Source organism: Pseudomonas sp. KBN10P06128 (genome assembly GCF_037574945.1).
Lineage (GTDB): Bacteria > Pseudomonadota > Gammaproteobacteria > Pseudomonadales > Pseudomonadaceae > Pseudomonas > Pseudomonas aeruginosa.
Genome location: NZ_JBBELR010000001.1, coordinates 5284692 through 5339605, shown reverse-complemented (window position 1 = coordinate 5339605; position 54914 = coordinate 5284692). Strand labels below are relative to the sequence as shown.

Annotated in this window: 52 protein-coding genes (1 of these 52 only partly in view); 31 read left to right on the top strand and 21 right to left on the bottom strand. The window is 66.8% G+C overall.

The genetic code is table 11. From position 1 onward, the window contains the following. The first annotated feature begins 90 nt into the window (after positions 1-90). The 11 genes from VQ065_RS24940 (at position 91) to VQ065_RS24890 (ending at position 11306) form a co-directional block, all read left to right on the top strand. Complete coding sequence (locus VQ065_RS24940; protein ID WP_003093956.1) at positions 91-1311, top strand: M20 aminoacylase family protein; 1221 nt, start codon at positions 91-93, stop codon at positions 1309-1311. Positions 1312-1347: 36 nt separating this feature from the next. After that, positions 1348-2667: a citrate-proton symporter gene (locus tag VQ065_RS24935; RefSeq protein ID WP_003093955.1), complete on the top strand. Its 1320-nt coding sequence runs from the start codon at positions 1348-1350 to the stop codon at positions 2665-2667. Continuing rightward, positions 2668-4152 (top strand): amidase, encoded by a 1485-nt coding sequence (locus VQ065_RS24930; RefSeq protein WP_003093953.1) that lies wholly within the window; start codon positions 2668-2670, stop codon positions 4150-4152. A 99-nt stretch (positions 4153-4251) separates the two neighbouring features. Further along, a complete protein-coding gene (locus VQ065_RS24925) occupies positions 4252-5022 on the top strand; it encodes an IclR family transcriptional regulator (protein ID WP_003093951.1) in 771 nt (256 codons plus the stop codon). 64 nt (positions 5023-5086) lie between these two features. After that, positions 5087-5659: a YceI family protein gene (locus tag VQ065_RS24920; protein ID WP_003093949.1), complete on the top strand. Its 573-nt coding sequence runs from the start codon at positions 5087-5089 to the stop codon at positions 5657-5659. Between the two features lie 74 nt (positions 5660-5733). Beyond that, positions 5734-6813 (top strand): phospholipase D-like domain-containing protein, encoded by a 1080-nt coding sequence (locus VQ065_RS24915; RefSeq protein WP_003120863.1) that lies wholly within the window; start codon positions 5734-5736, stop codon positions 6811-6813. A gap of 99 nt (positions 6814-6912) precedes the next feature. Next, on the top strand, positions 6913-8193 hold the full coding sequence (locus VQ065_RS24910) for an acyltransferase family protein (protein ID WP_003093946.1): 1281 nt from the start codon (positions 6913-6915) through the stop codon (positions 8191-8193). Between the two features lie 93 nt (positions 8194-8286). Further along, the gene (locus tag VQ065_RS24905; RefSeq protein ID WP_003093944.1) at positions 8287-8898 is read left to right on the top strand and encodes a DUF2846 domain-containing protein; all 612 of its coding nucleotides are present in this window, start codon (positions 8287-8289) and stop codon (positions 8896-8898) included. A gap of 103 nt (positions 8899-9001) precedes the next feature. Further along, positions 9002-9586: a DJ-1/PfpI family protein gene (locus tag VQ065_RS24900; protein WP_019485779.1), complete on the top strand. Its 585-nt coding sequence runs from the start codon at positions 9002-9004 to the stop codon at positions 9584-9586. A 20-nt stretch (positions 9587-9606) separates the two neighbouring features. Continuing rightward, on the top strand, positions 9607-9915 hold the full coding sequence (locus VQ065_RS24895; protein ID WP_003093942.1) for a ribbon-helix-helix domain-containing protein: 309 nt from the start codon (positions 9607-9609) through the stop codon (positions 9913-9915). A gap of 83 nt (positions 9916-9998) precedes the next feature. Then, positions 9999-11306 carry an Nramp family divalent metal transporter gene (locus VQ065_RS24890; RefSeq protein ID WP_073651059.1) on the top strand — a complete coding sequence of 436 codons (1308 nt, stop codon included), beginning with the start codon at positions 9999-10001 and terminating at the stop codon, positions 11304-11306. Positions 11307-11402: 96 nt separating this feature from the next. Here VQ065_RS24890 and VQ065_RS24885 read toward each other — a convergent pair whose 3' ends face one another. After that, complete coding sequence (locus tag VQ065_RS24885) at positions 11403-12926, bottom strand: fumarate hydratase (RefSeq protein WP_003093938.1); 1524 nt, start codon at positions 12924-12926, stop codon at positions 11403-11405. 277 nt (positions 12927-13203) lie between these two features. Here VQ065_RS24885 and VQ065_RS24880 point away from each other — a divergent pair, with 277 nt between their 5' ends. The 3 genes from VQ065_RS24880 to VQ065_RS24870 all read left to right on the top strand — a co-directional run bounded on the left by VQ065_RS24880 (position 13204) and on the right by VQ065_RS24870 (position 16089). Then, positions 13204-14331 (top strand): GGDEF domain-containing protein, encoded by a 1128-nt coding sequence (locus tag VQ065_RS24880; RefSeq protein ID WP_003093937.1) that lies wholly within the window; start codon positions 13204-13206, stop codon positions 14329-14331. Continuing rightward, positions 14324-15250, top strand: a complete 927-nt coding sequence (locus tag VQ065_RS24875; RefSeq protein ID WP_003093934.1) for an iron-sulfur-binding ferredoxin reductase — start codon at positions 14324-14326, stop codon at positions 15248-15250. The genes VQ065_RS24880 and VQ065_RS24875 overlap by 8 nt, the downstream gene beginning before the upstream one ends. A gap of 65 nt (positions 15251-15315) precedes the next feature. After that, complete coding sequence (locus VQ065_RS24870; RefSeq protein ID WP_003093932.1) at positions 15316-16089, top strand: enoyl-CoA hydratase; 774 nt, start codon at positions 15316-15318, stop codon at positions 16087-16089. A gap of 78 nt (positions 16090-16167) precedes the next feature. Here the strand turns inward: VQ065_RS24870 and pyk are convergent, their stop codons facing one another. The 3 genes from pyk to VQ065_RS24855 all read right to left on the bottom strand — a co-directional run bounded on the left by pyk (position 16168) and on the right by VQ065_RS24855 (position 19507). After that, the gene (pyk, locus tag VQ065_RS24865) at positions 16168-17619 is read right to left on the bottom strand and encodes a pyruvate kinase (protein ID WP_003093930.1); all 1452 of its coding nucleotides are present in this window, start codon (positions 17617-17619) and stop codon (positions 16168-16170) included. A gap of 82 nt (positions 17620-17701) precedes the next feature. Beyond that, positions 17702-18616 carry a universal stress protein gene (locus VQ065_RS24860; RefSeq protein WP_003093926.1) on the bottom strand — a complete coding sequence of 305 codons (915 nt, stop codon included), beginning with the start codon at positions 18614-18616 and terminating at the stop codon, positions 17702-17704. 84 nt (positions 18617-18700) lie between these two features. Then, complete coding sequence (locus VQ065_RS24855) at positions 18701-19507, bottom strand: tetratricopeptide repeat protein (RefSeq protein ID WP_003093924.1); 807 nt, start codon at positions 19505-19507, stop codon at positions 18701-18703. 93 nt (positions 19508-19600) lie between these two features. On the opposite strand from VQ065_RS24855, the gene VQ065_RS24850 reads away from it, so the two are divergent. From VQ065_RS24850 to VQ065_RS24840, 3 genes are all read left to right on the top strand, one after another. Next, complete coding sequence (locus tag VQ065_RS24850; protein WP_003141224.1) at positions 19601-19984, top strand: tetratricopeptide repeat protein; 384 nt, start codon at positions 19601-19603, stop codon at positions 19982-19984. Positions 19985-20084: 100 nt separating this feature from the next. Continuing rightward, on the top strand, positions 20085-20507 hold the full coding sequence (locus VQ065_RS24845; protein ID WP_003093901.1) for a DUF4124 domain-containing protein: 423 nt from the start codon (positions 20085-20087) through the stop codon (positions 20505-20507). A gap of 60 nt (positions 20508-20567) precedes the next feature. Then, entirely contained in the window at positions 20568-20927 is a 360-nt protein-coding gene (locus VQ065_RS24840) for a PilZ domain-containing protein (RefSeq protein ID WP_003093898.1), read from the top strand. A gap of 4 nt (positions 20928-20931) precedes the next feature. Here VQ065_RS24840 and VQ065_RS24835 read toward each other — a convergent pair whose 3' ends face one another. The 7 genes from VQ065_RS24835 to VQ065_RS24805 are packed head-to-tail and all read right to left on the bottom strand — an operon-like array spanning position 20932 to position 28645. After that, positions 20932-22263 carry a DUF58 domain-containing protein gene (locus VQ065_RS24835; RefSeq protein ID WP_003093897.1) on the bottom strand — a complete coding sequence of 444 codons (1332 nt, stop codon included), beginning with the start codon at positions 22261-22263 and terminating at the stop codon, positions 20932-20934. After that, positions 22260-23267, bottom strand: coding sequence for an AAA family ATPase (locus tag VQ065_RS24830; RefSeq protein ID WP_003093896.1), 1008 nt, complete (start codon positions 23265-23267; stop codon positions 22260-22262). Before VQ065_RS24830 ends, VQ065_RS24835 begins: the two co-directional genes overlap by 4 nt. Further along, positions 23264-24541, bottom strand: coding sequence for a DUF4350 domain-containing protein (locus VQ065_RS24825; protein WP_003093895.1), 1278 nt, complete (start codon positions 24539-24541; stop codon positions 23264-23266). The genes VQ065_RS24830 and VQ065_RS24825 overlap by 4 nt, the downstream gene beginning before the upstream one ends. Next, on the bottom strand, positions 24538-26109 hold the full coding sequence (locus tag VQ065_RS24820) for a DUF4129 domain-containing protein (protein ID WP_003093894.1): 1572 nt from the start codon (positions 26107-26109) through the stop codon (positions 24538-24540). Before VQ065_RS24820 ends, VQ065_RS24825 begins: the two co-directional genes overlap by 4 nt. Further along, positions 26096-27076, bottom strand: coding sequence for a stage II sporulation protein M (locus VQ065_RS24815; RefSeq protein WP_003093893.1), 981 nt, complete (start codon positions 27074-27076; stop codon positions 26096-26098). The genes VQ065_RS24820 and VQ065_RS24815 overlap by 14 nt, the downstream gene beginning before the upstream one ends. Then, a complete protein-coding gene (locus VQ065_RS24810; RefSeq protein WP_073660234.1) occupies positions 27073-27870 on the bottom strand; it encodes an RDD family protein in 798 nt (265 codons plus the stop codon). Before VQ065_RS24810 ends, VQ065_RS24815 begins: the two co-directional genes overlap by 4 nt. A gap of 37 nt (positions 27871-27907) precedes the next feature. Next, a complete protein-coding gene (locus tag VQ065_RS24805) occupies positions 27908-28645 on the bottom strand; it encodes a hypothetical protein (RefSeq protein WP_003093890.1) in 738 nt (245 codons plus the stop codon). Between the two features lie 224 nt (positions 28646-28869). Between VQ065_RS24805 and sbcB the strand changes: the two genes are divergently transcribed. Next, positions 28870-30312: an exodeoxyribonuclease I gene (gene sbcB, locus VQ065_RS24800; protein WP_003120852.1), complete on the top strand. Its 1443-nt coding sequence runs from the start codon at positions 28870-28872 to the stop codon at positions 30310-30312. Between the two features lie 84 nt (positions 30313-30396). Here sbcB and mvaT read toward each other — a convergent pair whose 3' ends face one another. After that, entirely contained in the window at positions 30397-30771 is a 375-nt protein-coding gene (gene mvaT / locus VQ065_RS24795; RefSeq protein WP_003093888.1) for a histone-like nucleoid-structuring protein MvaT, read from the bottom strand. 259 nt (positions 30772-31030) lie between these two features. Between mvaT and purU the strand changes: the two genes are divergently transcribed. Then, a complete protein-coding gene (gene purU / locus VQ065_RS24790) occupies positions 31031-31882 on the top strand; it encodes a formyltetrahydrofolate deformylase (RefSeq protein WP_003093887.1) in 852 nt (283 codons plus the stop codon). 49 nt (positions 31883-31931) lie between these two features. Beyond that, positions 31932-32144 carry a hypothetical protein gene (locus tag VQ065_RS24785; protein ID WP_003093886.1) on the top strand — a complete coding sequence of 71 codons (213 nt, stop codon included), beginning with the start codon at positions 31932-31934 and terminating at the stop codon, positions 32142-32144. Here VQ065_RS24785 and VQ065_RS24780 read toward each other — a convergent pair. From VQ065_RS24780 to pctA, 5 genes are all read right to left on the bottom strand, one after another. Then, positions 32119-33120 (bottom strand): lysylphosphatidylglycerol synthase transmembrane domain-containing protein, encoded by a 1002-nt coding sequence (locus VQ065_RS24780; RefSeq protein ID WP_003093885.1) that lies wholly within the window; start codon positions 33118-33120, stop codon positions 32119-32121. The two genes, VQ065_RS24785 and VQ065_RS24780, sit on opposite strands and share 26 nt — an antisense overlap. Beyond that, the gene (locus VQ065_RS24775; RefSeq protein ID WP_003093883.1) at positions 33117-33878 is read right to left on the bottom strand and encodes a DUF2334 domain-containing protein; all 762 of its coding nucleotides are present in this window, start codon (positions 33876-33878) and stop codon (positions 33117-33119) included. The genes VQ065_RS24780 and VQ065_RS24775 overlap by 4 nt, the downstream gene beginning before the upstream one ends. Next, positions 33871-34986, bottom strand: a complete 1116-nt coding sequence (locus VQ065_RS24770; RefSeq protein WP_003093880.1) for a glycosyltransferase family 4 protein — start codon at positions 34984-34986, stop codon at positions 33871-33873. The genes VQ065_RS24775 and VQ065_RS24770 overlap by 8 nt, the downstream gene beginning before the upstream one ends. 316 nt (positions 34987-35302) lie before the next feature. Next, positions 35303-37192: a methyl-accepting chemotaxis protein PctB gene (gene pctB, locus VQ065_RS24765; RefSeq protein WP_014603576.1), complete on the bottom strand. Its 1890-nt coding sequence runs from the start codon at positions 37190-37192 to the stop codon at positions 35303-35305. Positions 37193-37428: 236 nt separating this feature from the next. After that, positions 37429-39318, bottom strand: a complete 1890-nt coding sequence (pctA, locus tag VQ065_RS24760; protein ID WP_011666750.1) for a methyl-accepting chemotaxis protein PctA — start codon at positions 39316-39318, stop codon at positions 37429-37431. A 399-nt stretch (positions 39319-39717) separates the two neighbouring features. On the opposite strand from pctA, the gene VQ065_RS24755 reads away from it, so the two are divergent. Beyond that, entirely contained in the window at positions 39718-41208 is a 1491-nt protein-coding gene (locus VQ065_RS24755; protein WP_003093869.1) for a helicase HerA-like domain-containing protein, read from the top strand. Between the two features lie 103 nt (positions 41209-41311). Here VQ065_RS24755 and pctC read toward each other — a convergent pair whose 3' ends face one another. Both pctC and flp read right to left on the bottom strand, forming a co-directional pair. Beyond that, positions 41312-43210 (bottom strand): methyl-accepting chemotaxis protein PctC, encoded by a 1899-nt coding sequence (gene pctC, locus VQ065_RS24750; protein WP_014603577.1) that lies wholly within the window; start codon positions 43208-43210, stop codon positions 41312-41314. 188 nt (positions 43211-43398) lie between these two features. Further along, on the bottom strand, positions 43399-43611 hold the full coding sequence (gene flp, locus VQ065_RS24745; protein ID WP_003093864.1) for a type 4b pilus Flp major pilin: 213 nt from the start codon (positions 43609-43611) through the stop codon (positions 43399-43401). A gap of 409 nt (positions 43612-44020) precedes the next feature. Between flp and rcpC the strand changes: the two genes are divergently transcribed. Genes rcpC through tadG form a run of 9 tightly spaced genes read left to right on the top strand, consistent with a single transcriptional unit; the run spans position 44021 to position 53190 of the window. Further along, positions 44021-44932 carry a type 4b pilus Flp biogenesis protein RcpC gene (gene rcpC, locus VQ065_RS24740; protein WP_023098821.1) on the top strand — a complete coding sequence of 304 codons (912 nt, stop codon included), beginning with the start codon at positions 44021-44023 and terminating at the stop codon, positions 44930-44932. A gap of 13 nt (positions 44933-44945) precedes the next feature. After that, positions 44946-46196 (top strand): type 4b pilus Flp secretin RcpA, encoded by a 1251-nt coding sequence (gene rcpA / locus VQ065_RS24735; protein WP_003093859.1) that lies wholly within the window; start codon positions 44946-44948, stop codon positions 46194-46196. A gap of 9 nt (positions 46197-46205) precedes the next feature. Continuing rightward, positions 46206-47390 (top strand): type 4b pilus Flp biogenesis protein TadZ, encoded by a 1185-nt coding sequence (tadZ, locus tag VQ065_RS24730; protein WP_003093855.1) that lies wholly within the window; start codon positions 46206-46208, stop codon positions 47388-47390. Next, positions 47387-48652 carry a type 4b pilus Flp biogenesis ATPase TadA gene (gene tadA / locus VQ065_RS24725; protein WP_003093851.1) on the top strand — a complete coding sequence of 422 codons (1266 nt, stop codon included), beginning with the start codon at positions 47387-47389 and terminating at the stop codon, positions 48650-48652. The genes tadZ and tadA overlap by 4 nt, the downstream gene beginning before the upstream one ends. Continuing rightward, the gene (tadB, locus tag VQ065_RS24720) at positions 48649-49533 is read left to right on the top strand and encodes a type 4b pilus Flp biogenesis protein TadB (protein ID WP_003093848.1); all 885 of its coding nucleotides are present in this window, start codon (positions 48649-48651) and stop codon (positions 49531-49533) included. The genes tadA and tadB overlap by 4 nt, the downstream gene beginning before the upstream one ends. Before the next feature lie 9 nt (positions 49534-49542). After that, positions 49543-50454 (top strand): type 4b pilus Flp biogenesis protein TadC, encoded by a 912-nt coding sequence (gene tadC, locus VQ065_RS24715; protein WP_003093845.1) that lies wholly within the window; start codon positions 49543-49545, stop codon positions 50452-50454. Beyond that, on the top strand, positions 50451-51188 hold the full coding sequence (tadD, locus tag VQ065_RS24710) for a type 4b pilus Flp biogenesis protein TadD (protein ID WP_003110118.1): 738 nt from the start codon (positions 50451-50453) through the stop codon (positions 51186-51188). The genes tadC and tadD overlap by 4 nt, the downstream gene beginning before the upstream one ends. Positions 51189-51210: 22 nt before the next feature. Further along, entirely contained in the window at positions 51211-51495 is a 285-nt protein-coding gene (locus VQ065_RS24705) for a DUF3613 domain-containing protein (protein ID WP_003093834.1), read from the top strand. A 24-nt stretch (positions 51496-51519) separates the two neighbouring features. Beyond that, positions 51520-53190, top strand: a complete 1671-nt coding sequence (tadG, locus tag VQ065_RS24700) for a type 4b pilus Flp biogenesis protein TadG (protein WP_003093832.1) — start codon at positions 51520-51522, stop codon at positions 53188-53190. A 25-nt stretch (positions 53191-53215) separates the two neighbouring features. Here tadG and pprB read toward each other — a convergent pair whose 3' ends face one another. Further along, positions 53216-54043 (bottom strand): two-component response regulator PprB, encoded by an 828-nt coding sequence (gene pprB / locus VQ065_RS24695; protein ID WP_003103959.1) that lies wholly within the window; start codon positions 54041-54043, stop codon positions 53216-53218. A 120-nt stretch (positions 54044-54163) separates the two neighbouring features. Continuing rightward, complete coding sequence (fppA, locus tag VQ065_RS24690; RefSeq protein ID WP_003110115.1) at positions 54164-54646, bottom strand: type 4b pilus Flp prepilin peptidase; 483 nt, start codon at positions 54644-54646, stop codon at positions 54164-54166. Positions 54647-54709: 63 nt separating this feature from the next. Here fppA and VQ065_RS24685 point away from each other — a divergent pair, with 63 nt between their 5' ends. Continuing rightward, a protein-coding gene (locus VQ065_RS24685) for a TadE/TadG family type IV pilus assembly protein (RefSeq protein ID WP_003120840.1) crosses the window boundary here: on the top strand, positions 54710-54914 show its start. The gene runs 302 nt beyond the window's last position; the window shows 205 of its 507 coding nt (coding positions 1-205); the start codon lies at positions 54710-54712; its stop codon lies beyond the right edge, outside the window.

Genomic DNA, 54914 nt, shown 5'->3' with positions numbered 1-54914 from the left:
CGCGCTTAGCTGTGACCACGCCCGGCCGGCCTTGCGTCCGGGCCTCCCGCCAACAAGACCGGAGCGCAATCCGGCCAGAGGAGAGACGGCATGGCTCGACATCGACACATCGTGGCCTGGCTCGAGGAGGTCGCCGACGACCTGCGTAGCCTGCGCCAGGACATCCACGCCCATCCCGAACTGGGCTTCGAGGAGCGACGCACCGCCGCGCTGGTCGCCGAGTGCCTGCGCGGCTGGGGCTACGAAGTGCACGAAGGGATCGGCCGCACCGGCGTGGTCGGCGTCCTCCGCCAGGGCGACGGTACGCGGCGGCTCGGCCTGCGGGCGGACATGGATGCGCTGCCGATCGTCGAGGCCACGGGGCTCGGCTACAGCAGCTGCCACGGCGGGCGCATGCACGCCTGCGGCCACGACGGACACACCGCGATGCTGCTCGGCGCGGCACGCTACCTGGCGGCGACGCGGCGTTTCGACGGCACCCTGGTACTGATTTTCCAGCCCGCCGAGGAAGGCCAGGGCGGCGCCGAGGCGATGCTCGCCGACGGGCTGCTGGAGCGCTTTCCCTGCGATGCGCTGTTCGGCATGCACAACATGCCGGGACTGGAGGCCGGGCACCTGGGCTTCCGCGCGGGACCGATGATGGCTTCCCAGGACCTGCTGAGCGTCACCCTGGAGGGCGTCGGTGGCCACGGTTCGATGCCGCACTTGAGCGTCGATCCGCTGCTCGCCGCGTCGAGCGCGGTGATGGCCCTGCAGAGCGTGGTGGCGCGCAACGTCGATCCGCAGAAGGCCGCGGTGGTCACGGTCGGTGCATTGCAGGCCGGCGAGGCGGCCAACGTCATACCCCAGCGCGCCGTGCTGCGCCTGAGCCTGCGGGCGCTCGACGGCCAGGTGCGCGAGCAGGTGCTGCAGCGGGTTCGCCAGATCATCGAGTTGCAGGCCGCCAGCTATGGGTGCCAGGCCAGCATCGAGCACTACCCGGCCTATCCGGTGCTGGTCAACAGCGTCGAGGAAACCGAGTTCGCCCGCCAGGTCGGGGTCGAGCTGGCCGGCGCGGAGCAGGTCGACGGCGCCACGCCGAAGCTGATGGGCAGCGAGGACTTCGCCTGGATGCTACAGCGCTGCCCCGGCAGCTACCTGTTCATCGGCAACGGCAGAGGACGGCCGATGGTGCACAACCCGGCCTATGACTTCAACGACGACATCCTGGTCCGGGGCGCGGCCTATTGGGGCGCGCTCGCCGAGACCTGGCTGGCCGCCCCCGCGGCGTCCGGCCTTCGACTGACTGCCGCCAATAACGGCGCGGCTTGAGCCGCGCCGGCATCCCCCGGTTACCAGGAGATTCCCATGCACGCTTGCCCGAGCGGTACCTCGCGTACCCGCCAGGTGGCGGCTGCCGTGATCGGCAACGCCCTGGAGTGGTACGACTTCATCGTCTACGGCTTCCTTTCCAGCCTGATCGCCAGGCTGTTCTTCCCCTCCGGCGACGAGTACACCTCGCTGCTGATGGCCCTGGCCACCTTCGGTGTCGGTTTCTTCATGCGTCCGGTCGGTGGGGTCCTGCTCGGCCTGTATGCCGACCGCAGGGGACGCAAGGCGGCGATGCAACTGATCATCCTGCTGATGACGCTGTCCATCGCGATGATCGCCTTCGCCCCGACCTACGCGGCGATCGGCGTCGGCGCACCATTGCTGATCGTGATCGCGCGAATGCTGCAGGGTTTCGCCACCGGCGGCGAGTACGCCAGCGCCACGGCTTTCCTGGTGGAAAGCGCGCCGCCGCACCGGCGCGGTCTCTACGGTTCCTGGCAATTGTTCGGCCAGTGCCTGGCGGTGTTCGCCGGTGCGGGGATGGGCGCGCTGGTCACCCATTGCCTGGACGCCGAGTCCCTGGAGAGCTGGGGCTGGCGGGTGCCGTTCCTGTTCGGTCTGCTGATCGGTCCGGTGGGATTGTGGATCCGCCGCTACATGGGCGAGACCGAGGCCTTCCTCGAAGCCATCCGGGAGCCCGGCGAGCGCCAGGGGCTGCTCGGCGTGCTGCGCGAATACCGGCGCAGCGTGCTGGTGAGCATGGGCCTGACGGTGATCGGCACGGTGTCCTTCTACGTGGTGCTGGTGAATATGCCGACCTTCGCCCACAAGCAGTTGGGCCTGCCGCTGGACGAGGTGTTCATGGTGCAGATGGCGGCGGTGGCGCTGATGACCCTGGTAATCCCGTTGGCTGGGGGACTCTCCGACCGGCTCGGGCGGCGCCCGGTGCTGTTGGTCGCGACCCTGGCCTTCATGCTCATGGTCTATCCGCTGTTCGCTTGGGTCGCCGCGGCGCCGAGCCTGGGGCGCCTGCTGCTGATGCAACTGTTGCTGTGCACGGCGATCGGCGGCTTCTTCGGCCCGGCGCCGACCGCGGTGGCCGAGCAGTTTCCGGTGCGGGTGCGTTCCACCGGCCTGGCGGTGGCGTATAACCTGGCGGTGATGCTGTTCGGCGGTTTCGCCCCGTTCATCGTCACCTGGCTCACCGAGGTCGGCGGCTCGCCAGTGGCGCCGGCGTTCTACGTGCTCGGCGCGGCCTTCCTCGGGCTGCTCGCCACCCTCTATCTGCGGGAGGGCGCGACGCCCGCCCCGCGCCCCCGTGAACCGGCCCTGGGCAAGCCGGCAAGGAGTCTGTGAATGAGCGCCACCCGCCATCGAAGCGACGGCCACGAGGAAATCGTCGCGCTTGACGCGCTGCCGCTGTCCGCGGCGATCCGCCGACGCGAACTGTCCTGCCGCGAGGTCATGCAGGCCTACCTGGCGCAGATCGAACGGTTCAACCCGCGGGTCAACGCCATCGTCTCGCTGCAGGCGGAAAGCCGCCTGCTCGCCCAGGCCGACGAGCGCGACCGGCAACTGGCGCGCGGCGAATGGCTGGGCTGGATGCACGGCATGCCGCAGGCGATCAAGGACCTCGCCGCCACCTCCGGCATTCCTACCACCCTGGGTTCGCCGCTGTTCGCCGGGCAGGTGCCGGAGCACGACGCAATCGTCGTCGAGCGGGTGAAGAGCAGCGGTGCGATCGTCATCGGCAAGACCAACGTACCGGAGTTCGGGCTCGGCTCGCAGACCTACAACCCGCTGTTCGGCACCACCCGCAATGCCTACGATCCGGCGCGGATCGCCGGCGGCAGCAGCGGTGGGGCGGCGGTGGCGCTGGCGCTGCGCATGCTGCCGGTGGCCGACGGCAGCGACATGATGGGTTCGCTGCGCAACCCCGCCGCCTACAACAACGTCTACGGCTTCCGCCCGTCCCAGGGACGGGTGCCGCACGGCCCGCAAGCGGAACTGTTCGTTCAGCAACTGGCCACCGAAGGCCCGATGGGGCGCAGCGTGGCCGACCTGGCCCGGCTGCTGGCCACCCAGGCCGGCTACGATCCGCGCTGTCCGCTGTCGTTGCGCGACGATCCGCGCAGGTTCGCCGACGACCTCGGGCGCGACTTCCGCGGAGCCCGGCTCGGCTGGCTCGGCGACTACGCCGGCTACCTGCCGATGGAGGAGGGCGTGCTGGAGCTTTGCGAAGCCGCGCTGGGCGATTTCGCCGAGCTGGGCTGCGACGTCGAGGCGTGCCTGCCGGACTATCCCCTGGAGCGCCTGTGGCGCACCTGGCTGGTCCATCGCCAGTGGCTGGTGCAGGGCTCGCTTGGCGAGCTTTACGCCGATCCCGCACGGCGCGTCCGACTCAAGCCGGAGGCGCAGTGGGAAGTGGAGTCCGGGCTCGGCCTCGGCGCCGCCGAGGTCTATCGCGCCTCGCTGGATCGCAGCGACTGGTATCGGGCGCTGGCGCGTCTGTTCGAACGTTACGATTTCCTCTTGCTGCCCAGCGCCCAGGTGTTTCCTTTCGATGCAGAAACGGCGTGGCCGCGGCAGGTCGCCGGGCGGCCGATGGACACCTATCACCGCTGGATGGAGGTGGTGATCGGCCCGACCCTGGCCGGTTTGCCGGCGATCAGCGTACCGATCGGCTTCGGCGCGGCGGGCCTGCCGATGGGATTGCAGATCATCGGCCCGGCGCAGGCCGACCTGGCGGTGCTGCAACTGGCCCATGCCCACGAGGGCCTGACCCGTTGGGTCAGCCGCCGTCCGCCGGCGATGCTCGAGGCTCCAGGGGGAATCGACTAGGCCGCGGAGCAATGCTGCCGTATTCGCAGATTCTTCCTACATGACCTGGGCCTGCATCTTGCTTTGCCATAACGGTCTGTCGACGGTGGAGGTGTCGTCATGCCGGAAAGAGAAGAGGCGGGAACCGTGCGTTCGGTGGAGCGGGCGCTGGCGATCCTCGATCTGCTGGGCCAGCACCAGGCGCTGGGGCTCGAGGAGCTGCATTACCTGACCGAACTGCCCAAGGCCACGGTGTCGCGGCTGCTGCATACCCTGCTGGAGCAGGGCTGGCTGTACCGCGGCTTGACCGACCGGCGCTACCGGCTGCGTTCCACCCGCCTCTACGGTGACGCCGCCGAGCGCTTCCGCTGCCAGGTGGTGGAGCGTTCCGCGCCGCTGCTGGTGGAGTTGAGCGAGCGCACCGGGCTGGTCGCCGATTTGTCGATTCTCGACGGCGACCGCCTGCTGGTGGCGGAAAGCTCGGTGCCCGGCGTCCTGCGCAAGCGCTACCCGGCCAACCGGCTGGTGGTCGGCCAGCACGCCAGCCTGTTCCATTCGGCCATGGGCAAGGCCTGCCTGGGCGAACTGGCAGACAGCGAGGTGCGCCGCCTGGCGCGCCAGCACCAGGTAGACGAGGACCTCTGGTTGCGCACCCGCGAGCAGGCCCACGGCCAGGGCTACGGCGAGCGTACCGAGGGACACTGGGAGTATCCGGTGCGCCTGCCGTTCCTGATCCGCGCGGTGGCCTTGCCGGTACGCGCCCAGGGTCGCCTGCTCGGCAGCGTGGCGCTGCACTGGCCGCGCGATCAGGATTGCGTCGAACGGGTGCGCCGCCGGCACCTGGGAACCCTGGCCGATACCGTCAGTCAGTTGCAGCACGCGCTCGACTGACGCGGGAGTTTGCCTGCTCCCAGGCGGCCGGTTTAAGGTGGCGCCGGACGCAAAGGGAGCCCGCATGCACAAGTTGATCTGCCTCGGCCTGGCCCTCCTGGCTTTGCCGGTCCAGGCCGCCTGGTACCTGGATTACGAGTCGTCGCGACTCAGTTTCATCTCCACCAAGAACGCTACCCTTTCGGAAGTCGGCCGCTTCCTGGTCATGCACGGCAAGGTCGACGACAAGGGTCAGGCGCGCCTGCGCGTCGAGCTGGACTCGGTGAGCACCGACATCCCGCTGCGCGACGAACGCATCCGCGAGCATCTGTTCGAGACCAAGCGCTTCGCCGAGGCGGAGATCACCGCCCAGCTCGACCTGGCGCCGATCGTCGAGCTGGCCGACGGCGTGCAACTGGAAATGCGCCAGCCGGTGACCGTTAGCCTGCACGGCAAGCGCAAGAGCTACGCCAGCGACCTGTTGGTGACCCGCCTGGACGAGCATCGCTTCCAGGTGGTGACCCTGTCGCCGCTGGTGCTGGACGCCGCCGACTTCGACCTCGCCCCCGGCATCGAGACCCTGCGCAAGCTGGCCGGCGCCGGCAGTATCGGGCTTTCGGTGCCGGTCGGCGCCGTGCTGATCTTCACTTCGCGGTGAGCGGCCCGGTCTTTCCCTGGCGCAGCGACAACCGCTTCGCCCTGCTCAATGACGGCGTGCGGTTCTTCCCGCGCATGCTGCTGGCCATCGAGGCGGCGCAGCGGAGCATCGAGCTGGAGCTGTACCTGGTGGAAGACGGGCATTGCGCCGAACTGTTTCTCGTCGCCCTGCTGGATGCCCGCCGCCGGGGCGTCGCCGTGCGCTGCCTGTTCGACGGCTTCGGCTGCCTAGGCCTGGGCAGCGCCTGGATCCAGCGCCTGCGCGAGGCCGGCGGCGAACTGCGGCTGTACAACCCGCTGCGCTGGAAGCTGACTGGCGGCAATCTCTACCGCGACCATCGCAAGCTGCTGCTGGTGGACGGGCGCCTCGGTTATGTCGGCGGCGCCGGGATCACCGACGAATTCTGGGAACCGGTCAGCGACGTCAGCGCCTGGCGCGAGGTGATGGTCGAGATGGACGGCCCGGTGGTGGCGGACTGGGCGGCGCTGTTCGAGCGGCAATGGCTGGCCTGTCTCGAAGAGAAAGCCTGGAAGCCCCGCGAGGGCATGACCCTTACCCGCCTTCCGCCGCAGCCGGGGGCGGCCCGTGGGTTGGGCCGGGTGGCCTACGCCGACGCCCGCCAGCACCGCGACATCCTGCAATCGCTGGTCCGCGCGCTGAACGGCTCGCGCCGACGGATCTGGCTGGCGACGCCGTACTTCCTGCCGACCTGGAAGGTTCGCCGGGCCCTGCGCAAGGCCGCCCAGCGCGGCGTGGAGGTGCGCCTGCTGCTGGCCGGGCGGCTCACCGACCACGCCCCGGTGCGCTATGCCGGGCAGCGCTACTACCCGCGCCTGCTGCGCGCCGGCGTGCGCATCCACGAATACCAGCCGCGCTTCCTGCACCTGAAGATGGTCATGGTCGACGATTGGGTGAGCGTCGGCTCCTGCAACTTCGATCATTGGAATCTACGCTTCAACCTCGACGCCAATCTCGAGGCCCTCGACCCGGACTTCACCAATGAGGCGGCGGCGAGCCTGCTGGCGGACTTCGCCGACAGCCGCGAGGTGACCCTGGCGATGTGGCGCGCGCGACCCCTGTGGATGCGCCTGCACCAGCGCCTGTGGGGTTGGCTGGACCGGGTGGTGGTGAATTTCCTCGACCGCCGGCGCTAGGCAGCGGCCTTTCGTAGTCGCTGGCCGGCCCGGTGAAACTTGCCGGGGAGCTTGCGGGTCTACCCCGGACCGCCCATTACAATGACAAAGGAGAGATGCGTGGCAACGCCCGACTCCAAGGAACGTTTCATCGGACTGGAATGGTTGCGCTTCCTGCTCGGCCTGTACGTGGTGGTGTACCACACCCTGCATACCTATCCGAAAGAGCAGAAGTTTCCCGGTCTCGATGAACTCACCAGCCTGGGGTTCTTCGCCACCAGCACCTTCTTCGTGCTCTCCGGCTTCCTCCTGGCCCATGTCTACGCGCGCAGCGGCCGGTTGCGCGAAAGCGCCCGCAGCTTCTGGACCAAGCGACTGTCCAATCTCTATCCGCTGCACCTGTTCTCCCTGCTGCTGTCGATCCTGGTGTTGCTGGCCCTCAGCCACCTGGGAATCGGTCCCGAGCTGGACAAGGCCACCCCGCGCTTCGTCATCTACGACACCAACGAAGTGCTCGGCCGCACCCACCCGGAACTCTTCCTGCACTGGATGAGCAACACCGAACTGTTCGTCAACAGCATCCTGCAGATCCTCCTGCTGCAGGCCTGGAATCCCTATTACCTGACCTTCAACGCGCCGTTGTGGTCGCTGTCGACGCTGATGTTCTTCTACCTGGCGTTTCCCTTCGTCGCCCCGCGGCTGATGCGCAGCCGGTACAAGTGGAAGGTGCTGGCGCTGGTCTGGCTGGTCTACCTGATCCCGCCGGTGCTGGTGGTGGCCAGCGAGAGCTACGGGATCCCCTGGACCGGCCTGCTGCATCGCAATCCGTTGCTGCGCCTGCCGGAATTCCTTGGCGGCATCCTGGCCTACGGGTTGTTCCGCGGCTACCGCGACCGCGGCATGGTGCCGGGACGCGGCCTGCTGGCCGCGCTGGTGGCGCTGGTGGTGGCGGCCTTCCTGGTGGCCGACTACCTGTTCACCCAGGGCGCCAAGCATTGGTACTTCCTGCTGCACAACGGCCTGCTGCTGCCGGCCCAGTTGCTGCTGGTGTGCCTTTGCGCGCTGCCCGCCGACCCGAAGAGCGCTTTCGTCCGCCACTGGTCGCCGCGCCTGGGGGCCGCCTCGCTGTCGCTGTTCGCCCTGCATGTGCCGATGTTCACCCTGTTCTCCCGTAGCGAGCGCCTTATCGCCGTGCCGGGGCGTTGTCTCGACGACTGGCGCGCCTGCACCGAGGCGGCGGCCGCGTTGCCATCGTCGCTGCTCTACTACCCGCTGTTCCTGGTCCTGCTGGTGGCGTTCTGCGTACTGTTCCAGGAGCGCGGCGTGGTGCCGGTGCGCAAGTGGCTGGTGCGCCGGCTGATGCCGACGCCGGCGCTGGCCAAGGTGCCGCGCCCGGCCTGAGGCCGTTCTCCCGGAGAACCGGACTTTCGACGGGTGGCAGGCCCGACCCAGCTGGTTATGCTGCGCGGATAACCATAAGAAGAGGGATGGAGCATGCTGCGCAGCCTGTCGCTGGCCCTGTCGATCGTCGCGAGCCTGGTCGGCTGCAGCACGCCCGGCGCGTTCTTCGGTTCGGTGGACGGACCGGCCTTCGTCGCCCATCCGAGCGCCGATGCCAGCCACGCCACAGTCTACCTCTACCGTCCGCGGAGCCAGTGGGCGGACGAGGAACTCGAGGCGCCGGGGATCTTCCTCAACAACGAATTGATCGGCAGCCTGCCGAGCAACGGCTACCTGGCGTTCGAGTTCGAGACCGGCAGCTACAAGCTGGAAATGCGCCGGCCGCTGGCGGGCAGCTTCTGGACCCTGTTCGCCGACGGTCCGATGGATTTCACCCGCATCGCCAGCTTCATGCTCGAGGCCAGGGCCGGCTCGGTCTACTACCTGCGCTACGACGAACTCAACCCGCCACCGAAGAGCGAGCACCCGGCGGGTGAGGGCGATGGCCCGCTGCAATTGGTGGCGGCCGATCTCGGCGCTGCGGAAATCGGCGCTACCCACCAGGTCCAGGAACCCATGCAGTTCGCCGCCAGCGGCTACCGGAAACGCGTGCAGCGCTCGTTCTGGGAAGGCGTTGGGCGGGCCCTGGACAAGATCGGCATCTGAACCCGGCACGCGTGTAGTAACCGTCTATTACCCGCGTCCCCCTGCGGATTGGCTACCTTAGGTGCATCCCCGGTATGACCGGGCCCTGCCCGAAGGAGTGCGCGTGATGGCTGCGAAGAAGATCCTGATGCTGGTCGGCGACTATGCCGAAGACTACGAAACCATGGTCCCGTTCCAGGCCCTGCAGATGGTGGGCCACCAGGTGCATGCGGTGTGTCCGGACAAGCGGGCCGGGCAAAGCGTGCGCACCGCCATCCACGATTTCGAAGGCGACCAGACCTACAGTGAGAAGCCGGGCCACAACTTCACCCTCAATGCCGACTTTGCCCAGGCCCGCGCCGAGGATTACGATGCCCTCCTGATCCCCGGCGGCCGCGCCCCCGAATACCTGCGCCTGAACGAGCAGGTGCTGGCTCTGGTGCGTGCCTTCGACGCCGCGCGCAAGCCGATCGCCGCGGTCTGCCATGGCGCCCAGCTGCTGGCCGCCGCCGGCGTCCTGCAAGGGCGGGCGTGCAGCGCCTATCCGGCCTGCGCCCCGGAGGTGCGGCTGGCCGGCGGCGAGTACGTCGACATTCCGTCGGACCAGGCCCACGTCGACGGCCACCTGGTCACTGCGCCGGCCTGGCCGGCGCATCCGGCGTGGCTGGCGCGCTTCCTTGAGGTGCTCGGCACCCGCATCAGCCACTGAGACCCAGGAGACCCCCGCGCATGTGCGAACTCTATGTGAAAGCCGACCCGATCCTCTATGAATCGCGCTCGCGTTCCTTGCGCATCCGCGGGGTGGTGACCACCCTGCGCCTGGAGAACCAGTTCTGGGACATCCTCCGGGAAATCGCCGAAGGCGAGGGCTTGAGCACCAACCAGTTGATCACCAAGCTCTACGAGGAAGTGATGGACTATCGCGGCGAGGTGCTCAACTTCGCCTCCTTCCTGCGTGTCAGTTGCACCCGCTACCTGGCGCAGCGGCGCGAGAAGGTCGCCGAGCTGAGCCTGGTCGGCCAGCGCGCCCAGGCCTGAGGGGAGGGAAGACGCGACCGGGGTGAAACGTTTAGGCTGGTCGCACTTCCTCCCCGATCCGGCGTCGCCTCGTGAAATACTCCCTGCCCACCACGGCCACCGCGCCGTTCTGTCCCTCGGCGGTCAGCCACAGCGTGGCGGTGCCGGCCGACGCCTCGCCGCTGCGCAAGCTGGCGCTGTTCGTCGGCCCCGGCCTGCTGGTCTCGGTCGGCTACATGGACCCCGGCAACTGGGCCACCGCCATCGAGGCGGGCTCGCGCTTCGGCTACGCGCTGCTGTTCGTGGTGGTGCTGGCGAGCTTTTCCGGGATGCTCCTGCAAAGCCTCTGTTCGCGCCTGGGGATCGCCACCGGCCGCGACCTCGCGCAACTCTCCCGGGAGCGCTACCGCCCTGGCGTGGCGCGTGGCCAATGGCTGCTGGCGGAGCTGTCGATCGTCGCCACCGACCTTGCCGAGGTGCTCGGCGCGGCGCTGGCCTTCCACCTGCTGCTGGGAGTCTCGATTACCACCGGGGTGGTCCTCACCGCCTTCGATACCCTGATCGTGCTGGCCCTGCAGGGCGCCAACTTCCGCCGCCTGGAGGCCATAGTGCTGGGGCTGATCGCGACCATCGGCGCGTGTTTCTTCGTCGAACTGGTGCTGATTGGCCCCTACTGGCCGGATGTCGCCGCCGGCCTGCGGCCATCCTGGGACACCCTGAGCAGCCAGGAGCCGCTGTACCTGGCGATCGGCATCCTCGGCGCGACGGTGATGCCGCACAACCTCTACCTGCATTCGTCCGTGGTGCAGACCCGGGTCAGCGGCGACGACGCGGCGAGCAAACGCTCGGCGATCCGCTTTTCCCGGCTCGACACCATCGGCTCGCTGTCCCTGGCGCTGCTGGTCAATGCGGCGATCCTGATCCTCGCCGCCGCGGCTTTCCACGGCAGCGGCCACACCGAGGTGGTGGAGATCCAAGACGCCTACCACCTGCTCGACCCGCTGGTGGGCGGCGCCCTGGCCAGCTTCCTGTTCGGCTTCGCCCTGCTGGCGGCGGGGCAAAGCTCGACCTTCACCGGCACCATTGCCGGGCAGGTGGTGATGGAGGGTTTCCTCCGGGCGAAGATTCCCTGCTGGCAGCGGCGCCTGATCACCCGCGGCCTGGCCCTGGTGCCGGCCTTGATCGGCGTGCTCTGGCTGGGCGAAGGCGCGGTAGGCAAGCTGCTGGTGCTCAGCCAGGTGGTGCTCAGCCTGCAATTGCCGTTCGCCCTGTGGCCGCTGATTCGCTTCAGCAGCGACCGGAACCTGATGGGGGAGTTCGTCAACCCGCGCTGGGTCAGCGCGCTGGCCTGGTCGTTGTTCGGCCTGATCTCGGCGGCGAACCTGACCTTGCTGTATTTCTGGTTCGGCTGAACCAAGGCGCCTGCGGCGCTGCCAGTCCAGGCTCCGGCCAGTGGCCGTACGAAAAAGCCCGGCGCGGGGCCGGGCTTTTTCAGGGACGGAGCAGGCTTACTTGACCTCGACCGCCAGGCTTTCGGCGATCTTCTTCTGCCAGACCGCCGGGCCGGTGATGTGCACCGACTCGCCGTTGGTATCGACCGCGACGGTGACCGGCATGTCCTTCACCTCGAACTCGTAGATCGCTTCCATGCCCAGTTCGGCGAAGGCCAGCACCTTGGACTTCTTGATCGCCTGGGCGACCAGGTAGGCGGCGCCGCCGACGGCCATCAGGTATACCGCCTTGTTGTCCTTGATCGCCTCGATGGCGATGGGACCGCGCTCGGACTTGCCGATCATGCCCAGCAGGCCGGTCTGTTCGAGGATCTGGCGGGTGAACTTGTCCATCCGGGTGGCGGTGGTGGGACCGGCCGGGCCGACCACCTCGTCGCCGACCGGATCGACCGGGCCGACGTAATAGATGAAGCGGCCTTTCAGGTCCACCGGCAGCGTTTCGCCCTTGTTCAGCATGTCGACCATGCGCTTGTGCGCGGCGTCGCGGCCGGTGAGCATCTTGCCGTTGAGCAGCAGGGTCTCGCCCGGTTTCCAGCTTTGCACCTCTTCCGGGGTGATCTTGTCCAGGTCGACGCGGCGCGCGGACGGGCCGGCTTCCCAGACGATCTCCGGGTAGGCGTCGAGCGACGGCGCTTCCAGTTCGGCGGGGCCGGAGCCGTCGAGCACGAAGTGGGCGTGGCGGGTCGCGGCGCAGTTGGGGATCATGCACACCGGCAGCGAGGCGGCGTGGGTCGGGTAGTCCATGATCTTGACGTCGAGCACGGTGGTCAGGCCGCCCAGGCCCTGGGCACCGATGCCCAGCTGGTTGACCTTCTCGAACAGCTCCAGGCGCAGTTCCTCGATGCGGTTCTGCGGGCCGCGGGCCTTCAGTTCGTGGATGTCGATCGGGTCCATGAGGACTTCCTTCGCCATCACCGCTGCTTTCTCCGCGGTGCCGCCGATGCCGATGCCGAGCATGCCCGGCGGGCACCAGCCGGCGCCCATGGTCGGTACGGTTTTCAGCACCCAGTCGACGATCGAGTCGGACGGGTTGAGCATGGCCATCTTCGACTTGTTCTCCGAGCCGCCGCCCTTGGCCGCGACATCGACTTCGACCTTGTCGCCGGGAACGATGGAGTAGTGGATCACCGCCGGCGTGTTGTCCTTGGTGTTCTTCCGCGCGCCGGCCGGGTCGGCCAGGATCGAGGCGCGCAGGACGTTCTCCGGCAGGTTGTAGGCGCGGCGCACGCCTTCGTTGATCATATCGTCGACGCTCATGGTAGCGCCGTCCCAGCGCACGTCCATGCCGACCCGGACGAACACCGTGACGATCCCGGTGTCCTGGCAGATCGGGCGGTGGCCGGTGGCGCACATGCGCGAGTTGATCAGGATCTGCGCCATGGAGTCGCGGGCAGCCGGCGATTCTTCGCGCAGGTAGGCCTCATGCATGGCCTGGATGAAATCGACCGGGTGGTAGTAGGAGATGAACTGCAGGGCATCGGCGACGCTCTGGATCAGGTCGTCTTGCTTGATCACGGCCATGGAGCACGGTCCTCTTCAGGCGGGTAATTCGGATGCGGGGCAGGGTCACGGAGCCGGCCGCAGCCGAGGAGCGCGCCGGTCAGGCACCGGCGCAAAAAAGGCGCGACAGTATAGCCGTTCCGGCGAGACGGGCGCACGCGCCGACGATCAGACCTTGGTCGGCCAGCCGGCTGGTCGGCCGATAAATCCGCGGTCCGCTAGCTGGCAGTTCGTTCGACTAGGCAACCCGCAGGGGGCAGGGTACATTGCGGCCAGGTGCCATTACGGGACGGAGCCCATGCGCACAGACAAGCCTCCTCTGAAACAGCGTGCGCTGCAAAAGCTCTTGCTCCGCCGGTTCGGCATGGCCGCAGGCACCTACCTGCTCGGCCTGGTCCTGCTCTGGCTGGCGCTACTCAGCGGCTTCTACCGCGCAGCGCCGACCACCGCGGCAGCCAGCACCACCCTGGTGGTGGCTTGCCAACTGGCCTTCCTCTGGCTGTTCGCCAGCGGTCGCAACCTGCGTTACGCCGATCCCAGCCTGACCGAGCCGCAGGTGCTGGTGGCGATCGCCTGGCTGACCTATTTCCTCTATCACGTCGACAGCCTGCGCGGCACCTTCATGGTGTTCTACGTGCTGGCCCTGCTGTTCGGCGTGTTCCAACTGCCGCCGCGGGTCTTCGCCCGCTGTGCGGCGCTGGCGTTCATCGCTTTTTCCGGCATCTACCTGGTAGAGGCCTTGCAGCAGCGTCTCGAGCTGCCGGGCCGGGCTGCATTGCAGGTGCTCGTGATGTTCATCGTAATGGTCTGGCTGAGCCTGTTCGCCAGCTACATACAGGCGATGCGGCAACGCATGCGCCAGCGCCGCTATGCCTTGCAGGCGCACCAGGACACGCTGCGCGGCATGATGCGCCAACTGGAAGACCTGGTGGCCACCGACGAACTCACCGGGCTGTTCAACCGCCGGCATTTCATGCGCCTGGCCAGTCGGGCGCTGGAAGACCTGCTGCCGAACCGGCAGCACGGCCTGGCGCTGATCGACCTCGATCACTTCAAGCGGATCAACGACCGCCACGGCCACGCCGCCGGCGATCGGGTCCTGCAGACCTTCGCCGCGGTGGCGCGTTCCTGTCTACGCGATGGCGACGTCCTGGCCCGTTACGGCGGCGAGGAGTTCGTCCTGCTGCTGCCCCACGCCGACGCGGAACAGCTGGAAAGCTGTTGCGAACGCCTGCGCCTGGCGTTCGAACAGGCGGAACCGGTCGGGGTCACGGTGGATACCCTGAGCCTTTCGGTGGGCATGACCCTGCTGTATGCCGACGACGATCTCGACGAGGCCTTGCAGCGGGCCGACCAGGCGCTCTACCGTGCCAAGCGTGGCGGACGAAACCGCTGCGACGCCACCTGGGAGGTCACCAGTGCCTGACATACGGGTCGGCGAGCGACGTCTTGCCGTCGCCGCCGGCAGCAACCTGCTGGATGCGCTGCTCGCCGGCGGCATCGCCGTGCCCCATAGCTGCCGCGCCGGCAGTTGCCACGCCTGCCTGGTGCATTGCCTGCAGGGCGAGGTGGAAGACACCCTCCCGGAGGCGCTCGATCCGGTACGGCGCGAAGCGGGCTGGCGGCTGGCCTGTCAGTGCCGGGTGCTCGGCGACCTCGTGTTGCAGCCTTTCGATCCTGAGCGCGACGGGCTGCCGGCCAGGGTCGTCGCCTGCCACTGGCTGGGCGATGTGCTGCGCCTGCGCCTGGAGCCGGAGCGGCCCTTGCGCTATCGCGCCGGGCAGCACCTGCTGCTGTGGAGCGACGATGGCGTGGCGCGTCCCTATTCGCTGGCCAGCCTGCCTCACGAGGACCCATGGCTGGAGTTCCACATCGACTGTAGCGCTCCCGGCGCGTTCTGCGACCGCGCCCGGCGCCTGGCGCCTGGCGCGCTCCTGCGTCTGGGCGAGTTGCGCGGCGGGGCGTTGCGCTACGAGCCGGACTGGCAGGAGCGACCGCTGTTGCTGATGGCCGCCGGCACCGGGCTGGCGCCGCTCTGGGGGATACTTCGCGAAGCCTTGCGCGCGGAACACCAGGCGCCGATCCAACTGCTGCACCTGGCGCGCGACCACTACCTGGCGAGCGAGTTGGCGGAGTTGGCCGGGCGTCATCCGCAACTGCGCGTCAACCTGGTGTCGGCGGCGCAGTTGCCCTCTGCCTTGGCCGATCTCCGCCTTGTTCCGCGGCGCAGCATGGCCTTACTCTGCGGCCAACCCGCCAGCGTCGAACGCTTCGCCCGGCATCTCTACCTGGCCGGCGTACCGCGTAGCCAGACCCTGGCGGACCTGTTCCTGCCCCACGCCTGACGCGGCGCCGGTGGCGGTGCCTTGCAGCCATTGCCGCGGCCTTGCGCCGCATCCCTGGAGTGACGATGAGCGAGCTGATTCGGGTCGAACGCGAAACGGGGCTGCTGACCCTGCGCCTGGACCGCCAGGACAAGAAGAACGCGCTGACCCGCGCGATGTACAGCCGGATGGCCGAGGCGCTGCTGGAGGCGCAGGCCGATACGGCTGTGCGGGTGGTGCTGATCACTGGCGGCGACGCCTGCTTCACCAGCGGCAACGACATCCTCGACTTCCTCGAGCAACCGCCATCCCTGCGCGACAGCCCGGTCGGCCGCTTCATGAGCGCCCTGCTGGAATTCCCCAAGCCGGTGATCGCCGCGGTGAACGGACCGGCGGTGGGTATCGGCACCACCCTGCTGCTGCATTGCGATCTGGTCTTCGTTGGTCGCAACGCGCGATTGAAGATGCCGTTCGTCAACCTCGGCCTGACACCGGAGTTCGGCTCGAGCCTGATCCTGCCGCGCATGCTCGGTCATGCCAAGGCTGCGGAATTGCTGATGCTCGGCCAGGACTTCAGCGGCGAGCAGGCGGCGGCCTGGGGCCTGGCCAATGCGGCGCTGGAGGATGGCGCCACGGTGCTGGAGCACGCCCGCGATGCGGCCCGGCGCTTCCTGCACCTGGCGCCCTCGGCGGTAGTGGAGAGCAAGCGCCTGATGAAAGCGCCGTTTATCGAGGAGCTTCGCCGGGTGATCGCCGAGGAAGGCGATATCTTCAGTACCCGACTGCGCTCGCCCGAGGCGATCGAGGCGCTCAGCGCCTTCATGCACCGGCGCCAGCCGGATTTCTCCAGGTTCGCCTGAGCACACCGCTGTTGGGCCAGCGGAGCGACGATCCGTAGGGCGGATAACGCCACGGGCGTTATCCGCCGCGACGTGCGCTTATACCAGCAGGTCGCCGACGTGCAGCACCTTCATGGTGTTGGTGCCGCCCTGGGCGGTGTAGCTGTCGCCCTTGGTCAGGATCACCCAGTCGCCCTTGGTCACCACGCCGCGCTTGAGCAACTCGTCGACCGCGGCCTGGCTGACCTTCTCCGCCGGCAGCGCCGCCGGGTCGAAGGGGATGGTTTCCACGCCGCGGAACATCGCCACGCGAGCCTGGGTCTCGCGGTGCGGGGAGTAGGCGTAGATCGGTACCGACGAGCGGATGCGCGACATGATCAGCGGGGTGAAGCCGCTTTCGGTCAGGCAGATGATCGCCTTGATCCCCGGGAAGTGGTTGGCCGTGTACATCGACGCCAGGGCGATGCTCTCGTCGCAGCGGTCGAAAGTCTGGCCGAGGCGGTGGCTGGATTTCTGGCTGGTCGGGTGCTTCTCGGCGCCCTGGCAGACGCGGGCCATGGCTTTCACCGCTTCCACCGGGTACTCGCCGGCGGCGCTTTCCGCCGAGAGCATCACCGCGTCGGTGTAGTCGAGCACGGCGTTGGCCACGTCGGAGACTTCCGCGCGGGTCGGCATCGGGCTGTGGATCATCGACTCCATCATCTGGGTCGCGGTGATCACCACTTTATTGTTGCGGCGAGCGTGCAGGATGATCTTCTTCTGGATGCCGACCAGCTCGGCATCGCCGATTTCCACGCCGAGGTCGCCACGGGCCACCATCACCGCGTCGCTGGCACGAATCAGGCCGTCGAGGGCGTCGTCGTCGGCGACCGCCTCGGCGCGCTCGATCTTGGCCACCAGCCAGGCCTTGCCACCGGCCTCGGTGAGCAGGCGGCGGGCGTACTCCATGTCCTTGGCATCGCGCGGGAAGGAAACGGCCACGTAGTCCAGGTCCATGTCCGCGGCCAGCTTGATGTCGGCCTTGTCCTTGTCGGTCAGCGCCGGCGCGGTGAGACCGCCGCCGCGGCGGTTGATGCCCTTGTGGTCGGACAGCGGGCCGCCGATCAGCACCCGGCAGCGCAGTTCGTCGGCGGCGACTTCCTCGACCACCATCACCACCCGGCCGTCGTCCAGCAGCAGTTCATCGCCGACCCCGCAGTCCTTCACCAGGTCCGGGTAGTCGATGCCGACCACTTCCTGGGTACCGGCGTCGCGGGCGTGGCTGGTGGAGAAGCGGAACTTGTCGCCGACCTGCAATTCGATGCGCTTGTTGGCGAACTTGGCGATGCGGATCTTCGGTCCTTGCAGGTCGCCGAGCAGGGCGACGAAGCGGCCGTGCTTGGCCGCCAGTTCGCGCACCAGCCTGGCGCGGGCGCGGTGTTCATCGGGGGTGCCGTGGGAGAAGTTGAGGCGGGCGACGTCGATCCCGGCCAGGATCAGTTGCTCCAGCACTTCCGGGGAATTGCTGGCTGGGCCGAGGGTGGCGACGATTTTGGTGCGGCGAACGGACATGCAAAGGACTCCTTGGATAACGCTGGCGTGCAGGCTACCACCGGCGAGGCTCGGCGGCGACTGCGGAGTCATACTATCTGCATCAGATGTCATTTGTCGGTTTGAGCACCAGCAGGTCGCATTCCACCTCCTCCAGGACGCGTTCGGCGGTCTGCCCGATCAGCGCGTTGTCCAGGTGCCCCCGGGCGACCGCGCCCATCAGCAACAGGTCGATGTCGTTGGCCCGGACGAAGTCGGGGATCGCCTGCTCGGCATAGCCGGCCAGCAGGTGGCGGCGCTCCGCGGCGATCTCCGGGTAGGCCGCCAGCAGGTCGTCGAAGGCCTGGCGGTGACGTTCCTCATGTTGCAGCACGAAACGCTCGTAGCCGGCGAGCATTTCCGCGTCGAACAGCAGGCTGCGCGGCATCGCCGCGTGGGTATGCAGGTAGTCGGCGCGCAGCCCCAGGCTGGCTTCGAGCTGGCGGGCGGCGGCGATCAGCCGGTGATCGAGGGCGGCCGGCTTGTCGCTGGCATGCAGTGGGTCGAGCGCCGCGCACAGGCGCTGGCCGCGCCAGGCGTCGTGATGGACCAGCCAGAGCGGCTGCGGGCAATGGCGGATCAATTGCCAGTCGCTGTTGCCCAGTAGCAGGCGGCGCAGCAGGTTGTGCTTGCGGGTGCTCTTGAGGACCAGGTCGGGCCGGGTTTCGCCGACCCGTTGCAGGACCATACGGTCCAGCGGCTTGCCCCACTGGGCCTCGACCTGAGTGCGGATGCCGGCCTGCTGCAGCGGCATGGAAAGCTGCTCCAGCCAGGTGACCCGTTCGTCCAGGTAAAGGTCGCGGGCACGCTGCAGCGAGTGACTGTCGAAGAACAGCCCGCCGTCCAGCGCCGGGTTGAAGTCGCACAGCAGCAACTCGACGCTGGCGCCGCTGCGTTCGGCGATCCACTGGGCACGGGTAAGGGCCGGCTGTTCGTCGCTGCTCGGATCGACGACCACCAGCAGGTTATGCAGGTTCATGGCAACGCTCCTGACACTGGGCGGGAATGCCATTGCAGACCAGGCGCCGCGACGGGCGCTTGATCTGGGTCAGTCCGGCGGGGATCAGCGCGGTTGCACGTTGAGCGCCTGGTCGAGGTGCCGGCTGGCCTTGTTCGACAATTCGCCTTCAGGATAGTCGAGCAACTGGCGGCGCAGGTATTCGATGGCCTTGTCGCGGTTTGGGTGCGGGTTGTCCGGCGCCAGGTACATCAGGCCGAGCTGGTAGAGGGCCTTTTCCTTTATACCGGCAGGAATCGCCGGATCGTTGACCGCCAGCAGGTAGAGTTCGGCGGCCTCGTCGACGCGATCCTTGAGCACCGCGCGGCGCGACAGCAGGGTCATGTCCGGGTCGAGGCTGGTCTTGTAGAGGTCGAGGTTCTGCTGTGGCTTCCAGGTGGCGAGCAATTCGCGGGCGCTCTTCTGCACCGGCTCCCTGGCTCGCTGGCGCATCGCCAGCAGGCGCGCCTGGGCATGCTCGGCGGCGTGGGTGCCGGGGAACTCGCGGACCACGCGCTGGAAGTAGTCGGTGGCCTTGGCGTCGTCGCGCTGGTCGTTGTAGCGGCTCATGTAGATCAGGCCGATCTGGTACAGCGAGATACCGCGCACCTCGGCGCTGTAGCGGCTATTGTCGTAGCCGGTGAGGTAGAGCTTCTCCGCCTCGGCGCTTCTGTTGTCGCGGATCGCCATGGCGCTGTAGGTCAGCAGGTCGCCTTCCTCCTCGATGGCGGCGGTCATGCGGTTGCTCTTCATCTGCTTGTATTCGGCGACTTCGCCAGTGGTCACCTGGGCGACGAACAGCGGCGTGGTCGGCGAACAGGCGGCCAGCAGCGACAACAATGGGAGCAGGACGAGACGGCGGGCGAAGCGCATGGCATCTCCTTGGCGCCAGGGCGAGAGCCACCCCAGTCTAGTCAGGCCCTTCAGTCACGCCAATACGCGCCGATACAGTTCCCAACGGAGGATATGCCTATGCGAAGCTTGATCGTTGCCTGCCTGGCGCTGAGTGCCACCGGTTGTAACAGCTGGTCGCTGAACAGCGACCTGAACGGGGCCTACCGCGCCTACGACAAAGGCGATTGCGCACAGGTGATGCTCGACCTGTCGCGGGCCGAACGGCGGATTCGCGCGCGGCCCTACCTGCAGCCGGAAATCTCGCTGCTGCGCGGCCAGTGCCTGGAACGCCAGAGCCTGTTCGTCGACGCGGCGCAGACCTACCACTTCATCATCGCCCGTTACCCCACCAGCGAATATGCCTACCGTGCCAAGGCGAGGCTGGAGACCTTGCGCCAACTGGGCCGGCTGAACGAGACGCCGGCCTCGGCCAGCGCCGTGCCGACCCGCCTGTAGGCGGCCGGGAGACTGGACGGGCGTTCAGGCTGACCGTCGGTCGCATGGGACCCCGGTCGATCCGGTAAGCTTCGTCCTGGATTTCACGGAGGAGGTTCGCATGCGTGCCCTGTGGTTCTGTGTCGCCCTGATGCCCGTGCTGGCACAGGCGGACATCTATCGCTGGACCGATGCCCAGGGCAAGGTACACTTCTCCGCCACGCCACCGGCCGGCGCGCAACGCGTCGAAGTCAGGCCGCAGGTGGTGGAACGTGACGCCGCGACCCGCCAGCGCGAGCAGCGCACCCAGGAGTATTTCGATGCTCGTCGCGAGGAACGCACCGCCGCCGCCGAACGTGCCGGCCAGCGCCAGGCTGCGCTGGCCGAGGAATGCGGGCGCTTGCGGCAACAGTTGTCCCAGCTCGAACGCGGCGGCCGCTTCTATCGGCAGGACGCCGGCGGCGGGCCGGTTTACCTGAGCGATGCCGAGCTGGACGCCATTCGTCGCGAACTGGCCTCGCGGGAGTCCGAACGCTGCCGCTGAGCTTGTTCCCCGAGCGCCGGCATCGTCATACTGGACTGCAAATCATAGCGAAATGCCATTATGGGTCTTCAACGACATATCCAGCGCCATCAGTTGCCCAGCTACCTGAAGGTGTTCAATCGCATCACCGACAAGCCGATGGGCTACATCGGCAACGTCTCCGAGGACGGCCTGCTGCTGATCAGCCAACTGCCGATGCTGGTCGGCGCGCGTTTCGAACTGCGCCTGAAGGTTCCGGGACTGGGCGGTCGCCCGCAATGCATCGATTTTTCCGCCGACTGCCGGTGGACCTGCGAGGACGTCACGCCCGGTCATTTCGATTCCGGCTTCCACCTGCTGGCGCCGCCCGCCGAATTCCTCGAACTGGTGGAGGCGCTGCGCCGCTACTTCAGCTTCCCCCGCCAGCCGCAGTCGGTCTGATCCGTCAAAGCACGCCGGCGCGCTTCCAGCCCAGGTAGCGGCTGATCAGCTCCGGCCCGAGTTCGCTGGGACGCGCATCGAGCACTGGCACGCCGTGGGCCGCGAGCTTCTCGTGGAGGCCGTTGCGCGCATTCAGGTAGTCGATGGTGCCGGTGTAGGCGAGCGCCTGCTCGTAGCGGGCGATCGGCTCCTGGCGCAGGGTGTCGAGCACTTCCTCGCGCAGGCTGGCGACCAGCACCCGGTGCTGGCGGCCCAGGCGTTTCACCGCGCCGAGCAGTTCTTCGTCGTCCTCGTCGCGCAGGTTGGTTACCAGGATCACCAGGGCCCGCCGCCGCTGGCGGGACAGCACCGCCTGCACGGCTTCCGGGAAGTCGGCGGGACGCTGGCTGGTCTGCAGGTCGTAGACGGTGTTGAGCAGCGCGCCGAGCTGGGCGCTGCCCTTGCCCGGCGGGAGGTGCCGGCGGTCGTCGCCGGCGAAGGTCATGGCGCCCACCGCATCGCCCTGGCGCAGGGCCACGTAGGCCAGCAGCAGGCTGGCGTTGAGGGCATGGTCGAAGTGCGACAGGTCGCCGTCCTGGCTGCGCATGCGGCGGCCGCAGTCGAGCAGGAAGAGGATCTGCTGGTCGCGTTCGTCCTGGTATTCGCGGGCGATCGGCGTGCGTTTGCGAGCGGTGGCCTTCCAGTCGATCTGGCGCAGGGTGTCGCCGTCGCGGAATTCGCGCAACTGGTGGAACTCCAGGCCTAGGCCGCGGCGCTGGCCGCCGCGTACGCCGATCTGGTTGAGCCAGTGGTCGACCGCCATCAGTTCGGCGCCGTAGAGGCGGGCGAAGTCCGGGTAGACGCGGGTCTCGCCACGTGCTTCCAGGTAACGGCGCTGCCGCCACAGGCGCAGCGGGCTGGGCAGTTCCAACTCGCAGCGGGGAAACACGAAGTGACCGCGGTTGAGCGGCCGCACCCGGTAGCCGACCTCGGTGCTTTCGCCTGGGCGCAGTTCGACCTCCTGCGGCAGGTACTCGAAATCCATGCCGGCCGGCAGGTGATCGAACAGGGTCAGGCGAACCGGACGCCGATAGGTGTGCTGCAGATGCAGGCGCACTTCGCTCCAGCGCCCCAGCGGCAGGTTGCCGCTGAGCTGGCGGCTCAGCTTCGGCACCGCCTGGCGGCGCGCCCACAGGGCGTCCAGCAGGCCGAGCAGGAGCAGCGCGGCGAGCGCCGCCCACCAGAATGTATGCAGTTGCGCAGGCAACCGCTGGCCGAGCGCCGACAGGCTGCCCAGGCCGATGGCCAGCAGCAGGAGCGCGGCGAACAGCGCCAGCAGGGCGCGCGATGGCTTCATACGCGGGGGGCCGGTACCTGGTCGAGCAACTGTTGCAGGACCTGGTCCACCGACAGCCCCTCGATGTCCAGCTCCGGAGACAGCCGGACCCGATGGCGCAGGACCGCCAGGGCACAGCCCTTGATGTCGTCCGGCACCACGAACTCGCCGCCGCGCAGCAGCGCCCGCGCCCGGCCGCAACGGACCAGGGCGATCGACGCGCGAGGTCCGGCGCCGAGGGCCAGGCCCGGCCAGTTGCGGGTGGTGCGGGCCAGGCGCACGGCATAGTCGAGGACCTGGTCGTCGATCGGCAGGTCGCTGGCGATCCGCTGCAGGGCGAGAACGTCCTTGTCCTTCAGCAGCGGCCGCAGGTTGGCCACGTCGAGCATGTCGCTGCGCGCGGAGCGGGTCACCTGGCGCACCAGGGTCTGCTCCTCGGCTTCGGCCGGGTAATCGATGCGCAGCTTGAGCATGAAGCGGTCGAGTTCGGCTTCCGGCAGCGGATAGGTGCCTTCCTGCTCGATCGGGTTCTGCGTCGCCAGCACCATGAACGGCTGCGGCACCGGCAGGGCGCGTCCTTCCAGGGTGACCTGGCGCTCCTGCATCACTTCCAGCAGGGCGGCCTGGGTCTTGGCCGGCGCGCGGTTGATCTCGTCCGCCAGCAGCAGGTGGGTGAACACCGGCCCCTTGCGCAGCTTGAACTGCTCGCTGGCGAGGTCGTATACGGCGTGGCCGGTGACGTCGCTGGGCATCAGGTCGGGGGTGAACTGGATGCGCGCGAAGCCGCCGTCGAAGCAGCGCGCCAGGGCGCGTACCAGCAGGGTCTTGCCGAGCCCCGGCACGCCTTCCACCAACACGTGGCCGCCGGCGAGCAACGCGGTGAGCACATCGTCGATCACCGCGCCCTGGCCGATCAGGGCTTTCTGCAGTTCGCTGCGCAGGGCCTGGGCCAGCTGGCTGGCGCGCTGGCGCTGGAGCGCCGGGTTGGGCGCGGTGCTCGGTTGTTCGGGCGTCTGTTCGCTCATAGGGCATTCCTGAGGCTTTGCAGGTGGGCGACCTGGCGGGTGAAGTCGGCAGCGGAAAGGCGCTGCGCCGGATATGGGCGCATGGCCTGGCTGATGGCGCTGGGTGGCAGGCGGGTCATGCGCCCGAGGATCTGCCATTGCTCGGCGACGCCGAGCTGTTCGAAACCGGGGTGGCGACGCCGCGCCCTGCGCAGGATGTCGCGTTGCAGACCGTGCAGCAAGGCGACGTGGCCGCGCTGGCGGAGGAGGAAGTCGGCGCCAGCGCGCAGGTGTTCCTCCAGTTGCCGGCGCGAACGGCTGGCCACCGGCTGCAAGGGACCCTGGCGCAGCCCTGCGCGCCACAGGCCGGCGAGCAACAGCAGCAGCGCTGCCGCCAGGGCCTCGGGGAAGTGGCGGGCGAGCAGGGTGGCGAGGCTGTCGCGTTCGGCGCGGTAGAGCAGGGTCACCTGGTTGTCCTGGGTTAGGTACCAGAGCAGCCAGGCGTTGTCGTACTGCTCGATGTTGCGGTTCTGCCAGATCCAGGCGTCGGTGAGCACCGTGACCAGGCCCTTGCCGTGCTGCATCTGCAACAGGTGGGTGGCGTCGCCGCTGTTGGCCCAGGCGTAGGCGTGGTTCTGCGGATCGTAGAGGTGGTAGTCGGGATCGAAGCCGATGTAGGCCGGCGAGCGCTCGTTTTCCAGGTACAGGCGGGTCAGTGCGGAATAGTCCGGCACGCTGTCGGCGGGCTCTTCTTCCTCGCCGGCGGCTTCCTCCGGCGGCGTTTCGGTCGCATGGTCGTCGACGCTACCTTCGTCGGCGTCGGCGTCGGCGTCGGCGGTTTCCTCGCTGGCCCGGTCCTGGCTGTCGTCGAAGTCCTCGGTCAGGTACTGGCGGATATCCAGGCTGTCGAGCAGCAGGTCGCCGCTCTTCTTCTCGTCCTCGTCCCACAGGCGTTCGGCGATCAGCACCAGGTGCCCGCCCTGCTCGCTCCATTGCAGCAGGCGGCGCGCCTGGCCGGGAGTCATGCCGGAGCGGCTGCCGAGCAGGAGCAGGGTATGCCCGGAGGGCGGCAGCTCCTTGAGGACCTCAAGGCCGTCGGCGCGGCTCACCGTGACCCCCTGCTTGCGCAGGAACAGTTCGGCGGCCAGGTAGGGATTGCGCCGGGCCTCCGGCGATGGGCCGAGGTCGATCGTCTCCGTATAGGGTTGCAGGCGGCTGGCCAGGAAGATCGCCAGCAGCCCGGCCAGCAGCAGGAGCACGGCAAGCAACAGGAAGCGCGCGCGCCGGCTCATCATGGCTTGGCTCCCGCGGCGAAAAGGCTGCGCCAGCCATCGCAGAGGCGCCGGCGAGCGTCGTCGGCCGGCAGCCGGTGGCCGTAGGCGAGCGCCTGCCATTGGGCGGTCAGCAGTTGGCTGTAGTGCAGCAGCGGCCGTTGTTGCTCCAGTCCTTCGACCAGGCGCAGGACCTCGCCCTCGGTATGGGAGCCCTTCAACGGCAGGCGGTAGTCATGCAGCAGTCGGCTGAGCAGCCCGCGGTAGAGCAGGCCGAGGGCTTCCCGTGGTTTCTCGTTCCAGAGCCGTTCGGCGTTGCCGGCGATGTCGTCGGGCAGGCTTTCCGGACTGAGATCGAGGCCGAACATCACCGTCGGCGCTTCGCGGCGGGCCCGTTGCGGCAAGCCCAGGTTGCCGACGAACAGGCGCAGCCATTCACGGTAGCGCCAGACCAGCAGGAACACCGCGCTGAACAGCAGCGCCCAGAGCAGCACTTCGATGACCTGCGCCGCGTGACGGAACGGCACCCAGTTGGCCAGGGCCTCGAAGAATGCCTTGAGCCGCTCTTCGTCCTCCTTGCGGCTGTCCTTTTTCTCGGTCTTGTCGCCGAAGCGCCAGCCCGTAACGGTCTCGCTGTTCTTGAACGGCGCGCCGTCGACGATCGCCCGGATCTGCTTGCCGGCCTGTTCGCTGTTGAGTTTCTGCCGCAGCAGGCGGGCCTGCTCGGGCGGCAGCTCGGCTTCGCCGGCGCTGGCGGCGGCCGCCGGCTCGGCGTAGGCGGAAGGGGCGGGCAGCCAGGCCAGCGAAGCGGTCAGGCCGAGCAGCAGGACATAGGCGCTGCCGACCAGACGCTGGCGCAGGCGGCGGAACACCAGCTCGATGTCCCAGGCCTCCAGTTCGGTGCGCCGGTTCAGGTAGAGGGTGAAGCCGCAGGCCACGTAGATCGGCTCCCAGACTACCAGCACCAGGACGTAGAGCAGGTTCGACAGGTGCTCCAGCCAGAGCCACTCGCCGGCTTCCGGGTCGAGCAGGCTCTGCCAGTTCCAGTCGATCTCGTTCTGCGCCGGGATCAGCAGGTAGAGAAGCATGGCGAAGCCGGCCCAGAGCGCCATTTCCAGGTGCACGCCGACCACGGTCAGCCAGGTCGCGCCGCCGGCGTTGCGCTGGGACAATACGATCAGGCGCTGGCTGCGGGGCTCCCCGGCGAGCCCTTCCAGTTGCAGGACCGGCAGGTCGAAGCTGCGCGTCGGACTGAAGCGGCGCCACAGCAGGCTGGCCGGCAACTGTTTCCTCAGCAGGGCGGGATAGGCGCGCAGGGCCTGCTTCAGGGTTGGCGTATCGCCGAACAGGGCGTGCGAGAGAATGTACAGCGGCAGCCGTTCGAAGGCCGGCTTGAGCCACCAGAAGATCAGGATCGCCAGGGTCGGATGCTGCCACAGCAGGAGGCTGAGCACGGCGAACAGCGGCAGGGTCAGCAACGCCCAGCTGCCCATCAGCAGGCGCGCATGGCGATGCGCCAGGAGGATGCCGAGGTCGAGCGCTTCCCAGGCGCTGCGCGGGCGGATCGCCACGCTGGCGTCAGTCAGGCGCATGGCGGCTCCGTCCGGCGAACAGGAAGTAGCTGCCGACCAGCAGCCAGAGGACCGCGCCGACCGCGTACTTCACCCGCGGCTCGAAATGACTGATGGAAGACCAATAGGCCTCGGTGAAGGCCGCCAGCAGCAACAGCACGATCACCCCGGCGATCAGTTGCACGCTGCGCCGGGCGGCCAGCCGCAGGGCTTCGCCGCGGGTCAGGCGACCTGGCGCGAGCAGCGCCCAGCCGAGCTTGAGGCCGGCGGCGCCGGCGAAGGTGATGGCGGTCAGTTCGAACGCGCCGTGGCCGATGACGAACGGCCAGAAGGTCTGCACGTAGCCGATCTGCGTCAGGTGGCCGGCCACCGAACCGATCATCAGGCCATTGAACAGCAGGAAGAACAGGCTGCCGAGTCCCAGCAGCACGCCGCTGGCGAAGGTCTGAAAGGCGATGCCGATGTTGTTCATGATGTAGAAGCCGAACATTTCCCAGTCGTCGCTGGTGTCGCGTGCCCCCAACGGACCCAGGCGGGTGGTTTCCGGGGCGTACATAGACTCCATCTCGCTGACCTTGTCCGGGCTGACCACGCTGTAGATCAGGTCGGGAAAGTGATAGACCAGCAGCCCCATGAGCAGGGCGCTGCCGTAGAACAGCAGGCTGGCCACGGCGATGCTGCGCCATTCCTCGCGGACCAGGCGCGGCAGGCCGGCGAGCAGGAAGCCGAGGATGCGGCTGCCGAGGTGGCTGCGGTGCCGGTAGAACTGCTGGTGGCCGCGCATCGCCAGTTGCTGCAACTGGTCGATCAGGTGACTGCTGTAGCCGCGCTCCTGGGCCAGTGCCAGTTGCTGGCAGAGGCGCCGGTAATCGGCGGCGAAGTCGTCGCTGGAGCCTTCCAGCTTCTTGCCTTTCTCGAGGAAGGCGAGGCGTTTGTCGAAGCGTTGCCAGGCGGCCTGGTGGCGCTGTTCGAAGAGGCTCTGTTTCATGCGCTCTCCTGGCGCAGGCCGAGAAAGCCGCGGGCGATGCCGTTGAGCTCGGCCTGGGCGCGTACCGGCTCGACGCCCAGCGGTTCGGCGAGAATGCCTGCCAGTTCCTCGCGGCGTGCCGAGGAAAGCGCCGCGCCGCGTTCGGCGAAGCCGAGGAAAGCGCGCTGTTCTTCCAGGCTCATGGGGAAGGGCGGCAGTTGCGGCTCGACGTCAGGCAGGCTGGGCCGGCTCAGTTCGGGTTCGCGGTAGACCACCAGGGTGCCGGCGGCGATGTCGCCCAGGCGCTTGAAGGCCGGATGGTTCAGGCAACAGAGCAGACCGAGGGCGTAGCCGAAGGGCAGGATGTCGGCGAAGCGCAGCAGGTTGCGCAGCAGCGACGCGGCCCAGCCCACCGGAGTGCCGTCGTCGTGGACGACGCGCAGTCCCATCATCTGCTTGCCGGGCGAGCGGCCCTGGTTGAGCACCTCGAAGAGGACCATGTACCACCAGGTCATGACGAAGGTCAGCAGCAGGCCGAGGCCGGCGCCGAGCTTGCCGAGGAACGCCAGGCCGAGCATCAGCACCAGCATGATCAGGCCGCGGATGCAGAGGTCGATGGTATAGGCCAGGGCCCGGGGGACGACGCCGGCGGGACGCAGGAGCAGGTCGATGCCTTCCGGCGTTTCCACGTGGTAGTGGGTGTCGAGGACCTCGGCGCCTGGCCGGGGGGCGGGCGCGACGAGGCGGGCGGCTGCGTTCGGTGGCATCGGGGGGCCGTGTCGGGGAAAGTCAGATGCTAGCCAGCGTGGCGTTATCAGGCAACCGGGCCGCCGCGACGGCCCGGTCTGCACCTCAGTTGCTCAGCGGGCGAACGCCGAAGATGGTGCGGTAGAGAATACCCATGGAAACGACGAACAGCGGGCCGGTCCAGATCAGGCCGATGAACAGCGGGATCATGCTCACCAGCATCAGCAGGCTCAGCACCAACAGCAGGCCGAACACCTTGAACCAGTGGCGGCTGATGGCCTTGCGCGAGGTTTCCAGGGCCTGCCAGGGCGTCAGGCCGCGCTCGGCCACCAGCGGCAGGGCGAGCATGTAGGCGACGCTCAGGTAGAGGCCGGGGATGATCAGCAGGAAGAAGCCGACGTAGACCATCAGCATCATCAGCAGGCCGGTGAGCAGCAGCGGCACCAGCATGCCGAAGTAGTTGAACATTTCGTTGAAGGTCGCCGGCTGGTCGGCGGCGCGGCGGATGCCGATCATGGTCAGGCCGGTGAAGAACGGGTAGCCCACCGCCGTGGCGACCAGGCTGGCGATCATCTGGCCGACCGCGAAGGCGATGGGATCGGCCTCGCTCATCAGGCCGATACCGCCGAAGAGCAGGGTGAGGATGAAGGTGATGGTCTGGATCACCACGCTGTAGACCACGAAGGCGCCGATCAGGATGCCTTTGACGCCCTTGATCTTGGCCCAGGCTTCGCTGATCACGTCGCCGATGCGGAAGTCGTAGTCGCCGATGACCGGCGGCACCGCCTGGGTCGGTTGCAGGGCGCTGGCGGGGGTGGCGTAGGGATTGCTGGTGTCGTTCATGGTGCTGTCCTTGTCAGTGAAACGGGCATCCGTGCGAGCGGAATGCTAGCGAGGGCGGAGGGGACAACGCAAGGTTCGGATGGCAGATATGCGCACTGACGCGCCCCGGCGGGCTGTGCCTACGGCGCTTTCCGTGAGTTCGTTGGAAAACCTGGAAATCCCCGAAGTGGGCCGCGAGCTTCGCGGCAGTCACTGGTAGACTGCCCGGTGCCGCCAGAAAGGGAATGACCGTGAACGCGAGTATTTTTTGGTACGACTACGAAACCACCGGCATCGACCCCCGCCGCGACCGGCCGTTGCAGATCGCCGGGATCCGCACGGACGAGGCGCTGAACGAGATCGGCGAGCCGATGAACCTGTATTGCCGTCCCAGCGACGATATCCTGCCCCACCCTATGGCTTGCCTGATCACCGGCATCACTCCCCAGCGGCTGGCCGAGCGGGGGCTGTCCGAGGCCGACTTCATGACCCGGGTACACGCCCAGCTGGCGCAGCCGGCGACCTGCGTGGCCGGCTACAACTCCCTGCGCTTCGACGACGAAGTGACGCGCTACAGCCTGTACCGCAACTTCTTCGATCCCTACGCCCGCGAGTGGCAAGGCGGCAATAGCCGCTGGGACCTGATCGACATGGTCCGTACCGCCTATGCCCTGCGCCCGGAGGGCATCCAGTGGCCGCAGCTGGACGGCCGGCTGTCGCTGAAGCTGGAAATGCTCACCGCGGCGAACGGCCTGGAGCATGGCCAGGCCCACGACGCGCTTTCCGATGTCCGCGCCACCATTGCCCTGGCCCGCCTGATCCGTCAGCGCCAGCCGCGCCTGTACGATTACCTCTACCAGTTGCGTAGCAAGCACAAGGTGCTCGACCAGGTGCGCCTGCTGCAGCCGCTGGTGCATGTCTCCGGACGCTTTTCCGCGGAGCGCCATTTCCTCTCGGTGGTCCTGCCGCTGGCCTGGCACCCGCGCAACCGCAATGCCCTGATCGTCTGCGACCTCTGCGCCGATCCCGCGCCGCTGCTGGAGTTGTCGGCCGAGGACTTGCGCAGGCGCCTGTATACCCGTCGCGACGAACTGGCCGAGGGCGAGTTGCCGGTGCCGCTGAAGCAGATCCAGGTCAACCGTTGCCCGGTGGTGGCGCCGCTGTCGGTATTGCGCGCCGAGGATCGCCAGCGAACCGGCATCGAACTCGAGGAGTGCCAGCGAAAAGCCGAGTTGTTGCGCCAGCATCAAACCGTCTGGGCGGACAAACTGACAGCGCTATATGGCGAAGAAAGTTTCTCCGCCAGCGACGACCCCGAACAACAGTTGTATGACGGATTTATTGGCGATCGGGATCGACGCCTTTGTGAACAGCTGCGCCTTGCCGAACCGGAGCAATTGGCCAAAGAACAATGGCCCTTCGACGATGCCCGCTTGCAGGAGTTGTTCTTCCGCTATCGTGCGCGAAATTTCCCGGAAACTTTAAATGTGGCCGAGCGCCAACAATGGGAAAGCTTCTGCCGCAATCGTTTGTCCCATGAAGAATACGGCGCACCGAATACTTTGCCGGCCTTCGAGGCGGCGCTGGAGGCTTGTCGGCAAGAGCAGGGCGGCACATTGCCGGCGGTACTTGCGGCCTGGCGCGATTACGCCGCGGAACTGCGTCAACGCTATTCGCTGGAGACTTGAGGACGCAGGCAGAGGAGTCGGTACGATCCGGCGGAAATGAAAAACGCCAGCACTGGGCTGGCGTTCTTCGTGGAACTGACTGGTTTAGCCGAGCAGGGTGGCCCAGCTCTCGACGGCCTCGGGGCCCCACTTGGCTTTCCACTCTTTCAAAGTCTTGTGGTTGCCGCCCTTGGTCTCGATGACTTCGCCGGTGTGCGGGTTCTTGTACTGCTTGACCTTGCGCGCGCGCTTGCCGGCAGGCGCCTTGGCGGTGCGGGTGCTCTTGCCGATCTTGGCGTCCGGATCGAGCAGGGAAATCACGTCACGCAGGGACTTCTGGTAAGTGCCCATCAGCGTGCGCAGCTTCTCTTCGAATTCCAGTTCTTTTTTCAGTTTGTCGTCTTGTTCCAGGGACTTCAGGCGCTCCTGAAGTTCCTTGATGGCTTCTTCCGTGGCGCGATATTCGTTGATCAGGGACATGTCAGGTACCTTGTCTGTGCTGAGTGGCGGTGGCGGGCATGTAAGTAGATTCAATAATAGTCAGGGCGAAACTGTAAGTAAACCGCGATGAAAACTTTTCTCGATGAAATTCAAAGTAATTAATTCCGCATCGGGATTGCCCTGTTGTGCGGGTTTATTCTCTCGCGCAACAGCCTGTCGAAAGGCCTTCGCCGAGGCTGAACTTTTCCCGCCATGCCGCTAGAATGGCGGCCTTTCGCGATGTTTCTGGAGTATACCCATGCGCACTTTTCGGCTGGTGATCGCCTGTCCCGACGGGGTCGGGATCGTTGCCAAGGTGAGTAACTTCCTGGCCACCTACAATGGCTGGATCACCGAAGCCAGCCATCATTCCGACAACGATAACGGCTGGTTCTTCATGCGCCACGAGATCCGTGCCGACTCTCTGCCGTTCGACCTGGATGGCTTCCGCCAGGCTTTCGCCCCGATCGCCCGCGAATTCTCCATGGAATGGCGGATCACCGATTCCGAGGTGAAGAAGCGCGTGGTGCTGATGGCCAGCAAGGAGTCCCATTGCCTGGCCGATCTGCTGCACCGCTGGCACAGCGGCGAACTGGACTGCGAGATTCCCTGCGTGATCGCCAACCACGACGACCTGCGCAGCATGGTCGAGTGGCACGGTATCCCGTATTTCCACGTTCCCGTCGATCCGCAGGACAAGCAGCCGGCTTTCGATGAAGTTTCCCGGCTGATCGACGAACATGGCGCCGACTGCATCGTCCTGGCTCGCTACATGCAGATCCTGCCGCCGGACCTGTGCCGCAAGTACGCCCACCAGGTGATCAACATCCACCACAGCTTCCTGCCGTCCTTCATCGGCGCCAAGCCGTATCACCAGGCGTCGAAGCGCGGGGTCAAGCTGATCGGCGCGACCAGCCACTACGTGTCCGAGGAACTGGATGCCGGTCCGATCATCGAGCAGGACGTGGTGCGGGTCACTCACCGCGACAATGTCGAAGACATGGTGCGGCTGGGCAAGGACGTGGAAAAGCTGGTGCTCGCGCGCGGACTGCGCTATCACCTGGAAGACCGCGTACTGGTACACGGCAACAAGACGGTGGTGTTCGACTGAGCCGGCTCCCCTGGAATGCCGGCCGGGGCCGGCACCCGGAGGAACGAACATGAGCGATCCCAGGTCGGCGGGCACCGCCAGCCCGCCACCGACCCTCGGCGAGGGTTGCACCAGCCGTTACGACATCGACGCCCTCGGCGACGAGGACGGAACCGAGTTTCCCGGCGCGGCCGAACTCTGGCGGCGTATCCAGGAGAGCGCCAGCGAGACGGGCGAGGCTAACGCCGAGGATGCGCTCAGGAAGAAGCCTCGCGACTGCTGATCAGCTTCTTCAGCAGCGGGCGTCCGGCGAGCACGGCGAACACCGGGCCGCCGGCGACGAGGTAGAAATAGAAGGTCACCGCTCGCCAGATGACGATGGCCGCCGCCGCCGTCGACTTGCCGATCATGGGGGCCAGCAGGGCCGCCGAGGTCAACTCGGTGCCGCCGGCGCCGCCGGGGATCAGCGAGAGCTGTCCGGCGCTGAGCGAGACCATCTGGATCAGGAAGGTCCAGGCCCACTGGATGTCCACTCCCAGGCCGCGCAGGGTCAGGTCGAGCACGCTGAAGCGCAGCAGCCAGTGCGTACTGCTGAGAAGGAAGACCGCCAGCAGGCGTCGTTTCGGCAGGCGCAGGCTGTCGTGCAGGGCAATGCGGAAATGCAGGATCTTGCGGCCCCAGTGCAGGCGCTTGCGCGATGACACGCCGAGCCGCGCTAGAACCCGCCCGTTGAAGCGGATCACCTGGTGCAGGTAGCGGATCAGCATTACCGCGCCGACGAACAGGCCGACCAGGAATACCGCGCTGAAGATCAGGCTCGATTCCATGTTCGGGCTCAGCGAATGGCTGAGGGCATAGATCAGGATCGCACCGAGGGCGCAGAGGAAGAACGTCAGGTCGGCCAACTGGTCGACCGCGAACACCGCGCTGGTCTGTGCCGGGCGCAGGCCGCGCCGGGCCAGCAGCGCCATCAGGGTCAACGGCCCGCCGCTGCCGCCCGGAGTGGCGCAGAAAGCGAATTCGCTGGCCATGATGATGCCGACGCTCTGCAACTGCCCGAGCTTGCCGGCGCGCCCGGCGAGCAGCAGCCGCAGGCGCAGGCCGTTGATGAACCAGCAGACCACGATCATGCCGAACATCAGCAGCAGGCTGTCCAGCGGGAAGGCGCGCAAGCGCGAGAACATGTCGCTGCCGCCGAGCACCAGCGGAATCAGCGAGGCACCGATCAAACCGAACAGCAGTAACCAGCCTCGACTCATGCCGCGTGGTCCAGGGCGAGGCGGCGCTCCAGCCAGTCGATCTTGGTCAGCGGCTGGCGCCCCTCGGACAGCAGGGTGCGCAGGGTACGCAGCCAGTATTCGCGGGAAAAGCGATGGCGCATGTCGACCGGATGGAGTCCGAGGCGGATCACCGGCGCTGCGCGCCAGGCCCGCCGGCGCTGCTCGCTGAGCGCCCAGGAGAGGCCGCGACGCCAGGCACTGCGCGCGCTCCAGACCAGACCGGGGGCCTCGATCGGTTGCAGGTGGGGAAGCCGATACAGGTTGGACGGGTCGCTGGTGTAGCGCAGTCCGCTCTCGCCGAGCGCCTGGCGGGTGCCGGCGCTCATCAGCCAGGCCGGCGCGACGAAACCGTGCAGCGGCCATCCGCGGCGGCGGAACAGTTCGATGCCGGCGGCCAGGCGGGCCTTGGCCTCGGCGTGGTCGAGGGCATAGAACTCTCCCTCCCAGGTGTAGATGCGACGCATGAAGTATTGCCCTGGAGTACGCGGTGGTGGGGCGTCATCGTAGTGATAGAAGCCGTGGAGAGCCAGTTCGTCACCTCGGGCCACCCGCCGCGAGAGCAGTTCGCAGAACTTTTCGTCGGCTTCCAACGGGTTGCGATGGTGGAAATCGGGCACTACCAGCCAGGTCATGGGGACCTGGCCGAGCGCGTCCACGGCCTCGACGAAGGGCCGGTAGTCCGGCCAGGTTTCCGGGGCCACGTCGTGCAACACCAGCAGCAGGCTGCGTTCAGCCATAGCGCGGGAACCTCGCCTCGCTGTCGCCGAGTACCGCGTGGTAGTGCAGGAGCAGGCCGGCGACCACCGCGTCCCAGGCATGCTGGCGCTCGACGTGACGGCGGGCGCGCTGGCCGCGCAGCTCGACGTCGTGGCTGAACAGTTCGCGCACCGCGCAGGCCATGGCGTCGCCGTTGTTCGGCGCGCAGAGCACGCCGCAACGCTCCGGGACTATTTCCGCCAGTGCCCCGGCGCGCACCGCCACCACCGGAATGCCGCTGGCCATCGCTTCGAGTGCGACCAGGCCGAAGGTCTCCTGGTCGCCGGCGTGCAGCAGCGCGTCGCTGCTCGCCAGCAGGCGGGCGACTTCGCGGCTGTCGCAGAAATGGTCGACCACGCTGGTGTTGCGCGGTACCCGGGTCGGCATGTTGGAACCCACCAGCAACAGGTGATAGCCGTCGCCGAGGCGCTGGATGGCGTCGAGCAGTACCGGCAGGTTCTTTTCCCGCGAACCGCGCCCGGCGAACACCAGCAGGCGGGTTTCCTCGTCCAGGCCGAGTTCCTGGCGCAGCCCCGGATCTCGGTTGCTCGGATGGAAGGTGACGAGGTCGACGCCCAGCGGTTGTACATGCACGTCGGTGACGCCCAGGCGCATCAGCTTTTCCGCCATCACCCGGCTGGGGGCCAGGACCCGGTCGAAGTGGCCGTACAGCTTGCTGACGTAGTTGTCCGCGTTGGTGCCGAGCCAGGCGCCCATGCGATTGCTCACCAGCAGCGGCAGGTCGGAGTGGTAGAAACCGATCACCGGCACGTCCAGCCGACGCCGTGCGTCGAGCGCCGCCCAGGCGGTGAGGTAGGGGTCGCCGACCTCGATCAGGTCCGGTTGCAGATTGCGCAGCACCTTGCGCCAGGGGCCGCGACGGAGAGGGAAGCGGTAGCCATTGCCGAATGGCAGCGGCGGCGCCGGCACCTCGTGGATGCCGTTCGCCTGGCGATAGCCGGCGCCAGGAACCAGCACGCTGTGGCGAATGCCGGGATAGTGCCAGAGATGGCGATGCTTGGCTTCGAGATAGGTGCGTACCCCCCCGCTGGCAGGCGCGTAGAACATGGTCATATCGGCGATGTGCACGATGGGCCTTCCTCCGTTGAGCTTGTTCCTTCTGCCACTCAGTGGACCACCGGCGCCGGCAGTCGTTCGAACGGTGTGCGGGAGCCATGGGTAGCTTCAAGTCTAGGAAAGAAAGCGCGAGCCGGCGCGTTCGGGGCAGCCAGCGCGGGAATAGGTCGCAGAGGGAGCGGGCGGAGAGGAAGGCATGCCTCGGGAGGCATCCTGGCAGGATAAGGGTGAACAACGCCGTTGGCGTTGTTCACCCTACGAATGGCCGGGGCAGGGCGGATAGCCGCGGCGCGATTATCCGCCGGTTCGGCTACGGCTCGGGCAGTGCTCAGATCTTGAAGCTGTCCACCAGCTGGCGCAGGCGCCCGGCCTGGGTTTCCAGCTCGCCGCAGGCGCGCAGGGTGGCCTGGAGGTTCTCCACGCCTTCCTGGTTGAGGGTGTTGATCTCGGTGATGTCCATGTTCAGCGAATCGACCACCGCGGTCTGCTCCTCGGTGGCGGTGGCCACCGACTGGTTCATCCCGTCGATCTCGGCGATCCGTCCGGTGACGCTGCTCAGGCGTTCGCCGGCACGGTTGGCGATCTCCACGCTTTCAAGGCTGTAGCGCTGACTCTCGGTCATGGTGCTGACCGCTTCCTGGGCGCCGATCTGCAGTTCCTCGATCATCTTCTGGATCTGCTGGGCCGACTCCTGGGCGCGGTGGGCCAGGTTGCGCACCTCGTCGGCGACCACCGCGAAGCCGCGTCCGGCCTCGCCGGCGCGGGCGGCTTCGATGGCGGCGTTGAGGGCGAGCAGGTTGGTCTGCTCGGAGATGCCCTTGATCACTTCGAGGATCTGGCCGATGTTCACCGTGCGGCTGTTGAGGGCCTCGATGTTGGCGCAGGAGGCGCTGATCTTCTCGGAAAGCTCGTTCATCGCGCGGATGGTCTGCTCGACCACCTGCTTGCCGTCTTCGGCCTGGTGGTTGGCGTCGGACGCATGGTGCGAGGCATCGGCGGCGTTGCGGGCGATTTCCTGGGCGGCGGCGCCGAGTTCGTTGATCGCCGCGGCGACGCTGTTGGTGCGGTTGGACTGCTCGTCGGAGTTGGCCATCGAGGAGTTCGAGGCGTTCACCACCAGTTGCGCCACGTCGTGCAGTTGGCGAGCGGTGCCGGCGACCTCGCGGATCGATTCGTGGATACGCTCGACGAAGCGGTTGAAGGAAATGGCCAGCGTACCGAATTCATCGTTGCTGGTGACCTTCAGGCGCTTGGTCAGGTCGCCTTCGCCCTGGGCGATGTCCTGCATGGCGCGGCCCATGTCGGTGAGCGGTTGCATCAGTACGCGGATCAGCATGCCGAGGAGGAGGACGATGGCGACCACCGCGATCAGCGCGGCGACGATCGCCGAGGTACGCAGCTTGGTGAGCATGGCATAGGCCTTGTCCTTGTCCACCGAGATGCCGATGTACCAGTCCAGGCCGGACAGGCCCTTGACCGGAGAGAAACTGAGGATCCGGGTGTTGCCGTGCAGCTCGGCCTCGCTGAAGCCGCTGCCGATCTTCGGCGTGTTGCGTGGGTAGACGTCGCTGAGGCTCTTCATGACCTGGTCCTTGTCCGGATGGACGAGGATCTTGCCGTCGCCGCTGACCAGGAAGGCGTAGCCCATGCCGCCGAAGTCCAGCGAGTTGATGATCTTCACCACCGTCTGCAGGCTGAGGTCGCCGCCGACCACGCCGAACGGCTGGCCGCCCTGGCGCGCCGGGCTGGCGATGGTCAGTACCAGCTCGTGGATGGCCGGCTCCATGTAGGGTTCGGTGAGGGTGGTCTGGCCGGCGCTGGTGGCGGCGTTGTACCAGGGGCGGCGACGCGGGTCGTAGTCGGCCGGCAGGTCGCTGGTGGGGCGCGCGGTGTAGGTGCCGTCGGTCTGCCCCAGGTAGGTGAAGAGGAAGGTCGAGCCCAGCAGCGGCTGTTCCAGCAGGGCCTGGGTGGTCTCCGGGCTGTGGTCGCGGGCCAGGGTCTGGGCCAGGTTCTCGATCAGCAGGATGCGCCCGCTCAGCCAGTTCTGCACGTTGCTGGCGGTGATCTCGCCCATTTCGTGCAGGTAGTCCTCCAGGTCCTCGCGGATCGAGGTGCGCTGCAGGGAGTCGTTGTAGAGGGTGAAGAGGGAGAAGGTCGCGATCACCACCAGCGCGGCGGCGAGCAGGATCTTGTGACTGAACTTGAGACTTTTGATCATGGTTTCTTGCATCCGGGAGGCGCGGGCGCGCTGTCGTGAACAGCCCCAGTTGGATCGCAACTGCAAGGCTTGCCGTGTCTGTCGGCGGCAAGCCCGGAAGCTTTAGCGCAATGGATGAATGGTTTCACCGAATGCGACCTGGAGAACGAAAAAAGCGCCCGTGGGCGCTCTTCATCGGTAGGCCGGATAATCGCTTCGCGGTTATCCGGCCGGTTCGGCTACGGGACAGGCAGGGCTCAGATCTTGAAGCTGTCCACCAGTTGGCGCAGGCGCCCGGCCTGGGTTTCCAGCTCGCCGCAGGCGCGCAGGGTGGCCTGGAGGTTCTCCACGCCTTCCTGGTTGAGGGTGTTGATCTCGGTGATGTCCATGTTCAGCGAATCGACCACCGCGGTCTGTTCCTCGGTGGCGGTGGCCACCGACTGGTTCATCCCGTCGATCTCGCCGATCCGCCGGGTCACGCTGCCCAGGCTTTCGCCGGCACGGTTGGCGATCTCCACGCTCTCCAGGCTGTAGCGCTGGCTCTCGGTCATGGTGGCCACCGCCTCGCGGGCGCCGACTTGCAGCTCTTCGATCATCTTCTGGATCTGCAGCGCCGATTCCTGGGCGCGATGGGCCAGGTTGCGCACCTCGTCGGCGACCACCGCGAAGCCGCGCCCGGCCTCGCCGGCGCGGGCGGCTTCGATGGCGGCGTTGAGGGCGAGCAGGTTGGTCTGCTCGGAGATGCCCTTGATCACCTCGAGGATCTGGCCGATGTTCACCGTGCGACTGTTGAGGGCCTCGATGTTGGCGCAGGAGGCGCTGATCTTCTCGGAAAGCTCGTTCATCGCGCGGATGGTCTGCTCGACCACCTGCTTGCCGTCTTCGGCCTGGTGGTTGGCGTCGGACGCATGGTGCGAGGCATCGGCGGCGTTGCGGGCGATTTCCTGGGCGGCGGCGCCGAGTTCGTTGATCGCCGCGGCGACGCTGTTGGTGCGGTTGGACTGCTCGTCGGAGTTGGCCATCGAAGAGTTCGAGGCGTTCACCACCAGTTGCGAGACGTCGTGCAGTTTGTGCGCGGTCCCGGCGACTTCCCGGATCGAGCGATGGATCCGCTCGACGAACTGGTTGAAGGCATCGCCGAGCACGCCGAATTCATCGCGGCTGGTCACGGCGAGGCGCTTGGTCAGGTCGCCCTCGCCCTGGGCGATGTCCTGCATGGCACGACCCATCAGGTGCAGCGGCTGCATCAGCAGGCGGATCAGCAGGCCGAGCAGGACCAGGATGGCGACGATGGAGATCAGCGCGGCGGCGATGGCCGAGACGCGGAACTTGCTGAGCATGGCGTAGGCCTTGTCCTTGTCGATGGACAGCGCCAGGTACCAGGTCACCGAAGGCAGGCCCTTGATCGGGGTAAAGGCGAGGATGCGGGTATGCCCGTGCAATTCGGCCTCGCTGAAACCGGTGGCGATCTTCGGCGTGTTCTGCGGGTAGACCTCGCTCAGGGTCTTCATCACCTGCTCTTTGTCCGGGTGCACCAGGATCTTGCCGTCGCCGCTGACCAGGAAGGCGTAGCCCATGCCGCTGAAGTCCAGCGAATTGATGATCTGTACCAGGGTCTTCAGGCTGAGGTCGCCGCCCACCACGCCGAGGGTGTTGCCGGCGGCCTTCACCGGCGTCGCCGCGGTGATGATCAGTTCCTGGGTGGCGGCGTCGACGTAGGGCTCGGTCAGGGTCAGGCCGCCGGCCGCTACGGCGTCCTTGTACCAGGGCCGGCTGCGCGGATCGTAGCCGGCCGGCATCGGGCTGTCCGGGCGCATGGTGAAGACGCCGTCCTGCTGGCCGAGGTAGGTGAAGCTGAAGGTCGAGGTCAGGGCCGGCTGTTCGAGCAGGGCGCTGACGGCTTCCGGGCTGTGGTCGCGGGCCAGGGTCTGGGCGGTCTGCTCGACCAGCAACAGACGGCCACCGAGCCAGTTCTGGATGTTGCTGGAGGTCACGTCACCCATTTCCCGCAGGTAGCTTTCGAGGTCCTCGCGGATCGCGTTGCGCTGCAGGTAATCGTTGTAGAGGGTGAACAGTGCGAAAGCGGCGAACACCACGAGGGAGGCCGCGAGGAGGATCTTGTGGCTGAACTTCAGACTTTTGATCATGTTGTATTGCGTCCAGGAGTATGTAGCGCCAGTCTTTGACCAGACCCCTGCGACCGTTCCGCGGGCGCAGGGGCTTTCCGTACGCCTTGCAGCGTCGGGCGGGTCGCGCGGGTGGGTAGTCCGTCGACCCAGGCACGGCCTTGTGCCACGAAGCCACGGTTCCCTGGGTGGCTCCGAAGAATGCGTGATACGGATACGATGGCGATTTTTCCTGTCTCAGCAAGGCCCGAAGGTCTTCGCTGAAGCTGGACGGCCAGATCGGGCCGATGCGCTGGCCCGACGCCCTTCGCGGGAACCCGCGCATATTGGTACGCGGGTTCCGCTGGAAGCCCCGTTGTACAAGGGCTTTCCCATACTGTCGGCACAGCGTGCCGGAGCTTTAGTCCCGAGGATGAATGGATGTCGCAAGCGAATGAGTTGTTGATCGGCGCTGGCCCCGATGGCCAGCCGGTAGGGCAGGCCTGGCGCCTGGCCAACCGTCATGGATTGATCGCCGGCGCCACCGGTACCGGCAAGACGGTGACCTTGCAGCACCTCGCCGAATCCTTCAGCGATGCCGGTGTCGCGGTATTCGCCGCCGACATCAAGGGCGACCTGTGCGGCATCGCCGCGCCGGGCAACCCGCAGGGCAAGGTCGCCGAACGCATCGCCAGCATGCCGTGGCTGAACTACCAGCCGAAGGCCTACCCGACCACGCTCTGGGACATCGCCGGGAAGACCGGCCACCCGTTGCGCACCACCATCAGCGAGATGGGCCCGCTGCTGCTGGCCAACCTCCTGGAGTTGACCGATAGCCAGCAGGCCGCGCTGTTCGCCGCCTTCCAGGTGGCCGACCGGGAAGGCCTGCTGCTGCTCGACCTGAAGGACCTGAAGGCGCTGCTCAACCACCTGAAGGACAATCCGGAGATCCTCGGCGAGGACCGGGCGCTGTTCACCGGCGCTTCCGGGCAGGCGCTGCTGCGCCGCCTGGCCACTCTGGAGCAGCAGGGCGCCGAGGCCTTCTTCGGCGAGCCTGCCCTGCAACTGGAAGACATCCTCCGCCCCGAGCCGGACGGGCGCGGGCGCATCCACCTGCTCGACGCCAGCCGCCTGGTGCACGAGGCGCCGAAGGTCTACGCGACTTTCCTGCTCTGGCTGTTGGCCGAGCTGTTCGAGCAACTGCCGGAGCGCGGCGATGCCGACAAGCCGGTGCTGGCACTGTTCTTCGACGAGGCCCACCTGCTGTTCAACGGCACGCCGAAAGCCTTGCGCGACCGCCTGGAACAGGTGGTCCGGCTGATCCGCTCGAAAGGCGTCGGGGTGTACTTCGTCACCCAGTCGCCGGGCGACCTGCCGGACGATGTCCTGGCCCAGCTCGGCCTGCGTATCCAGCATGGCCTGCGCGCCTTCACCGCCAAGGAGCAGAAATCGCTGCGCGCGGTGGCCGATGGTTTCCGCCCGAACCCGGCGTTCGACACCCTGGGGGTGCTGACCGAACTGGGTATCGGCGAGGCGCTGGTCGGCACCCTGGAGGAAAAGGGCACGCCGGCCATGGTCCAGCGCGTCGCGGTGGCGCCGCCCTATTCGCGGATCGGCCCGCTGAGCGACAGCGAACGCGCCGAACTGGTCCAGCGGTCGCCGTTGAAGGGCCGCTACGACCAGCCGATCGATCGCGAGTCGGCCTACGAGGTGCTGGCGAGCAAGGCGGACGCCAAGCCCGAGGTCCAGGGCCAGGCGCCTGCACAGCAGGAAAGCGCGTCCGGCGTCGGCGGCATGGCCGGGCAGATTCTCGGCAGCCTGCTGTCCAATTCGACGGTGAAGAGCGCCATGCGCCAGGCGGCCAACCAGTTGAGCCGGGAGCTGGTGCGTGGCCTGCTCGGCTCGTTGATGGGCGGGAAGAAGCGGCGCTGAGCGCCAGGCCATGAAAAAGGCGCCCGCGGGCGCCTTTTTCATGGGGGCTGGATGATCGCCGACTAACCGCTTCGCGGTTAGCTGGCCTGTGGGACGGACGGGCTCAGATCTTGAAGCTGTCCACCAGGTGCCGCAGGCGCCCGGCCTGGGCTTCCAGCTCGCCGCAGGCGCGCAGGGTGGCCTGGAGGTTCTCCACGCCTTCCTGGTTGAGGGTGTTGATCTCGGTGATGTCCATGTTCAGCGAGTCGACCACCGCGGTCTGTTCCTCGGTGGCGGTGGCCACCGACTGGTTCATGCTGTCGATCTCGCCGATCCGGCTGGTCACGCTGCCCAGGCGTTCGCCGGCACGGTTGGCGATCTCCACGCTCTCCAGGCTGTAACGCTGGCTTTCGGTCATGGTGGCCACCGCCTCGCGGGCGCCGACTTGCAGCTCTTCGATCATCTTCTGGATCTGCTGGGCCGACTCCTGGGCGCGATGGGCCAGGTTGCGCACCTCGTCGGCGACCACCGCGAAGCCGCGTCCGGCCTCGCCGGCGCGGGCGGCTTCGATGGCGGCGTTGAGGGCGAGCAGGTTGGTCTGCTCGGAGATGCCCTTGATCACCTCGAGGATCTGGCCGATGTTCACCGTGCGGCTGTTGAGGGCCTCGATGTTGGCGCAGGAGGCGCTGATCTTCTCGGAAAGCTCGTTCATCGCGCGGATGGTCTGCTCGACCACCTGCTTGCCGTCCTCGGCCTGGTGGTTGGCGTCGGACGCATGGTGCGAGGCATCGGCGGCGTTGCGGGCGATTTCCTGGGCGGCGGCACCGAGTTCGTTGATCGCTGCGGCGACGCTGTTGGTGCGGTTGGACTGCTCGTCGGAGTTGGCCATCGAGGAGTTCGAGGCGTTCACCACCAGTTGCGCCACGTCGTGCAGTTGACGGGCGGTGCCGGCGACCTCGCGGATCGATTCGTGGATACGCTCGACGAAGCGGTTGAAGGCATTGGCCAACGTACCGAATTCATCGTTGCTGGTGACTTTCAGGCGCTTGGTCAGGTCGCCTTCACCCTGGGCGATGTCCTGCATGGCGCGGCCCATGTCGGTGAGCGGTTGCATCAGTACGCGGATCAGCATGCCGAGGAGAAGCATGATGCCGACCACCGCGATCAGCGTGGCGACGATCGCCGAAGTGCGGAATTCGCTGAGCATCGAATAGGCGGTGTCGCGGTCGAGGACCAGGGCGACGTACCAGGTCACGCCGGGCAGTCCCTTCACCGGGGTGAAGGAAACGAACTGGCTGCGGCCGTCGAGTTCCACCTCGTGGACCCCGGGGTCGATGTTCGGTGCGCCCTTGGGATAGGCTTCGGCGAGGGTCTTCAGGACCAGCCCGGAGTCGGGGTGGAGGAGGATCTTGCCGGCGTCGCTGACCAGGAAGGCGTAGCCGGCACCATCGAACTTCAGGGAATTGAGGATCGCGGTCAGGGTCTCCAGCTTCATGTCGCCGGCGGCGACGCCCAGCAGTTGACCGGCGTGCCGCACCGGCAGCGACATGGCGAGGATCTGCTCGCCGGTGCCGGCATCGACGAAGGGTTCGGTGACGATAAGCCGGTCGGCCGTCAGCGCGTCCTTGTACCAGGCGCGGGTACGTGGGTCGTAACCTTCCGGCATGGCGTCGTAGGGGCGCATGGTGAAGGCGCCGCTGGCCGCCTCGCCAAGATAGACCGACGCGAAATTGCGGCTGAAGACGGGCTGTTCCAGTTGCCTTGCGATATTCGCCTCGTCGGGCTGGTCGAGCAGCGCCAGTTGCGAGGCCAGGCCTTCCACCAGGTGCATGCGGCCTTCCAGCCAGCTCTGGATGTTGCTGGCGGTCAGGGTGCCGATTTCCCCGAGGTAGTTTTCCGTGTCCGTGCGCACGGCCTCGCGCTGTCGGTAATCGTTGTAGAGGATGAAGCAGGTGAAGGCGAAAACCACCACCAATGCGGCGGCGAGAAGGATTTTCTTGGCAAACGACAGCGAGCGAAGCATGAGCGATGCGTCCTGGCAAAAGCCTCAAGAAGGGCGGGGAGCCCAGGCCACCAGGTAGGGAGCTTGCGGGGGAAAGCCATGATCCAGCGCCTGAACGGCCGGCTTTGTAGCACAGTGCCAGCATAAAGGCAAAATAGTGGCGCCATGAAAATGGCGCCACTGGAGGGAAATCGCTCTGGAAGAGGACGTCAGTCCGGAGCCAGTCCGCCGACTTTGGTGCCGACGCCGTCGAAGAAGGCTTTCAGACCGCCGACGATACCGCTGTCCGTGGGACTCAATACGGCAATCAGAGCCACCGCGATCAAACCGGCGATAACCGCGTATTCGATGGCGTTTGCCCCTTCTTCGTCCGCCAGGAATGCGCGAACTTTGCAATACACGAACAGGGTCAGGTTCTTCATTCTTGTTTGCTCCTCGAACGCGGCAATCACCGAGACAGAGCCCTGCCTCCACGCTGAGGCTAGGCTGATGATGGCGTTTTGCAACAACTAAATGGCATTAGTAGGAGTGGATTAGTCGCAAGGTTATATGGCGGGTTACAAGGCTTGGACTACATCTAATGACAAATTGACATTGATTATCCCGAGTCTAGATTCAGGCCTATCGTCGCAAGTTCGAAGTTATGAACTTTGGTTCTTGAATAACGACTGTCGCCAGTCGATAACCCCAATGTACCTGCCATGGAAAGCCAGTCCCGGAGTATGGCCATGACACGGACAGCGAGACGCCCGTTTTTCTTTTCCGATCATCGGCGATCGCCGGTGATTTTCCGTTCATCGACCTGTCCGGACGCATAGCAGGGGTCTGCCCATGAATAGCAAGGTGCTGATGGCCCTGGCCGGCCTGCTGCTGCTCGGTGCGGTGCTGCTCGGATACCTCGGCGTATCCATCGGCCGCGCGCCATCGAACGCGCATGCTCCATCCGTGGCGCCGGCTTCGGCGGCGGTGGACGCTTCGCTGGAAAAGCTCGAACGCAAGCCGGTGCTGGTGGCCAGTCGCGATCTCCCGGCGCTGGCGGTGATCGGCAAGGACGACCTGAGCGTCGAGCGGTTGCGGACCGCACCGGTCGGTAGCTACGACAGGCCCGAGGCGTTGCTCGGCAAGCGGGTCTGGGTCGCGGTGCCGGCCGGCAGCATTCTTTCCGCCGCGACCCTAGAACCCGGCGGTCCGCTGGCCCGGACCATCCGTCCGGACGAGCGGGCGATGGCGATCGCTGTGGACGAAGTGGTCGGCGGCGGCGGCTTCGTCCTGCCCGGCGACTATGTCGACGTGATGCTCTTCGTGCGTGACGAGCGGGACGGCGAATCGACCCCGCTGGCGCAACTGGTGTTGCCCGGAGTCCGGGTACTGACCTACGGCGAGCGGATCGCCGTGGGCAGCGATGGGCAGGACCGCTCGAACCAGGAAAAGGACCCGCGTCCGCCGCGTACCGCGGTGCTGGCGGTACCGGAGGACGGCGTGGCGCGGCTGATGCTGGCGAGCCAGGCCGGTTCGCTGCGCCTGGCCATCCGCAGCAAGGACGAAGAACTCTACCGCAGGGAGCAGGAAGGCGCGCTGCTGCAAGCGTCGCTGGGCGCGCCGAGCGCGGCGCTGAGCCTCGACCAACTGCTGGAGCGCCGCAAACCGACGGCGCCGAGCGTGCGCAGCGCGGCTCCGCGCGTGCCGGTGGCCAACGGGGTCACGGTCTACCGTGGCAGCGCCATGACCCATGAAGCGCCTTGAGGGGAGCCGGCATATGCATCGGAGCACCGGGATAGGCGTGTCGCGCTGGCTGGGAGGGCTGATGGGGGTGGCGTTGGCGCTGCCGGCACTGGCTTTGCCGCAGGGCTGCATCGAGTTGCTGGCGCAGGCGCCGCGGGTCGATGTCGTCCAGGGGCAACAGCGTGACCTGCGCCTGGCGGTGCCGATCGAACGGCTGGCCATCGGCGATCCGAAGATCGCCGACGTACAGTTGCTGGATCGTCGCGGCTTCCTGGTCACCGGCAAGGAACAGGGCTCCACCAGCCTGCTGATCTGGACCGGCTGCAGTCCCGAGCCGTTGCGCAGCCTGGTGGAGGTCGAGGGACGCGGTAGCGTCGATACCCGCGGTGCTCCAGCGTTCACCGCCGGCGCCGCGGAGGAGCTACCGAACCAGGTGCAGACCGATATCCGCTTCGTCGAGGTCAGCCGCAGCAAGCTGAAGCAGGCCAGCACCTCGTTCGTCCGGCGCGGCGGCAACCTCTGGGTGCTCGGTGCGCCAGGCAGCCTCGGCGACATCAAGGTCAATGCCGACGGCAGCGGCCTGGGCGGCACCTTCGGCACCGGCAGCTCGGGATTCAACCTGATCTTCGGCGGCGGCAAGTGGTTGAGCTTCATGAATGCCCTGGAGGGCAGCGGCTTCGCCTATACCCTGGCGCGCCCGAGCCTGGTGGCGATGAGCGGGCAGAGCGCGTCGTTCCTCGCCGGCGGCGAGTTTCCGATCCCGGTGCCGAACGGCACCAACGACAACGTCACCATCGAATACAAGGAGTTCGGCATCCGCCTGACCCTCACCCCGACGGTGATGAACAACCGCCGCATCGCTCTCAAGGTGGCGCCGGAGGTCAGCGAACTGGACTACAGCGCCGGCATCCAGAGCGGCGGGGTGGCGGTGCCGGCACTGCGCGTCCGGCGCACCGACACCAGCGTGATGCTGGCCGATGGCGAGAGTTTCGTGATCAGCGGGCTGACCAGCAGCAACTCGGTGAGCAACGTCGACAAGTTTCCCTGGCTGGGCGACATCCCGATCCTCGGTGCGTTCTTCCGCTCGACCAAGCTGGACAAGGACGACCGCGAGCTGCTGATGATCGTCACCCCGCACCTGGTCCAGCCGCTGGCCGCCGACGCACAGTTGCCGGACCTGCCCGGCGAGGGCTTGCGGCACTACGATCCGGGGTTCTCGCGCCTGTACTTCCTCGAGCGCGGCGAGTACGACGGCCAGCAGAACGACACCGGCCTGTCGGATTAGGAGGCGCGCATGAACCAGAACTTCGTGGCGCTGACCCAGCATCCCGGCGAACTCGACTGGTTGCAGAACAGCCTGGCGTCCGCCGGCCAGGTGGTACCGGCAGGCAGCGCCAGCCTGGAGGAGTTGCTGGCGCTGCTCGACGTCACCGCCGCCGGGGTGCTGTTCATCAGCCTCGGCAAGAGCAACCTGGTGTCCCAGGGCGCGCTGGTCGAGGGATTGGTATCGGCGCGACCGATGCTCTCGGTGGTGGCCATCGGCGACGGCCTGGACAACCAGTTGGTGCTGGCGGCGATGCGCGCCGGCGCGCGCGACTTCATCACCTACGGCGCCCGCGCCAGCGAGCTGACCGGGCTGATCCGGCGCCTCGGCGGACGCCTGCCCAGCGTGCCGGTGAGCGCGGCGCGCCAGGGCGAGCTGCTGACCCTGGTCAGCGCCCGACCGGATGCCGACGGCGCCTTCGTCGCCTTGCACCTGGCCAAGGCGTTGCAGGAGCAGACGCCGAACCAGGTCCTGCTGCTGGACGTCGGCCAGCCCACCGGCGAGGCGCTGGCGATCCTCGGCCTGGACTCGGCCTTCACCTTCAGCGACGCCTTGCGCAACCTGCGGCGCCTCGACCAGACCCTGATCGACAGCGCCTTCACCCGCCTCGACAGCGGCCTGCGGATACTCAGCCTGACCGACGAGCCCGGCGTGCTGGAGCGAGTCACCACCGCCGAACTCTATCTGTTGCTGGGCAACCTGCGCGGGGCGTTCAGCCATGTGGTGGTCAACCTCACCGGGCTGCCCGAGGGCGAGCTGAGCAACCAGTTGCTGGTGCAGGCCAACCGCGTGCTGTGGATGGTCGACCAGAGCGTGCCGTCCTGCAAGAAGGGCCTGGAGCGCCTGCGCCGCCTGCGCGAGCGCAACCTGCCGTTGCCCTCCATCGAGTTGCTGATCGAGCGCTACCTGCCCAATGTGGCGCCGGACCAGCAGGCCCTCAGCCGGATGTTCGACCTCGATCTGTTCGGTGTCCTGCCGTTGTCCCCGGAATCGCGCCTGCGCGCGAAGAACCTCGGCAAGAGCCTGTTCGAGGTGGCGCCGCGCGACCCATTGGCGGCCAAGCTGCGGCAACTGGCGGACAGCCTGTGCGTGACACGTGGCGAGCGCCGTTCGCTGCTGTCCTGGCTCGGCCGGGCCAAGGCGGCGCTGCTATGAGCACGGGATTCGGCGCGCGTCCTGACGGCGGTGCCTTCCACTACCGCCAGGAGCAGGACATCCAGGCGCTGAAGCTGCGCCTGCACCGCTACATCATCGACGAGATCGACGAAGACGGCATGAACCTGCTGGAGGGCGCGCGCTCCGCCGTGGTCCAGTACGTCTCGGAAAAGGTCTGCGAATACGGCTCGCGCCATCAACTGGCGATCTCCCGCTACGAACTGGACCGCCTGGCCGAAGAGGTGGTCGACGAACTCACCGGCTTCGGCCCGCTGGAGATCCTCCTGCGCGATCCCGGCGTCTCGGAAATCCTCGTCAACGGACCGGGCCGGGTGTTCGTCGAGCGGGAAGGGCGGCTCTACCAGAGCGACCTGCGCTTCATCGACGACCACCATGTACTGCGGGTGATCCAGCGTATCCTCGCGCCCCTCGGCCGACGCCTGGACGAGTCCAGCCCGATGGTCGACGCGCGCCTGCCGGACGGCAGCCGGGTCAACGCGATCATTCCCCCGGTGGCGCTGGACGGGCCGTGTATCTCGATCCGCAAGTTCAGCCAGGAGCTGCTGCGCAGTGCCGACCTGCTGGCCTACCAGAGCGTCGACGAAGCCTTGCTCGAGTTCCTCCGCCAGGCGGTCTCGCGCCGCTGCAACATCCTCATCAGTGGCGGCACCGGCACCGGCAAGACCACCTTGCTCAACGTCATCAGCGGCTTCATCGACGAACGCGAGCGGATCGTCACCATCGAGGACACCGCCGAGCTGCAACTCGGCCACGACCACGTGGTGCGCCTGGAGACCCGTCCGCCGAACGCCGAGGGCTACGGCGAGGTGACTGCCCGCGACCTGATCCGCAACGCCCTGCGGATGCGCCCGGACCGGATCATCCTCGGCGAGATCCGCGGCGTCGAGGTGCTCGACGTGCTGCAGGCGATGAACACCGGCCACGACGGCTCGATGAGCACGGTGCACGCCAACTCGGCGATGGATTCGCTGCTGCGCATGGAGATGCTGGTCGGCCTGACCGGCAACAGGCTGCCGGAGCAGACCTTGCGCCTGATGATCTGCGCCGCGCTGGACGTGGTGGTGCAGATCACCCGCCTGGCCAGCGGTCGGCGTTGCATCAGCGAAGTGCTGGAGGTGCTGGAGGTGCGCGACGGCGTGTACGTCACCAATACCCTGTTCAGTCTCGACCGGCGTGGCAGCGGGCAGTTCGTCCGCCAGGCCGCGCCGGTCGGGCAGAAATTCCGCCAGGCGCTGCTGTGAACGGCGCGCAACTGTTGGTGCTGTTCAGCGGCGTGCTGGCTTTCGCCGCGCTGGCTCTGGCGTTCATGGGCTGGCGCGCCGGGCGCAACGAACTGGTGGTTGAACGGCTGCTGGGACGCCAGGAGGCGGTCGCGGTGCGGCCGCGCAGCAGTCACTGGCTGGCTCGCCAGATGCGTCGCGCCGGTATCCAGCGCCCGCGCCCGTGGTTGTTCGGGGCGGCAGTGCTCGCGCTGCTGCTGGTCTGGAGCGGATTGCGCCTGTTCGGCATCGTCGGTGCGCTAGGCGGCCTGCTACTGGCGGCGCTGTCCTGCCGCGTCGCCCTGGGCATGCTCTACCAGCGCCGCCTGAAGCGAATGATCCGGCAGATGCCGCGCTTCCTCGACCAGGTGGTGCGCAGCCTGCACGCCGGGCGCACCCTGGGCGACGCGCTGATGCAGGCGGTGGAGAACGCCGAGGAGCCGCTGCGCGACATCTTCACCCTGGCGCGCAACCACGTGCTTCTCGGCATCCACCTGCCAGAGGCGTTGCAGGAAGTCGCCGAACTCTACGAGGTGGAGGAACTGCGCATCCTCGCCCTGGGTGTCTCGGTCAACCACCGTTATGGCGGCAATACCAGCGACCTGCTGGACAGCATCGTCAAGCTCATCCACGAGCGCGAGAAGCTCAGCCGGCAGTTGCACGCGATGACCGGCGAGACACGGATCAGCGCCTATGTCCTGGCCGGCGTGCCGAGCGCCCTGGGCGGCTACATCCTGGCGAGCAACCCGGGCTATCTGCTGAACATGTGGGCCGACGGCACCGGGCGTTTCCTGCTGCTGGCCTCGCTCGGGCTGCAACTGCTCGGCTGCTATGCGCTGTGGCGCATGCTCAAGAGCGTCTAGGAGGTGGCCATGCAGGCACAGTGGCTGATTTTCGCGGCGCTCCTGATGGCGGTCGGCGGTGCCTTGTTGCTGTTGCTCCAGGCGCGCAACGGCAGCCGCGAGCAGCGCCTGATCGAGAGGCGCCTGGGAGCGCTGGCCAACCCTGGCGGCTCGACCAGGTGGCTGGCCGGCATGACCGAGCGGATGGACGACAGCTTCTGGGTGCGGCGCCTGCAACTGATGGACAGCGAGGCCCGCCAGTTGCTGCAACAGGCCGGCTGGCACGAGAGTCGCTACCGGACCCTGTACCTGATCTCGGTGTTTCTCACGCCGCTGCTGTTCGTTCTCCTGGTCTTGCTGGTCAAGCTGCTGCGCGCCGAGAGCGAGGCGTCCTACGCGGTGCCGCTGCTGTTCGCCGCCGGCATCGGTTTCCTCCTGCCCAAGCAGGTGCTCAAGCACTTCGCCAAGGCGCGCCGGGCGCTGATCGCCGACGAGATGATCCTGTTCGTGCAACTGATCCGCATCCTCTTCGATGCCGGCCTGACCGTGGAGCAGACGCTGCGCGTGGTCTGCCTGGAAGGCCGCGGGATCACCCCGCAACTGGCCCGCGAGCTGGACCTGGCGCTGACCCGTGCCGACAACGGTATCGACCTGGCGGAAGAGCTGGACGCGCTTGCCCGGCGCCTGCAGGTGGACCCGCTGAACGACTGCTGCGGCGTGCTACGGCAGATGTTGCGCCAGGGCGGCAGTGCGCGCAGCACCCTGCTGACGCTCAAGCAACTGTTCGAAGACCGGCGCCTGACCACCTTGCAGGAACGCATCGGCAAGCTGTCGGCGAAGATGAGCCTGGTGATGATGGTGCTGCTGTTCCCGGCGCTGCTGATCGTCCTCGCCGGTCCGGGCGTCATCGCCATCACCAAGGCCTTGGGAGGACTGGGATGAAAGCACTGATCGGCATCGGCCTGTGCGCCGCCCTGCTCGGCGGTTGCGCCGCGCTGCCGGGGCGGGACGGCCCACGGGAGTGTTCGCAGCAGCTCGGCCAGGAGCAGGAACTGCAGATGAACATGGTCCGCGACATGATCCGCGAGGGCCGCCTGCATGCGGCCCTGGCCAACCTGGAAAGCATGCCGCCGGGGTTGCTCGACGTGCGCGAGGAAAGGGCGCTGATCCTGCGCCGGATCGGCGACCCGCGGGCCAGGGCCGAGTACCAGGCCCTGCTGGAAACCTGCAAGGCACCCGAGGCGCACCACGGCCTCGGCCTGCTCGCCCTGCGCAGTGGCGACAGCGCCCGGGCGGTCCTCGAGCTGCGCGAGGCGGCGCGCCTGCGGCCGACCGAGAGCCGCTTCCGCAACGACCTGGGGGTCGCCCTGCTCAAGCGCGGCGACCGTGTCGGCGCGCGCTTCGAATTCATCACTGCGCTGGAGTTGCAGCAGGGCGGCAAGCTGCCGGCGACCAACCTGCTCGGCCTGCTGTACCTGCAAGGCGACCGGGAAGATGCGCAGCGCCTGATCGAGCGTTTGCAGCTGGATGCCCGGGACATCCGCGCGGCCGAGGCGCGGGCGCGTAGTTGGGGTGCCGTACCGACACCCGGCGCGGCGCCGGCAAGCGACGACCCGCTGGCGGAACTGCCGGCGGAGGCGAATATGCATACCGCGATGGCCAACGAGGCGCCCTGAGCCGGCGCCGGAGAGGTGACCCATGCACGAGCGAATCCTGTTCGGCGTCTTGCTGCTCCTGTCCGGCCCGGCCTGGGCCGCGGACACGCCGGTGGTCCGTCCCGCCGCGCCAGCGACGGTCGAACCGCAGACCGCCACCCGCGCCTGGCTGGCCATCCAGGCGAGCGGCCGGGCCGCCAGCCCGGTCCGGCAAAGCGCGACCGCCGCCGAGCGCCAGCGCTCCTACCAGCGCTACCTGAAAAGCTATGAGCACGAGATTCCCGAGTACCTGCTGGAAGATCGCGGCTTCGGCGAGAGCAAGAACTGACGGTTCCTGGCGGAGGGGCAGGGCATGAACGGATGGCCTGCAAGACAGCGTGGGGCGATCGGCATCCTGGCGGCGACCACCCTGCTGCTGGCCTTGATCTGCCTGTTGCTGGTGGTGGATACCGGGCGGCTCTACCTGGAGCAGCGCAACCTGCAGCGAGTGGCGGACGTGGCGGCGCTGGAGAGTGCCTCCCAGGGAGCCTTGTGCGGCGACCAGAGTTCTGCCCAGGCGACGTCTTTCGCCAAGGCCAGCGCGATGCTCAACGGGTTCGATGCGGACGCCGCCGGCTCCAGCCTGTCGGCGGAGGTCGGCGGCGTGCTGAGTGCCGGCGGCCTGCGCAGTTTCATAGCCAGCGCGTCGAACGCGGCTGCCGCCAACGAGGCGGTGCATGTCGAGGTGACCAAGAGCGTTCCCGGCAGCCTGGTCGCCAACCTCGGGGGACTGTTCGGCGGCGGCAATGCCAACGTCGATCTCCGCGCAGAGGCCGTGGCGCGACGCCTGCCGAACGCCACGATTTCCGCAGGCACGGGGCTGGCCAGCGTGAACAGTGGTCAATCGGCGTTGCTCAACCCCATCCTGAGCGGATTGCTGGGTACCCAGATCGATCTCTCCGCGGCGGCCTACAACGGTATCGCCGACGCGAAGCTCAGTGTGCTGGACATTCTCGGCCCGAATGGAATGGGCTTGGTCGGGGTCGATACCAGCCTGGGGACCATCGAACAGTTGTTGAATACCAACGTCGGCTTGCAGCAGGTACTCGCCGCCAGCGTGAACGTCCTGGCGAAGAACGGCGTAGCCTCGGTCGAGGCCCTGAGAACGCAATTGGTGGGGGTAAAGTCGGCCACGTTGAAACTGGGAGACTTGCTGGGGCTGAGCGCCGGCGAGGTGAACAGCATGTCGCAGCTGGATACGGCGATCAATGCGCTGGATCTCATCATGGCGGTTGCCCAGGTCGCCAACAAGAATTCCGCGGTCGCCGTGAACCTGGGCATCCCCGGATTGGCCAATGCACGGCTCACGGTCGTAGAGCCGAAGAGGATCGTCTCCGGGCCGCCAGGGCAGGATGAGAGCGGCGCCTGGCGCACGGAGGTGCGCCAGTCCCAGGTACGACTTACGGCGGACATCGATTCCGGGTTCCTGTCCATTCTCGCCACCACGAAACTGCAACTGGCCATCGAAGGCGCGTCGGGAGCCGTCTGGCTGAAAAGCATGGCCTGTACCCGCCCGGATACCGCGTTGGACTTCGGTTGGAGAAGCAGCGGAGCGACGATAAAGATCGGCAGTCCGGCCAACATCGATCAGGTCGGCTCGATTCTGGTGCTTGGCGGCTTGGTGCGATTGGATCTCAAGCTCGATACCTCGATCGCCGGCAGCTCGGGCGATACGCGATTCAACGTGAAAGCCGACGGTTCCGATCTCGTCCAGAGCCGCAGGTTGCCGGAAAGCGGCTTTCTCGCCAGTACCCTGAAAACCAGCATCAACGTCAATCCCGTGGTGCTCGGACTGTGCTTGCCTTTGCTGTGCGGCTCGACGGCGCTCACCGACCTCATCGTGAATTCCGTGGTGGCACCTCTGGTCGATGGGCTGCTGACGCCGATCCTGAATCTGGTCCTGCCCTTGCTGGGGGTACAACTTGGATACATCGACGCGGAGATTCTGAAGGTCGATGTCGGCAGGGCGGAACTGCTGATCTAGCAGGTCCGCCGGGCCATCGCGCCTGTCAGTGCACCACCGCTCCGCTGCCCTGCTGCATCGCCGCAGGCGACAGGGCCAGCGCCAGTTGTGTGCGGTTGTGCATATGCATCAGGCGCAGCACCTGGGAGACGTACAGCTTCACCGTGTTCTCGGTGATGCCCAGTTCGTAGGCGATCTGGTAGTTGGTCAGGCCCTTGCTCACCAGCCGCGCCACCGCCTGCTGGCGGGGCGACAGCTTGCCGAACAGCGGATTGCTCGGGGACACCTGGCTTTCCGCGACCGACGCCGGCGGCGCGGACGGCTGGCTGTCTTCGCTCTTGAGGGCACTCGGCTGGCTGTTGCCGTGTACCTCGTACTTGATCTTGTGGATATCGCGGTAGATCGAGTTCAGCGATTCGGCGAGGTATTCCAGGCGCTGGTTGACGTGGCTCAGGCTCAACTGGCTGCGGACGCGCTCGTGCAGGCGGTTCTCCAGGCGTTCGAGGCCATGCAGCAGTTCCTGCGGCGCCACCGGTTTCTGGTAGTAGTCGGCGGCGCCGACCCGCATGGCCTCGATCACTTCCTGGCGGCCATCGTGACCGGTGAGGATGATCGATTCGAAGAACCTGCCGTTGCCGGCGACTTCCTTGAGGCTCTCGATCAGGCGGATACCGTTGTCCTGCCCCAGGTAGAGGTCGCAGATGACCAGGCCGATGTTCGGGTCGGCCTGGAAGCTGGCGATCGCCGACTCCCGGTGGGTGCTGGTTACGCAACGGTAGCCACTGTTTTCCAGCAGTTCGCGGAGTTCCGAGGTCACCTGGGGTTCATCATCGATGATCAAGACGCTGAAATGCCGCGAGGCCGGTTTGTCCATGGTCATACGCTCCATTTGCTTATTTTGTTTTTAACAGGGGACGTGCATTGGAATGCAGCCATACCGAATGGTATTAGCCATAAGCATATAGTCGCTAAGTGAGGTCTTCCGCAAGTTTACTCAGATAATTTTACTGATAATCAGATGTGCCAAAAGGCCGGCGCTCATGGCGAATATAAAAGGGAATGACTTGTTTTTTGACGGTGCCCTTCGAAGGCGAACTTCTTCATTCATTGCGGACTTTTCTACCGAACGTTTGAATAACTTTACGAGGATGAATAGCGCGATGCACAGCAGGCAGCCGAAGGCCAGGCTATAGAGCACCGTAAGTGGGTCGCTGGCCAGCCCCAGTGCGGCCAGGTACTTGACGTCGGCGGCGCCGAGCCTGCCGAGAAGGTAGCCGGGAAGGCTGAGGCAGACGCCTATAAAAAGTGCGGTCATTGCCATATTAACCGTAGCGCCGGTCAGGCTTGACTCTTTCACATATAAATAAACAAAGGAAATAAGAAAACCGCCCAGGATAAGCCAGTTGGAGACGCGCAAACGTTTGATGTCCTGATATCCGCAAACGCTTGCCCACAAGGCCAGTGCTAATTGTTCCATCCTGTTCTTCAGCCTTTTTTCGACATCTGGATTAATACCTTTTCAGTAACGTTGGCGGAGCGAATGACGACTAGTATTAAGGATGCGGATCGGGGATGTCAGCTCATGCTCGGAAAAGCTTCCCGGCGACGCCAGCACGGCGCCGTCGCCATCGAATTCACAGCGATCTTCCTGCTGTTTTTCGCGCTGGTCTACGGCCTGATCAGCTACAGCATTCCTTTGCTCATGTTGCAGTCGTTCAACGATGCCGCTGCCGTGGGGGCTCGTG

What these genes read in the sequence shown, in the direction of transcription:
- VQ065_RS24775 (WP_003093883.1), bottom strand. Translation starts at nt 33,878, where the DNA reads ATGGCTGAACGCAGCCTGCTGCTGGTGTTGCACGACGTGGCCCCGGAA.
- VQ065_RS24925 (WP_003093951.1), top strand. Translation starts at nt 4,252, where the DNA reads ATGCCGGAAAGAGAAGAGGCGGGAACCGTGCGTTCGGTGGAGCGGGCG.
- tadC (WP_003093845.1), top strand. Translation starts at nt 49,543, where the DNA reads ATGCAGGCACAGTGGCTGATTTTCGCGGCGCTCCTGATGGCGGTCGGC.
- pctC (WP_014603577.1), bottom strand. Translation starts at nt 43,210, where the DNA reads ATGCTTCGCTCGCTGTCGTTTGCCAAGAAAATCCTTCTCGCCGCCGCA.
- VQ065_RS24805 (WP_003093890.1), bottom strand. Translation starts at nt 28,645, where the DNA reads ATGAACGACACCAGCAATCCCTACGCCACCCCCGCCAGCGCCCTGCAA.
- VQ065_RS24785 (WP_003093886.1), top strand. Translation starts at nt 31,932, where the DNA reads ATGAGCGATCCCAGGTCGGCGGGCACCGCCAGCCCGCCACCGACCCTC.
- pctA (WP_011666750.1), bottom strand. Translation starts at nt 39,318, where the DNA reads ATGATCAAAAGTCTGAAGTTCAGCCACAAGATCCTCCTCGCGGCCTCC.
- VQ065_RS24835 (WP_003093897.1), bottom strand. Translation starts at nt 22,263, where the DNA reads ATGAAGCCATCGCGCGCCCTGCTGGCGCTGTTCGCCGCGCTCCTGCTG.
- VQ065_RS24830 (WP_003093896.1), bottom strand. Translation starts at nt 23,267, where the DNA reads ATGAGCGAACAGACGCCCGAACAACCGAGCACCGCGCCCAACCCGGCG.
- tadD (WP_003110118.1), top strand. Translation starts at nt 50,451, where the DNA reads ATGAAAGCACTGATCGGCATCGGCCTGTGCGCCGCCCTGCTCGGCGGT.
- VQ065_RS24880 (WP_003093937.1), top strand. Translation starts at nt 13,204, where the DNA reads ATGCGCACAGACAAGCCTCCTCTGAAACAGCGTGCGCTGCAAAAGCTC.
- rcpA (WP_003093859.1), top strand. Translation starts at nt 44,946, where the DNA reads ATGCATCGGAGCACCGGGATAGGCGTGTCGCGCTGGCTGGGAGGGCTG.
- tadG (WP_003093832.1), top strand. Translation starts at nt 51,520, where the DNA reads ATGAACGGATGGCCTGCAAGACAGCGTGGGGCGATCGGCATCCTGGCG.
- VQ065_RS24825 (WP_003093895.1), bottom strand. Translation starts at nt 24,541, where the DNA reads ATGATGAGCCGGCGCGCGCGCTTCCTGTTGCTTGCCGTGCTCCTGCTG.
- VQ065_RS24855 (WP_003093924.1), bottom strand. Translation starts at nt 19,507, where the DNA reads ATGCGCTTCGCCCGCCGTCTCGTCCTGCTCCCATTGTTGTCGCTGCTG.
- VQ065_RS24845 (WP_003093901.1), top strand. Translation starts at nt 20,085, where the DNA reads ATGCGTGCCCTGTGGTTCTGTGTCGCCCTGATGCCCGTGCTGGCACAG.
- pyk (WP_003093930.1), bottom strand. Translation starts at nt 17,619, where the DNA reads ATGTCCGTTCGCCGCACCAAAATCGTCGCCACCCTCGGCCCAGCCAGC.
- VQ065_RS24780 (WP_003093885.1), bottom strand. Translation starts at nt 33,120, where the DNA reads ATGAGTCGAGGCTGGTTACTGCTGTTCGGTTTGATCGGTGCCTCGCTG.
- tadZ (WP_003093855.1), top strand. Translation starts at nt 46,206, where the DNA reads ATGAACCAGAACTTCGTGGCGCTGACCCAGCATCCCGGCGAACTCGAC.
- sbcB (WP_003120852.1), top strand. Translation starts at nt 28,870, where the DNA reads ATGACCGTGAACGCGAGTATTTTTTGGTACGACTACGAAACCACCGGC.
- purU (WP_003093887.1), top strand. Translation starts at nt 31,031, where the DNA reads ATGCGCACTTTTCGGCTGGTGATCGCCTGTCCCGACGGGGTCGGGATC.
- VQ065_RS24850 (WP_003141224.1), top strand. Translation starts at nt 19,601, where the DNA reads ATGCCTATGCGAAGCTTGATCGTTGCCTGCCTGGCGCTGAGTGCCACC.
- VQ065_RS24895 (WP_003093942.1), top strand. Translation starts at nt 9,607, where the DNA reads ATGTGCGAACTCTATGTGAAAGCCGACCCGATCCTCTATGAATCGCGC.
- tadA (WP_003093851.1), top strand. Translation starts at nt 47,387, where the DNA reads ATGAGCACGGGATTCGGCGCGCGTCCTGACGGCGGTGCCTTCCACTAC.
- VQ065_RS24840 (WP_003093898.1), top strand. Translation starts at nt 20,568, where the DNA reads ATGGGTCTTCAACGACATATCCAGCGCCATCAGTTGCCCAGCTACCTG.
- VQ065_RS24705 (WP_003093834.1), top strand. Translation starts at nt 51,211, where the DNA reads ATGCACGAGCGAATCCTGTTCGGCGTCTTGCTGCTCCTGTCCGGCCCG.
- flp (WP_003093864.1), bottom strand. Translation starts at nt 43,611, where the DNA reads ATGAAGAACCTGACCCTGTTCGTGTATTGCAAAGTTCGCGCATTCCTG.
- VQ065_RS24870 (WP_003093932.1), top strand. Translation starts at nt 15,316, where the DNA reads ATGAGCGAGCTGATTCGGGTCGAACGCGAAACGGGGCTGCTGACCCTG.
- VQ065_RS24920 (WP_003093949.1), top strand. Translation starts at nt 5,087, where the DNA reads ATGCACAAGTTGATCTGCCTCGGCCTGGCCCTCCTGGCTTTGCCGGTC.
- VQ065_RS24940 (WP_003093956.1), top strand. Translation starts at nt 91, where the DNA reads ATGGCTCGACATCGACACATCGTGGCCTGGCTCGAGGAGGTCGCCGAC.
- VQ065_RS24820 (WP_003093894.1), bottom strand. Translation starts at nt 26,109, where the DNA reads ATGCGCCTGACTGACGCCAGCGTGGCGATCCGCCCGCGCAGCGCCTGG.
- VQ065_RS24860 (WP_003093926.1), bottom strand. Translation starts at nt 18,616, where the DNA reads ATGAACCTGCATAACCTGCTGGTGGTCGTCGATCCGAGCAGCGACGAA.
- fppA (WP_003110115.1), bottom strand. Translation starts at nt 54,646, where the DNA reads ATGGAACAATTAGCACTGGCCTTGTGGGCAAGCGTTTGCGGATATCAG.
- VQ065_RS24755 (WP_003093869.1), top strand. Translation starts at nt 39,718, where the DNA reads ATGTCGCAAGCGAATGAGTTGTTGATCGGCGCTGGCCCCGATGGCCAG.
- VQ065_RS24930 (WP_003093953.1), top strand. Translation starts at nt 2,668, where the DNA reads ATGAGCGCCACCCGCCATCGAAGCGACGGCCACGAGGAAATCGTCGCG.
- VQ065_RS24905 (WP_003093944.1), top strand. Translation starts at nt 8,287, where the DNA reads ATGCTGCGCAGCCTGTCGCTGGCCCTGTCGATCGTCGCGAGCCTGGTC.
- pctB (WP_014603576.1), bottom strand. Translation starts at nt 37,192, where the DNA reads ATGATCAAAAGTCTCAAGTTCAGTCACAAGATCCTGCTCGCCGCCGCG.
- VQ065_RS24885 (WP_003093938.1), bottom strand. Translation starts at nt 12,926, where the DNA reads ATGGCCGTGATCAAGCAAGACGACCTGATCCAGAGCGTCGCCGATGCC.
- pprB (WP_003103959.1), bottom strand. Translation starts at nt 54,043, where the DNA reads ATGGACAAACCGGCCTCGCGGCATTTCAGCGTCTTGATCATCGATGAT.
- VQ065_RS24915 (WP_003120863.1), top strand. Translation starts at nt 5,734, where the DNA reads ATGCTGCTGGCCATCGAGGCGGCGCAGCGGAGCATCGAGCTGGAGCTG.
- mvaT (WP_003093888.1), bottom strand. Translation starts at nt 30,771, where the DNA reads ATGTCCCTGATCAACGAATATCGCGCCACGGAAGAAGCCATCAAGGAA.
- VQ065_RS24935 (WP_003093955.1), top strand. Translation starts at nt 1,348, where the DNA reads ATGCACGCTTGCCCGAGCGGTACCTCGCGTACCCGCCAGGTGGCGGCT.
- rcpC (WP_023098821.1), top strand. Translation starts at nt 44,021, where the DNA reads ATGAATAGCAAGGTGCTGATGGCCCTGGCCGGCCTGCTGCTGCTCGGT.
- VQ065_RS24815 (WP_003093893.1), bottom strand. Translation starts at nt 27,076, where the DNA reads ATGAAACAGAGCCTCTTCGAACAGCGCCACCAGGCCGCCTGGCAACGC.